The organism is Ruegeria sp. B1 (genome assembly GCF_056535885.1).
The window spans coordinates 873,701-931,371 of the sequence record NZ_JBQFJA010000001.1; the positions used below are offsets into that span (position 1 = coordinate 873,701).

At 55.0% G+C, this 57,671-nt stretch carries 39 protein-coding genes and 7 pseudogenes (1 of these 46 cut by a window edge); 20 read left to right on the forward strand and 26 right to left on the reverse strand.

Features of this window, described 5'->3' with window-relative positions; translation table 11 throughout:
• Positions 1–467: 467 nt before the first annotated feature.
• The 6 genes and pseudogenes from ACR3ES_RS04190 to ACR3ES_RS04215 all read right to left on the reverse strand — a co-directional run bounded on the left by ACR3ES_RS04190 (position 468) and on the right by ACR3ES_RS04215 (position 5,707).
• Entirely contained in the window at positions 468–1,616 is a 1,149-nt protein-coding gene (locus ACR3ES_RS04190) for an MFS transporter (RefSeq protein ID WP_170437648.1), read from the reverse strand.
• A 68-nt stretch (positions 1,617–1,684) separates the two neighbouring features.
• Positions 1,685–2,848, reverse strand: coding sequence for an ATP-grasp domain-containing protein (locus ACR3ES_RS04195; RefSeq protein ID WP_480493464.1), 1,164 nt, complete (start codon positions 2,846–2,848; stop codon positions 1,685–1,687).
• A gap of 45 nt (positions 2,849–2,893) precedes the next feature.
• Positions 2,894–4,010: pseudogene (locus ACR3ES_RS04200) on the reverse strand (IS3 family transposase).
• Positions 3,955–4,728, reverse strand: coding sequence for an NAD(P)H-binding protein (locus ACR3ES_RS04205; RefSeq protein ID WP_480424877.1), 774 nt, complete (start codon positions 4,726–4,728; stop codon positions 3,955–3,957). Before ACR3ES_RS04205 ends, ACR3ES_RS04200 begins: the two are co-directional and overlap by 56 nt.
• On the reverse strand, positions 4,721–5,176 hold the full coding sequence (locus ACR3ES_RS04210) for a nuclear transport factor 2 family protein (protein ID WP_170437525.1): 456 nt from the start codon (positions 5,174–5,176) through the stop codon (positions 4,721–4,723). The genes ACR3ES_RS04205 and ACR3ES_RS04210 overlap by 8 nt, the downstream gene beginning before the upstream one ends.
• A gap of 69 nt (positions 5,177–5,245) precedes the next feature.
• The gene (locus tag ACR3ES_RS04215; protein ID WP_170437527.1) at positions 5,246–5,707 is read right to left on the reverse strand and encodes a DMT family transporter; all 462 of its coding nucleotides are present in this window, start codon (positions 5,705–5,707) and stop codon (positions 5,246–5,248) included.
• 175 nt (positions 5,708–5,882) lie between these two features.
• Here ACR3ES_RS04215 and ACR3ES_RS04220 point away from each other — a divergent pair, with 175 nt between their 5' ends.
• Positions 5,883–6,425 carry a TetR/AcrR family transcriptional regulator gene (locus ACR3ES_RS04220; RefSeq protein WP_170437529.1) on the forward strand — a complete coding sequence of 181 codons (543 nt, stop codon included), beginning with the start codon at positions 5,883–5,885 and terminating at the stop codon, positions 6,423–6,425.
• A 76-nt stretch (positions 6,426–6,501) separates the two neighbouring features.
• Here ACR3ES_RS04220 and ACR3ES_RS04225 read toward each other — a convergent pair whose 3' ends face one another.
• Positions 6,502–7,872 (reverse strand): aminotransferase-like domain-containing protein, encoded by a 1,371-nt coding sequence (locus ACR3ES_RS04225; RefSeq protein ID WP_170437531.1) that lies wholly within the window; start codon positions 7,870–7,872, stop codon positions 6,502–6,504.
• Positions 7,873–8,031: 159 nt separating this feature from the next.
• Between ACR3ES_RS04225 and ACR3ES_RS04230 the strand changes: the two genes are divergently transcribed.
• Positions 8,032–8,421 (forward strand): DUF983 domain-containing protein, encoded by a 390-nt coding sequence (locus ACR3ES_RS04230; protein ID WP_170437533.1) that lies wholly within the window; start codon positions 8,032–8,034, stop codon positions 8,419–8,421.
• Between the two features lie 620 nt (positions 8,422–9,041).
• On the opposite strand, the gene ACR3ES_RS04235 is transcribed toward ACR3ES_RS04230, so the two are convergent.
• The 3 genes and pseudogenes from ACR3ES_RS04235 to ACR3ES_RS04245 all read right to left on the reverse strand — a co-directional run.
• The gene (locus ACR3ES_RS04235) at positions 9,042–9,764 is read right to left on the reverse strand and encodes an RES family NAD+ phosphorylase (RefSeq protein ID WP_170437535.1); all 723 of its coding nucleotides are present in this window, start codon (positions 9,762–9,764) and stop codon (positions 9,042–9,044) included.
• Positions 9,764–10,174: an MbcA/ParS/Xre antitoxin family protein gene (locus ACR3ES_RS04240; RefSeq protein ID WP_170437536.1), complete on the reverse strand. Its 411-nt coding sequence runs from the start codon at positions 10,172–10,174 to the stop codon at positions 9,764–9,766. Before ACR3ES_RS04240 ends, ACR3ES_RS04235 begins: the two co-directional genes overlap by 1 nt.
• Before the next feature lie 154 nt (positions 10,175–10,328).
• Positions 10,329–10,986: pseudogene (locus tag ACR3ES_RS04245) on the reverse strand (TraM recognition domain-containing protein); the annotation flags it as partial.
• Positions 10,987–11,133: 147 nt separating this feature from the next.
• Between ACR3ES_RS04245 and ACR3ES_RS04250 the strand changes: the two are divergent.
• Both ACR3ES_RS04250 and ACR3ES_RS04255 read left to right on the forward strand, forming a co-directional pair.
• Positions 11,134–12,251 (forward strand): annotated as a pseudogene (locus ACR3ES_RS04250) (IS3 family transposase).
• Positions 12,252–12,898: 647 nt separating this feature from the next.
• Positions 12,899–13,882 (forward strand): annotated as a pseudogene (locus ACR3ES_RS04255) (transposase); the annotation flags it as partial.
• A gap of 77 nt (positions 13,883–13,959) precedes the next feature.
• Here the strand turns inward: ACR3ES_RS04255 and ACR3ES_RS04260 are convergent.
• Positions 13,960–15,311 (reverse strand): IS3 family transposase gene (locus tag ACR3ES_RS04260; RefSeq protein WP_480424882.1). Its coding sequence is split into 2 segments (ribosomal slippage): positions 13,960–14,975 and positions 14,975–15,311, totalling 1,353 coding nucleotides; the frame shifts between segments, so codons are not numbered across the junction.
• A 74-nt stretch (positions 15,312–15,385) separates the two neighbouring features.
• On the opposite strand from ACR3ES_RS04260, the gene ACR3ES_RS04265 reads away from it, so the two are divergent.
• Entirely contained in the window at positions 15,386–16,384 is a 999-nt protein-coding gene (locus ACR3ES_RS04265) for an IS110 family RNA-guided transposase (RefSeq protein ID WP_170438367.1), read from the forward strand.
• Positions 16,385–16,770: 386 nt separating this feature from the next.
• Here the strand turns inward: ACR3ES_RS04265 and ACR3ES_RS04270 are convergent, their stop codons facing one another.
• The 7 genes from ACR3ES_RS04270 to ACR3ES_RS04300 form a co-directional block, all read right to left on the reverse strand.
• On the reverse strand, positions 16,771–17,424 hold the full coding sequence (locus ACR3ES_RS04270) for a DUF2848 domain-containing protein (protein ID WP_480424883.1): 654 nt from the start codon (positions 17,422–17,424) through the stop codon (positions 16,771–16,773).
• Positions 17,421–20,999: a hydantoinase B/oxoprolinase family protein gene (locus tag ACR3ES_RS04275; RefSeq protein WP_480424884.1), complete on the reverse strand. Its 3,579-nt coding sequence runs from the start codon at positions 20,997–20,999 to the stop codon at positions 17,421–17,423. Before ACR3ES_RS04275 ends, ACR3ES_RS04270 begins: the two co-directional genes overlap by 4 nt.
• A gap of 68 nt (positions 21,000–21,067) precedes the next feature.
• On the reverse strand, positions 21,068–22,351 hold the full coding sequence (locus tag ACR3ES_RS04280) for a TRAP transporter large permease (RefSeq protein ID WP_480424885.1): 1,284 nt from the start codon (positions 22,349–22,351) through the stop codon (positions 21,068–21,070).
• A complete protein-coding gene (locus tag ACR3ES_RS04285) occupies positions 22,348–22,896 on the reverse strand; it encodes a TRAP transporter small permease subunit (RefSeq protein ID WP_480424886.1) in 549 nt (182 codons plus the stop codon). Before ACR3ES_RS04285 ends, ACR3ES_RS04280 begins: the two co-directional genes overlap by 4 nt.
• 29 nt (positions 22,897–22,925) lie before the next feature.
• A complete protein-coding gene (locus ACR3ES_RS04290; protein WP_480424888.1) occupies positions 22,926–23,951 on the reverse strand; it encodes a TRAP transporter substrate-binding protein in 1,026 nt (341 codons plus the stop codon).
• Positions 23,948–24,793, reverse strand: a complete 846-nt coding sequence (locus ACR3ES_RS04295) for a putative hydro-lyase (protein WP_480424890.1) — start codon at positions 24,791–24,793, stop codon at positions 23,948–23,950. The genes ACR3ES_RS04290 and ACR3ES_RS04295 overlap by 4 nt, the downstream gene beginning before the upstream one ends.
• A gap of 92 nt (positions 24,794–24,885) precedes the next feature.
• Positions 24,886–25,764, reverse strand: coding sequence for a LysR family transcriptional regulator (locus ACR3ES_RS04300; protein WP_480424892.1), 879 nt, complete (start codon positions 25,762–25,764; stop codon positions 24,886–24,888).
• 240 nt (positions 25,765–26,004) lie between these two features.
• Here ACR3ES_RS04300 and ACR3ES_RS04305 point away from each other — a divergent pair, with 240 nt between their 5' ends.
• Positions 26,005–26,637 carry a tyrosine-type recombinase/integrase gene (locus ACR3ES_RS04305; protein ID WP_480424894.1) on the forward strand — a complete coding sequence of 211 codons (633 nt, stop codon included), beginning with the start codon at positions 26,005–26,007 and terminating at the stop codon, positions 26,635–26,637.
• 248 nt (positions 26,638–26,885) lie between these two features.
• Here the strand turns inward: ACR3ES_RS04305 and ACR3ES_RS04310 are convergent, their stop codons facing one another.
• The 3 genes from ACR3ES_RS04310 to ACR3ES_RS04320 form a co-directional block, all read right to left on the reverse strand.
• Positions 26,886–28,424 carry an ATP-binding protein gene (locus ACR3ES_RS04310; protein WP_480634692.1) on the reverse strand — a complete coding sequence of 513 codons (1,539 nt, stop codon included), beginning with the start codon at positions 28,422–28,424 and terminating at the stop codon, positions 26,886–26,888.
• 213 nt (positions 28,425–28,637) lie between these two features.
• Entirely contained in the window at positions 28,638–29,660 is a 1,023-nt protein-coding gene (locus ACR3ES_RS04315) for an SIR2 family protein (protein ID WP_480424897.1), read from the reverse strand.
• A 309-nt stretch (positions 29,661–29,969) separates the two neighbouring features.
• On the reverse strand, positions 29,970–31,355 hold the full coding sequence (locus ACR3ES_RS04320; protein ID WP_480434638.1) for an IS1182 family transposase: 1,386 nt from the start codon (positions 31,353–31,355) through the stop codon (positions 29,970–29,972).
• A 160-nt stretch (positions 31,356–31,515) separates the two neighbouring features.
• Here ACR3ES_RS04320 and ACR3ES_RS04325 point away from each other — a divergent pair, with 160 nt between their 5' ends.
• Both ACR3ES_RS04325 and ACR3ES_RS04330 read left to right on the forward strand, forming a co-directional pair.
• Positions 31,516–32,112: a DUF6088 family protein gene (locus ACR3ES_RS04325; protein WP_480424898.1), complete on the forward strand. Its 597-nt coding sequence runs from the start codon at positions 31,516–31,518 to the stop codon at positions 32,110–32,112.
• Between the two features lie 2 nt (positions 32,113–32,114).
• Positions 32,115–33,071 (forward strand): nucleotidyl transferase AbiEii/AbiGii toxin family protein, encoded by a 957-nt coding sequence (locus ACR3ES_RS04330; protein ID WP_480424899.1) that lies wholly within the window; start codon positions 32,115–32,117, stop codon positions 33,069–33,071.
• On the opposite strand, the pseudogene ACR3ES_RS04335 reads toward ACR3ES_RS04330, so the two are convergent.
• Positions 33,014–34,130: pseudogene (locus ACR3ES_RS04335) on the reverse strand (IS3 family transposase). The gene ACR3ES_RS04330 and the pseudogene ACR3ES_RS04335 sit on opposite strands and share 58 nt — an antisense overlap.
• A 17-nt stretch (positions 34,131–34,147) precedes the next feature.
• Positions 34,148–34,870: a DnaA N-terminal domain-containing protein gene (locus ACR3ES_RS04340; RefSeq protein ID WP_480424900.1), complete on the reverse strand. Its 723-nt coding sequence runs from the start codon at positions 34,868–34,870 to the stop codon at positions 34,148–34,150.
• 373 nt (positions 34,871–35,243) lie between these two features.
• Between ACR3ES_RS04340 and ACR3ES_RS04345 the strand changes: the two genes are divergently transcribed.
• Together ACR3ES_RS04345 and ACR3ES_RS04350 are read left to right on the forward strand one after the other, a co-directional pair.
• A complete protein-coding gene (locus tag ACR3ES_RS04345; RefSeq protein ID WP_170474763.1) occupies positions 35,244–36,554 on the forward strand; it encodes an AAA family ATPase in 1,311 nt (436 codons plus the stop codon).
• Positions 36,551–37,603 (forward strand): ParB N-terminal domain-containing protein, encoded by a 1,053-nt coding sequence (locus ACR3ES_RS04350; RefSeq protein ID WP_480424902.1) that lies wholly within the window; start codon positions 36,551–36,553, stop codon positions 37,601–37,603. The genes ACR3ES_RS04345 and ACR3ES_RS04350 overlap by 4 nt, the downstream gene beginning before the upstream one ends.
• 84 nt (positions 37,604–37,687) lie before the next feature.
• On the opposite strand, the gene ACR3ES_RS04355 is transcribed toward ACR3ES_RS04350, so the two are convergent.
• On the reverse strand, positions 37,688–38,743 hold the full coding sequence (locus ACR3ES_RS04355; RefSeq protein ID WP_480424903.1) for a tyrosine-type recombinase/integrase: 1,056 nt from the start codon (positions 38,741–38,743) through the stop codon (positions 37,688–37,690).
• Positions 38,744–38,949: 206 nt separating this feature from the next.
• Between ACR3ES_RS04355 and ACR3ES_RS04360 the strand changes: the two are divergent.
• From ACR3ES_RS04360 to ACR3ES_RS04390, 7 genes and pseudogenes are all read left to right on the forward strand, one after another.
• Positions 38,950–39,273, forward strand: a pseudogene (locus ACR3ES_RS04360) (integrase core domain-containing protein); the annotation flags it as partial.
• Positions 39,274–39,410: 137 nt separating this feature from the next.
• Positions 39,411–39,662, forward strand: coding sequence for a hypothetical protein (locus ACR3ES_RS04365; RefSeq protein WP_480424905.1), 252 nt, complete (start codon positions 39,411–39,413; stop codon positions 39,660–39,662).
• 184 nt (positions 39,663–39,846) lie between these two features.
• Positions 39,847–40,113, forward strand: a complete 267-nt coding sequence (locus tag ACR3ES_RS04370; protein WP_480424906.1) for a hypothetical protein — start codon at positions 39,847–39,849, stop codon at positions 40,111–40,113.
• Positions 40,114–40,457: 344 nt separating this feature from the next.
• Complete coding sequence (locus ACR3ES_RS04375; RefSeq protein ID WP_480634693.1) at positions 40,458–42,026, forward strand: hypothetical protein; 1,569 nt, start codon at positions 40,458–40,460, stop codon at positions 42,024–42,026.
• A complete protein-coding gene (locus tag ACR3ES_RS04380; RefSeq protein WP_480634767.1) occupies positions 42,023–43,867 on the forward strand; it encodes an autotransporter family protein in 1,845 nt (614 codons plus the stop codon). The genes ACR3ES_RS04375 and ACR3ES_RS04380 overlap by 4 nt, the downstream gene beginning before the upstream one ends.
• 473 nt (positions 43,868–44,340) lie before the next feature.
• Positions 44,341–46,485: a S8 family peptidase gene (locus tag ACR3ES_RS04385; RefSeq protein ID WP_480479730.1), complete on the forward strand. Its 2,145-nt coding sequence runs from the start codon at positions 44,341–44,343 to the stop codon at positions 46,483–46,485.
• Between the two features lie 59 nt (positions 46,486–46,544).
• A complete protein-coding gene (locus ACR3ES_RS04390; protein WP_480474240.1) occupies positions 46,545–46,829 on the forward strand; it encodes a hypothetical protein in 285 nt (94 codons plus the stop codon).
• Positions 46,830–47,014: 185 nt separating this feature from the next.
• On the opposite strand, the pseudogene ACR3ES_RS04395 reads toward ACR3ES_RS04390, so the two are convergent.
• Positions 47,015–47,113: pseudogene (locus ACR3ES_RS04395) on the reverse strand (transposase domain-containing protein); the annotation flags it as partial.
• Positions 47,114–47,525: 412 nt separating this feature from the next.
• On the opposite strand from ACR3ES_RS04395, the gene ACR3ES_RS04400 reads away from it, so the two are divergent.
• From ACR3ES_RS04400 to ACR3ES_RS04410, 3 genes are read left to right on the forward strand one after another with little or no spacing between them, the layout of a single operon-like run.
• Positions 47,526–53,372, forward strand: coding sequence for a tandem-95 repeat protein (locus tag ACR3ES_RS04400; protein ID WP_480426452.1), 5,847 nt, complete (start codon positions 47,526–47,528; stop codon positions 53,370–53,372).
• A 12-nt stretch (positions 53,373–53,384) separates the two neighbouring features.
• Positions 53,385–55,094, forward strand: coding sequence for a type I secretion system permease/ATPase (locus ACR3ES_RS04405; protein WP_480424911.1), 1,710 nt, complete (start codon positions 53,385–53,387; stop codon positions 55,092–55,094).
• A 7-nt stretch (positions 55,095–55,101) separates the two neighbouring features.
• Positions 55,102–56,409 (forward strand): HlyD family type I secretion periplasmic adaptor subunit, encoded by a 1,308-nt coding sequence (locus tag ACR3ES_RS04410; protein WP_480424912.1) that lies wholly within the window; start codon positions 55,102–55,104, stop codon positions 56,407–56,409.
• Between the two features lie 108 nt (positions 56,410–56,517).
• Here ACR3ES_RS04410 and ACR3ES_RS04415 read toward each other — a convergent pair whose 3' ends face one another.
• Positions 56,518–57,671, reverse strand: the 3' portion of a protein-coding gene (locus ACR3ES_RS04415; RefSeq protein ID WP_480424913.1) for a S8 family peptidase. Its footprint extends 1,477 nt past the window's final position; only the last 1,154 of its 2,631 coding nucleotides appear in the window; its start codon lies off the right edge, out of view — the gene reads right to left on this strand; its stop codon occupies positions 56,518–56,520.

Sequence of the window (57,671 nt, forward strand, 5' to 3'; positions counted from 1 at the left end):
TTGGGACAAACATCCGATCTTAGAGAGAGGTCACCCGTATCGAATTTGGTCAGGCGGTATCCAGCCCGCGGATGAGAGTATGATAACCACCGGTTCGGCCCACCGTCTCCAGCGCCTACACAGGCTACATATTTTGACCATCCCACGCCAGTGGGGTAGTCTCATCGTGTCGAGAATTCCAAAAACGCTCATGAGAAAGGGGGATTTCGCCCCCTACCCAAATCGACCCTAATAACCTCGACGACCTGCGCGTCTTGATCCCCGAGCCTGCGCCGACAACGGCCCATAAAATCCGCGATCACCTGACACCGCGTATGATGGAATTCATCCACAACAGCCCGTTCTGTCTGATCTCGACCGTCGACCGCGACGGCTTTCCTTCGGTATCGCTACGCGGTGACCAGCCGGCCGTCGCCAAGGTTTGGGGGGCGAAAATCTTAGACTTGCCATGGAAATTTTCAACCAATTTAGTTTTCGTTACGGCCTGCCACAAAAAAATAACCCACTGTCGCCAGCGTCGACAGAAGAAGCAGGCAAAACAATGACATCAAGATTCCAGAAAGTCCGGAAATGGCAAACATAAGTGCGAGAACGTACGGCCCTGTCAGCTTGAACACATTAATGATCGTCGAAGCAACACTCATTAGGTACGCTTTTTGCTGAGGCCTCGAACTCTCAGATACTAGGTACAGAACGAGAGGGAGGGTTAACTGTGAGGCGCCCGAGAGCGCAACGAACACCACGAAAAAGCCAAGTTTTGTTGGAGCAACTAGCACCCACAAGCACAATAAAGTTAAAGCCACCAATTGTGTAGTAACGGTCGTGCGTTGCAGTCCGCGTGATGCAATAAAACCCACCAAAAAAACTTCAATCGGAATTATTAGAAGATTGGCAGTTGCAACAATCAAGTTGAGCTCATCATTCTGAACTCCAAAGTCAGTGACAAACACAGGCCCCATAGTCGAGTTTATGCCTGCGTGCCCAAAAAAGATCGCCCCAGCAGTGAAGACAAAGACCGGCATGTTAAGTAAATTTGCACGAACCGAAACACGCATTTTTGATGCTCTAGCAACCGGTTCCCGACTACTGGCCACGCTTTGAGTGGGGACACTCAATGCCACCCATAGACCGATTGTGGCTAGTATTCCTAGCAGTCCTGAAACAACCAGAACCCGTGAGATTTCCACAGGGTCAGCTACTGAAAAATACCACATGGCAATTGGCGCCAATATCCATCCTGTTGTCGTCGCCGCTCCAAGATAACCCATATATTTGGCGCTCTCTTTTCCAAACAGGTCACTAACAGTCGCCATGATTACACCAGTACCAGCCGCATGGATGCCAACGAGGAACCTAGCCAGAAGTAGAACGGTTAACGAACCAGTGGCACCGTGTAAGAATACTGCCATCGAGCTCGCAAGAAATACTCCCGCGACTGTGCCTCTGCGGCCTAGGCGATCACCTATCAAGCCGATTATAGGCGCGGCCAAAACAGCCGCAACTACATTGGATCCGAGGATGAACACAATTAACTCAGGGTTGCCACCTAGATTCAAAGCGATAAAGGGTAAAGCCGAGAGCGAAACAGCGAAGCCGGACTGAACTATAAATTGCACAACCAATAGACAGCTGAACTGTGCTATTGGACTGTACCCTCCTCGGTCTGGTCGCATCGATCCTGAGATCACTCAGTAACCTTGAAGCATTGTGAAGAAAGCAACGCACCCATTCTTAAATACTCCTCAAACTTGGCTGGGCTTGCCTCTTCCATGTCGAAAAACTCGACAGCTCCATCCTTTTGGAACCCATCTATCAGCTCCGTTGAAACATCGCCGGAAGAGCGAAACAGTTTAAGATCTATAACTGAATTGGAAAGCACGTCTGGTGGAGTAAGTTCTTCAATCCTACCTGGAGGCGCATCCAAGAAGACTATGCCCGCACAACCATTAGACTTCAGTGGGTCGGGCAGTACACATGAATTCGACAGGTATCCGGCCACTTGCACTTTGAACAGGTTCTGCCTGAAGACACTCTGGAAAATATTCATAATGCCATTGCCAGCAGGCCGTGCATTCAACTCAATGATGTAAGGAGTTCCGTCTTCAGCTATTCGGATGTCGATATTTGAAAGTCCCCGATCAATACTAACTGCTGCAGCTGCGAGTTCGGCGACCCTGTGGACTGCATCAGTATTCGATGCCGTGCACGGCGCAATGTGACCCAACTCTGCAAAGTAAGGGGGCTGCGTCAGGGCGGTATCGACGCTTCCCAAAGCGCGGTGTTGACCATTCGCACTAGCGACCAACGTAACGACTTCCTTGTTGGAAGGGATGAACTCTTCGACGTGGAACAAATCACTTTGAAGGCCTGTTCGTTGGCCATGCTTAGCCGCTAAAGCAGCACAAGTCTCGAACACTGTTTCGAGAGACTTTGCATCGGGAGCGAACTTGACGCCCACGCTTGAATACAGATTCGACGGTTTTACAATAAGTGGAAACTTGAGTCGCTTCACGGCTTCTTGCAGGTCTTGTTTGCTAGACACTTTCATAAAACGCGGGACCGAGAGCCCTGCATTTTCAAAAGCAGCAAGCATCTTAACCTTGTTTCTGACTGTCTCAACTGAACTGCGGGCCAAGTATGGCAAGTTGTAGTGCTCTGCGATCAATAAACCGGGTGCAATGGTTGGTTCTCCCAACGGTACGACTGCACCAGGCCGTAAGCCGGTCTTATCTTCAAAAACCCGTACAGCTTCCAACGCCGTATCTCTGGCCCCATCTCCGGGTATTGCGATGTCAACATACTCGTTCGAGTTGAGTGGAGCCAAAGGCTGCAAAACAGCTAGTGGCATATCCGTCAAGCTAGCTGCAGCTGTAAGAGCTGTCCAGCCCCAATTCTATGGGCCAGTTTTGAGCAAGGTTTCTGGAACGGGCGGTCGCATGTTTAGAGCCTGATGGGGTCTGACACGATTGTACTGTCTAAGCCAGGTATTGATGACGATCTGAGCCTGTTTGGTGGTGTGGAACCATTCTGCGTTGAGGACTTCCCGGCGCAGAGTGCCATTGAAGCGCTCGTTGTATCCATTCTCCCAAGGTGATCCCGGGTAGATTTGGATCGGCTTAATGCCCACCTTTCTTAACCAGGTCTGCAGGGCCGTTGCGATGAACTCCGCGCCGTTGTCGGAACGGATGTGTTCGGGCTTCCCGTGCCGCAATAAGAGTGGGTAGAGCGCATCCAGCACGTCTGCGCTGTTCATCTTCGGCTTGACCGCTACGCAGAGCGCCTCACGGGTATACTCATCCAGCACCGTCAGCATCTTGTAGCTCTGTCCGTTGCTCAGCTTGTCGTGGACAAAGTCAATGCTCCAGATGTGATTGGGATGTTGCGGTCGGAGCCGGATGATCGAGCTGTCCTTGTGGTACAGCCGTTTGCGTTTCTTGTGCCGTTGTGGGAGCTGCAAGCCTTCTTCGCGCCATAGTCGTTCGATCTTTTATGATTGACTGCCCAGCCTTCGACACGCAGCAGCTCGGCGACCTTGCGGTAGCCGTAGCGCCCATACCGTTTGGCCAATCGGATCATCGCCAGACGTAACGCCTCATCATCCTTTGGCGCTGCGCGGTATTGCAGCGTGCTCCGCGCCAATCCAATCACGCGACAGGTGCGCCGTTCAGAGGTTGCCAGCTTTTGTCGGGTGTGGACCACGGCCTGACGAAGCTGGTCTGCCGTCAGGCCTTTGGCTTTAGATAATCAAGGCTCTCCTTGAGAATGAGTTTGTCCAGTTCAAGCTCAGCCACGATTTTCTTGAGCCGATCATTCTCTTTCTGCAGCGCCTTCAGATTGGCCATCTCAGATCGTCCCATCCCACCAAACCGCTTGCGCCATGTGTAATAGGTCGCATCACTGACACCAGCCGTTCTGCACGCCGTCGCGACATCCGAACCAGATGCCAGGCCCAGCTCAATCTCGCGCAAAAGCCGCAGAATATCTTCGTCCGAATACCGTTTCCGCGCCATCAATCCCGTCTCCAAAACTAAGCCAACTGTGGCACAGTTTTAGGGGGCCAAGACAACGCTCTGCCAGTTCATCGACGGTTAGGCGATGATGGGTGATCTTCCGCCCCAATTGATTGCTTAGTGTTTCGGCAACCACATCATAAGAAATCGCTTCCGGGCCAGTGAGAATATAGTCCGTGTTTTCGACTGAGGGAGCGACCAGCAGCGCCGTTGCACAAGCTGCTATATCGCCCGCATCGATAAAGCCAACGCGGCCGTCATCTGTCGCGGTGTAGATGGCGGACTCATCGCGAATGGGGTCTCGGTGATGAAGTTCTGAAAAGTTCTGCATGAACCAGGTTGGACGCAGAACGGCCCATTCTGGAGCGTTGGAGCGCAGCCAAGCGTGGACTGAGCCCATCATGGGCCCGCCTTCTTCCAAAGAAGAGGCGCTGAGTAGCACGAAGCGTTGGACGCCCGCAGCAAGTGCCGCTTCAAGACCGGGCTGCATTGCTCCCAGTGAATCCACGGTGTCTGTGGGTGCTACGAGGTAAACAGCCCTGACGCCTTCGAAAGCATCCGTGAACGTAGACGGATCGCTCCAGTCGAAGCGCACGTCGTTTTTGTTCTGAGGGCTGCGTGTTCCCACGCTGGGGGCCAGCCCTTTTGCCCGTAGCTGTTTGACGACGCGGCTTCCCGTTTTTCCGGTGCCGCCAGTGACAAGAATGGAACTAGTCATCAATAAAGTCTCCCAGCTTGGACTTAAGAACTTCGACGCCGCCGACTGCGTTCAGCAGAACCAGAGGGTTCCAGTAGTCACGATAGCGGGTGATACGTCCGTTTTGGACCTCGATAACCGAGATGTAATTCTGGTCGTAGCGCCCGGCCTCGCCTTTACCTTTGCATGAGAACTCCAAAACAAAGGTTTCACCGTCTTTGGCAAAATGGGTGACCGCCGGGCTCATGGATTCAAAGCTGATGAGGCCTCCGGCTTTTGGCAGATAGGCGGCCATCGTATCTCGGCCGCGGAGTTCTCGCACCGAACCTTCTGGCGCAAAGGGGAACTCGAACACGATGCCTTCGTCACACATGTCCAGGAAGTTCTCGCCTGCATCTGCGATGATTGCATCTCCAAGGGCACCGCGCAGCATCGCGCCAAAACTTGGTATCGTGTTCGTATCAGACATGATCTCTCCTAGCTTCGTGTTGATGGGTTTTGAGGGGGTCGAAAGGTGTGGTGTGAGTGATGGCTTGCGTCATGGTGCTTTTCCGAATTGCATGATGAGAACGCCGGAGATCGACAGCACAGCACCAGTGATGCGATAGAAGTCCGCTGATCGAGCAGCGTTTCCAAGTAGCCCGTTCTGGTCCAGGATGAGTGCCATCGTCATTTGTCCGGCGACGACTGCGGCAATAAAAGCGGCGGCCCCAAAGCGTGGGATCAGAACCATGGTCGCCATCACGTAAATGACACCGATCACACCTCCTACCCACGCCCAGGAAGGAGCTGCGTATAGTGATGATAAGCTTGGCAATGTCGGTCGAAGCCATGCGATGCCGGCCACCAGGCAAACGAATGAAATTCCAAACGACAACAGAGTTGCCCAGAGTGGGTGGCCGGCAGCACGGCTGAGCTCTGCGTTCATTCCGGCATGGATGGGTATCAAGGCCCCGCAAAGCAGAGGCGCAAACCACAGAAGTGCAATTTTCGGATCCATCTTCGCGTCCTTTCCAAAAGTGCCAAAAATGGGTTGCAGTATTTTGGAGTGTGCCCCAGAATACGTCGGAACGATACCGTTTCGTCCTACATAAGGGAGAATCGCGATGGAACGCAATAGTTCCGACGTAAAAAATTCTGATCGGCCGCGCCGGAAGCCGGCTGGGGCTGCCGTTTTGCAAGACACGGTGACGGAAGCAATCCAACGCGCGTTGTTCGAGGAATGGGCGGAAACGGGTTACTCGGCTCTACGAATGGAGCGGATTGCGGCTCGCGCAGGTGTCGGCAAGGCAGCGCTCTATCGACGGAGCAAATCCAAGTTTGAACTAGTGACCGAAGCGGTGAAATCAGCGGCCACGAGTATCACTCCAATTCCGGACACAGGATCTTTTGAGAAGGACGTTGCCAGGCTTATGCGCAGAATGGCTGCAACTCTGCGTCATCCGCTTGTGAGGCGGATCCTGCCGGACCTACATGCTGAGCACGCGCGTTCTGATGAATTGGCAGAATTGCTGGAGAGTGTTACGAGGGATCGCCGAGCCCAGGCAATGGTCATGTTGGACAGAGCTATTGAGCGTGGTGAACTGACAAAAGACACAGATCGGCAAATGATCCTGGATATGTTTATCGCACCGCTCTACTGGCACGTCATTGTTCAGCATCGACCTGTCAGATCAGCGGACATTCAACGATTTACCAATCTGGTACTAAGTGTATAAAAATAAGCAGTAACTATAAAGCACATTGAAAAACTTAGACAAAGGTCGTCTCGGTTTTTCGGCACAGCCTAACAGCCTAGGGAACCCAATCTTGGTGGGTGATCGCATAATTCAACGCTTCGAGATCTTCAGTCAGCTGGATGTATGAGATTGGCCCTCCCAGACATACCCTGACCGCTTCGTCGGGTGCGCCTGTTACCGTAAAGGCATTGCTCGGCATAACTCCGACTTGACGATTGGCCATGTGGCTCATCACGTCAGCTCGGCTCGACCCTTCGGGCAGTTTGAGCCAAATATTGAAGGCTTCGGTGCTGCCGACGAAGTCTTGGTCCTGCATAATCTTGGCCGCAAGGTTCTGTCTGCGGTTAGCCTCCTTGCGGACGAACTTTTGCACCGCCGCGGCTGTACCATCCTCGATCCATCGCGCCATCAAAGCTGTTGTGATTGGTGACGCCATGACATTCGACGCCTGCAAGGCCCGCGTGAAGTGGGTTTTCGACAGCCCAGACGGAACCACCGTTAGCGCAAGCCTCAAACCAGCGCCCAGACATTTCGAAAGACCCGCGATGTACCACCCCAATTCGGGGATCTGCTGTGATATAGGCGGTGGCGCATCCGACGACACAAAACGACAAGCGTCATCTTCAATCAAAGGCAAACCGTACTTATCCAAAACGGATGCGATCTGCTGACGTCTCTCCATCGGAATTGTAAGCGTCAGGGGATTTTGCAGCGTCGGGTTCAGATAAAGAGCAGAAGGTGCCTGCTCTTGAATAGCGGCATCCAGATCACCAGGAAGAATACCGCTGTCGTCTGATCTCACGCCGACAAGCTGAATACCGAGTTGGGCCGCGATGGCGCGAATACCGGGATAGGTCACGCGCTCACAGATCACGGTGTCTCCGGGCTTGGTGAGCAGCGTAAGGATCGACAGCAAACTGGCATGTGCGCCAGGCGTGATTGCCAATTGGTCTGCTGTAACGTCGATACCATTGATATTCATCCAGCGTGCTGCGGTCTCCCGGTCCTGCAGGCTCCCGATAATGGATTGGTAGCGAAGCAGAGGAACGAGGTTCGCAGCAACATGTGTGAGGCCTTGTTCCATCCGGGCCACCAGAGCCGGATCATCGGGCTCCGGGGGCATGTTCATGTTCGGGTCTTCTTCCAGCGCGCGACGTGGGTCTGCTTTTTCTGATGTTTCTTCATGCTTTCGGATAAACGACCCTCGCCCAACAAATGTATCGATGTACCCTCGCTTTGCGGCTTCAGAGTATCCGCGAGACACGGTTGTGAAATCCAAGCCAACAAGCTTGGCGACGCTGCGTTGAGGCGGAAGCCTGTCACCTGCATCAAGCACACCTGTTTCTACATCATGTCTGATCGCTTCCGCGATCTGGACATAGAGTGGTTTCCCGTCGTCGCGCAGATTCGGCGTCCATGACTTCAAGGTATAATTCCATTCAATATAGAAGATTGCGCCTGTCACCTTTATCCTTATTACAGGAGAATTTCAACGTATTGTCGCACCTATCGCCATATTGATTGGCTAATGATTGCATTTTGTCTGAAGATGAACTATCTGAAGCACGACCGAAGGAGATCAAAGATGTCCGACCTTGCAATTGACACCCACGCCGACAGTGAAGAGCGCCCCATCAAACCCGCAATCATGAACGGGATGCGCCTCAAGTGCCCCAGATGCGGGGAAGGCAAACTGCTGCATAGCTACATCAAAGTGAACGATGAGTGTTCGAATTGCGGTTTAGATCTGAGCCATCAGCGGGCTGATGATGGTCCGGCTTATCTTACGATCCTGATCGTTGGCCACCTAATGGGGTTCGCGTTGCACATCGCCTGGGTGACATGGAGGCCAGAACCCTGGGTCTTGGCTTTGAGCATGTCGGTCATCGCAGTAATCGGTGCCTTGGCACTGCTGCCGGTCATGAAGGGCCTGATTGTTGGATACCAATGGGCCAAAAGAATGCACGGGTTCTAGGGATCTAAATGCCGGCAAGCTCTTCAATCCAACATGTAAAGAAATGGCCGTTTTGTTGGGGTCGTCTGTTTACCAGATTTTGATTCAAGCTAACTATATGCTGGCAAATTCCCTTTCCGATACCCTTGCAACCTTTGACACTTTGGGCTGCGAACAGTCCTTGGTTGCTCGATCTTCGATGACAGCTTTGTCCGCGGCGGCGCCTTTTACAAAGTAGGGCTGAACGTCCGCTTGGCGCAGTTCGCGGCTTGCTGCACAAGCAAAACCTCAAGTGGTCGTGAAAGGCTGGTAAGGGCTCAAACTGCTATCTTTGGCGCGACGGCTTCATTGTGTTTTTTCCGACGCACAGTCGATTGGGGTTCAGTGCGAATTTGGGCTGATCTAGCGCTCTACCACCCGTTCCACTTCACTATCAATTTTTACAATCGGACCAGCAAGTACGCTGTCACTCAGCTTGTCGAAAAGGCCAATCGCAAGACAGCCTGGGAGTTCCTTGAACATCTGCTCGAAGCCGTCCCCTATCACATCCACACGATCCTACGGTCGATCGCTAGCCTTGTGTTCGACTTCGATCGGTCGATAAACCGACCCTATTTGTCGCTATGTCCTTGGTAACAGGATCAATCGAACCTCTCCTCAATGACGTTAAACACGTCACCGGTACTCAGGTTTTTGACCTGGCTCACAGTCTTGCCGTCCCAGAAGTAGGAAAAGTGTTGTCCCTGGTTGGGTATCCCGGCAATGTCGGGCCAGAAGAGTGCGATGGCGAGGCCATCCGGGTATCGGACACTCCTGAACACTAGACCGTTGGAACCCTTGTCGCGAAGCTTCGCCCCGAGGGCCTGCGAGGCGGTATAGTCGGTCCTGTCGTAGATCGGATCCGTCAGTGCGGTCTCTCTGAGATCATGCAAATCCGCGTCCAATGAACCGACCAGTTCTCGAAAATCAGAAACCCAGCCAGGATCCTCTGCGGTCGCAGCCATGAAGGATCCATGATGATGAATGGTTTCAAACAGCGCGACTTCAATAGAATTGCCCGCATAGTAGATGCCATAGGAACCATCGGTGAAACGGCTTGGGCGGTCTGTCGATGTGTGGACAAAAGGAGCCATGGCCCACGAAGCCCCCTCCCCTGCCACGCGTCGATTTTCCGGCACAAGGTCAAGCATGCCGACGCTTTCTGCGACACGCGGATTTGTTTTTGCTTCTGCAGACAGAATAGCATCCCAATCAGCAGGATCGGCAATGTCCTCAAACAGATCAATGGGAGGGAAACGGGACCGAATAATTCGATGGGTCGTTCGCCAACTTACTCGAACAACTTCTGGATCAACCAAGCTCATCAACCTCGAACGCTATCGAGATAGCGGCGAACACGCATGATGTCGGTGAGCTCGCCACCGAGCATGACATCGAGTGCCGGCATATCGCCAAACGCCTCATTCGGGCGTTTGACCCATCCATAGGCGCGATCTGCATCCGTGAAGATGATCCGGAGCGCTTTGTGAATGCCCATGAGGTTGGACAACCGAGCTTTAAGGTCGCGTGGAACTCGACCGATCATTCCCACTTTCCAGCGTGCCCAGGTGCGAGCTGAAAGTCCGCCAAGTAGAACGGAGGCTTGAGCATCCGTGATGTCCCACTTGCCAAAGAGAGTGACGACGGCTCGGGCCATAGCTTCGCCTTCTGCGTCTGAGATGTAGGGCGCAGAGGGCTGATGGGCTGTCTTCTCAACGAGTTGCAGCTGTGGCATGGCAAACTCCTATGGTTGTCTTATGGCATAATATAAGGTATTTATTGCCATATTGCAAACTTTTACAAATACAGTTGCACTTCGGGTACCAGAGTAATGGCTGACAACGACGAAGCCGGCGGGCAGGGCCGGTACACACCGTCACGGGCTTCTCTTACCGTACGTTCCTGCCCCTACCGAAGCTGGCCCCTTCTTCTCTGGAGGTATTCGAGGATGTCAGGGCCCGCGGCTCTATTCGCGTATTGTCATCGATAACCTGATCAAACACCTCCTTTTCACTCATGACGCGATCCCGCATGTCATTGCGAGTGAAGAATACGGCCTTGCTCCCAAGAATGGGTGGTAGACCTCGCGTCAGGATCAGAGATCCAATTTTCGGAAGCTTGGATAGATCTGACTGAGAAAGCAGCGGCAACTCCTTTACCTGTTCGCTGGCGCCCGCCCCGACTTGACCCGAGAACATATGGTATTTGGCTGATGATTCCGATTTGGACTCTGTTTTGACGGCAATCGTATCTTTTCCCAGCACGTTCACGATCTCATTCGACCGAGCGCTACTCTGAACAGCGCCAAAAATGCGCGTTTCTGCAGAGTCCTCCCAGGCGTGAGCCCCCTCCCCAGATATCGGTGAATTGACCCCAACTTTGGTAGAACAGCATCAAGTGTAATCCGATATCGCGGCCTTCGTCGCGGACTGTCTTCAGCTGTTCGAGATTGCCAAGCCCCTTGGCTTCGTCGAGAATAAACAAGCGCCGACAAGATGGGTTGCCCTGTTGTTCAGTGAGTTGTGCAGCCATGAGGAGTGATCCCGTCAGTAACTGTAGCGGCTTGAGATCATAATCCGTTGGGCGCGAGATCATCGCTGTTTCTGGCTCAGATTATTTGAGACTATAATTCGATTTGGTGTCTTGGCCCCCTAAAACTGTGCCACAGTTGGCTTAGTTTTGGAGACGGGATTGATGGCGCGGAAACGGTATTCGGACGAAGATATTCTGCGGCTTTTGCGCGAGATTGAGCTGGGCCTGGCATCTGGTTCGGATGTCGCGACGGCGTGCAGAACGGCTGGTGTCAGTGATGCGACCTATTACACATGGCGCAAGCGGTTTGGTGGGATGGGACGATCTGAGATGGCCAATCTGAAGGCGCTGCAGAAAGAGAATGATCGGCTCAAGAAAATCGTGGCTGAGCTTGAACTGGACAAACTCATTCTCAAGGAGAGCCTTGATTATCTAAAGCCAAAGGCCTGACGGCAGACCAGCTTCGTCAGGCCGTGGTCCACACCCGACAAAAGCTGGCAACCTCTGAACGGCGCACCTGTCGCGTGATTGGATTGGCGCGGAGCACGCTGCAATACCGCGCAGCGCCAAAGGATGATGAGGCGTTACGTCTGGCGATGATCCGATTGGCCAAACGGTATGGGCGCTACGGCTACCGCAAGGTCGCCGAGCTGCTGCGTGTCGAAGGCTGGGCAGTCAATCATAAAAAGATCGAACGACTATGGCGCGAAGAAGGCTTGCAGCTCCCACAACGGCACAAGAAACGCAAACGGCTGTACCACAAGGACAGCTCGATCATCCGGCTCCGACCGCAACATCCCAATCACATCTGGAGCATTGACTTTGTCCACGACAAGCTGAGCAACGGACAGAGCTACAAGATGCTGACGGTGCTGGATGAGTATACCCGTGAGGCGCTCTGCGTAGCGGTCAAGCCGAAGATGAACAGCGCAGACGTGCTGGATGCGCTCTACCCACTCTTATTGCGGCACGGGAAGCCCGAACACATCCGTTCCGACAACGGCGCGGAGTTCATCGCAACGGCCCTGCAGACCTGGTTAAGAAAGGTGGGCATTAAGCCGATCCAAATCTACCCGGGATCACCTTGGGAGAATGGATACAACGAGCGCTTCAATGGCACTCTGCGCCGGGAAGTCCTCAACGCAGAATGGTTCCACACCACCAAACAGGCTCAGATCGTCATCAATACCTGGCTTAGACAGTACAATCGTGTCAGACCCCATCAGGCTCTAAACATGCGACCGCCCGTTCCAGAAACCTTGCTCAAAACTGGCCCATAGAATTGGGGCTGGACAGGGCATCTCAACAACTGTCATCGAAATTGGCTTTGGACTTTATCGACGGTTCGCCGGTTCGCCGGTTCGCAATAAACTCGAACCTCTTGCATTTTTGAGTTTTTCAACACTATCCGGACTTAGCCGCCGTTCGAGGCGCTGAACTTACTGCGACGAGCAACATAGGTCTGTTCGTATAACCACTCGGTTACCCCAGTACGTTATTTTGGGGGTCGGACAGATATGCAACTCGAACCAGCAAGTCTCCTCCAAACCTATCTCGGGCGTATCCCACGCGAAACCATGGAATTTAAACTCGTGACGTTTCTGTTCTTTCACTTCGACAGGCCAAGATTCTGTTTTTTCGCCATAAGTCACATCAACAAAGTTCTGCCTCGATTGCTTCAATGTTAGTGTGTAGTTACCATTTGGGAACTCAAACTTCCAAGTATGATTTCCAACCTCAACGATGTCGTCATCGTCAAAACGGTGCCAGCTCTTCATGCCGTGATATTGTTGAAGCTCTGTGCAACTAGCAAGCCCAATCAAGTACAAAATATTGAGCACATTGGGCTTATTTCGTTGAAAAACTCCTGCTTGATCGAGACGTCGGTCGCTGATTCAATTCTCCCCGAGGATGGGAGGACTGAGCGATGATGGGGCCGAAGCAGGAAGCGCAGGCGGCGTTGTTCTACGAATTCTCTCTTGAGGATCATGTTCCCCAAGACCACCTGCTGCGCTCGATTGATCGCTTTGTCGATCTGGATGGCATCCGCGCCTATCTGGCAGACTTCTACAGCCACACCGGTCGACCATCCATCGATCCGGAACTGCTGATCCGTATGCTGCTTGTGGGGTATTGCTTCGGCATCCGATCCGAACGGCGGCTTTGTGAAGAGGTGCATTTGAACCTGGCCTATCGCTGGTTCTGTCGTCTCGATCTGACTGACCGCGTGCCTGACCATTCGACGTTCTCCAAAAACCGGCATGGCCGGTTCCGTGAGAGTGAGCTGCTGCGTCATCTGTTCGAGGCCACTGTTGCGCGTTGCATCGCAGAAGGTTTGGTCAGCGGCCAGCGCCTGGCAATTGATGCCAGTCTGATCGAGGCGGATGCCAACAAGCGGAATTCGACACCCAAAGAAGAATGGTGCGCCTCCGACATCGACCCGACCGATGCCCCTCGCGCCGTTCGCGAGTATCTCAATACATTAGATGAAGCTGCGTTCGGTGCCGCCAGCGAGGTGCAACCAAAGTTCACCTCTCATTCTGATCCTGCCAGCCAATGGACGGCGGCCCGTAAGGGTCCAGCATTCTTTAGCTATTCCGACAACTATCTGATCGACACGGACCATGGCGTCATCGTCGATGTGGAAGCCACACGGTCCATCCGACAAGCTGAGGTCAGATCAACCAAAACCATGCTGGACCGGGTAGAGGACAAGTTCGATCTGCATCCAGAACGGCTGATCGCCGACACCGCTTACGGCACCGGGCCACTTCTTGGATGGCTGGTCGACCGCAAGATCGCGCCACACATTCCTGTCTTTGATAAATCCGGGCGCAACGATGGAACCTGGACCCGTGCAGACTTCGAATGGGACGCCGGGAACGATCAGTACATCTGTCCCGAAGGTCATGCGTGTCCGTTGTCAGGGGTTTTGGGACAGATGGCCGCCTGAGCTAAGAGAGGATCTGGCTCATCTGGTTGTTGTGATTATGCGGCGGATTTGCGGTGAAGCAAGCGCCGGGTTTCGATGGTCTTTCGTTTGATCCTTTCTCGTTGTTTTAGAATGGTCTGCCCGCGTCCGAAGTAGACATCGGCGGGCGTGAGGTTTTGTAAGCTTTCGTGGTAGCGCCGGTGATTGTAGTGATCGACGAAAGCATCGATCTGCTGCTGAAGGTCACCGGGCAGATAGTAGTTTTCCAATAAGATGCGGTTCTTGAGAGTCTGGTGCCAGCGCTCGATCTTTCCCTGAGTTTGCGGATGGTATGGCGCCCCTCGAACATGATCCATTTTCTGATCTGTCAGCCATTCGGCAAGCTCACCAGAGATGTAGCTGGACCCGTTGTCGCTGAGCAGGCGTGGTTTGTGCAGCACCGTTGCCTGATCACAGCCTGAGGCGTGCAAAGCGAGGTCCAGTGTGTCGGTCACATCCTTGGTCTTCATCGTCGTGCAAAGCTTCCAGGCGATGATGTATCGGCTGTAATCGTCCAGGATCGTGCTGAGATAGAACCAGCCCCAGCCGATCACCTTCAGATAGGTAAAGTCGGTCTGCCAGAGCTGGTTCGGTCGTGTGGTCTTGTCCTGGAACTCGTCTGCGGCCGACAAAACCATATAAGCCGGGCTGGTGATCAGATCGTAAGACTTGAGGATGCGATAGACCGAAGCCTCTGACACAAAGTACTTTTCTGTGTCGGTGAAGCGAACAGCTAACTCACGCGGGGAAAGCTCACTTTCCTTCAGTGCCAGGTCCTTGATCTTCTCACGCATTGGCTGCGGAATGCGGTTCCAGACCCGTGAGGGCTTGGGACTACGATCCTCAAGCGCCTCAGGACCACCCGACAGATACCGGTCGTACCAGCGATAGAAGGTGGTCTTCGGAATGCCCAGCTTCTCCAAAGTGCGCTTGGTCGGCAGATGCGATTGCTCAACCAAGCGGATGACTTCCAGTTTTTCGGATGCGGGATATCTCATTCGTCGTCGTCCCCATCCGCGATCATGCTTTTTTTGAGCAACCGCAGTTCAAGAGCCTGTTCGGCAACCACCTCCTTCAGGTCACGGGCTTCCCGTCTCAGATCCTTCACTTCGGTGGAAGTTGCCGCGCGGGCCGTGTCGCCTGCCAGACGTTTCTTGCCGGCTTCCAGGAATTCCTTGGACCAGCTGTAATAAAGGCTCTGCGCGATGCTCTCACGACGGCACAGCTCTGCGATGCTGTCCTCGCCTTTTAGGCCGTCCAGCACGATCCTGATCTTCTCTTCTGCGGAGTACTGTTTGCGGGTCGCACGGCGAATGTTCTTTACGACCTTCTCACCGTGGCTCTGCTTGGTTCCGGGTTTCTGTCTCATCTTATGGAATGGACGCCCCTTGCACCGATGCCGATAGTTTTCGGCAGACGTATCAAGCAGAAGGAGTTCACAGAATGCAGTTACTTGCGATTGATTTAGGCAAACAGTCGTTTCACATCCACGGAATCACCAATGAGGGCGAGGTAATCTCGAAGAAGGTGACCAGATCAAAACTCGCCGCTGCCGTTCAGGAGTATTCCCCGGAAACAGTCGCCATGGAGGCTTGTGCCAGCGCTCATCACTGGGGCAGACAGTTTGAGGCGCAAGGCTATGCCGTGCGCCTCGTTCATCCGCGGTTCGTAATGCCGTTTGTCAAAGGCTCCAAGAACGACGCTGTTGATGCCGAGGCGATCTATGAGGCCGCACTGCGCCCGACTATGCGATTTGTCCCAGTGAAGACGACGGAGCAACAGGATTTGCAGATGCTGCATCGAACACGTGATCGTCTCATCACACAACGGACCGGATTGATTAATCACATTCGGGGCCTTCTGGGGGAGTATGGCGTTGTCATTCCAGTCGGTGCCTTTCGGTTCCGAAAGGATATCAGAAACGCCGTCGCTGAGGCCAAGTTGTCAGCGCTGGCAACGGAAAACTTCAACGCACTTATCGCCGAATTCGAAGCGTTGGACAAACACGTCGCTGAGCTCGACCGTAAGCTAATCGCGATCTGCCGGACCGATGAGCGGTGCAAACGTCTTGCAACCCTCCCCGGCGTCGGGCCTGTGATCGCCACCGCCTTGATCGCTGCCGTTGATGACGGTCGACACTTTTCGTCTGGCCGGGCACTCGCGGCATGGATAGGCTTGGTTCCCAGACAATATACGACGGGCGGCAAGCCCCGGCTTGGTGGCATAGGCAAACGAGGCAACCAATACCTGCGGCGCCAGCTCATCCACGGCGCCCGGTCCGTCCTGATCAGGATCGCCAATCGTGATGATCAACGCGCGAGATGGGCGCAGGGCTTGCTGGCACGCGCAGGTCACAACAAAACGCTCGTGGCTATCGCCAACAAGACAGCACGCATTGCCTGGGCGATTTTGCGGAGCGGAGAAGGCTACAAAGCGGCGTAGCGGGCAGCCCGGAAAGTACTGGCGCTCTAAGAATGCGAGGTGACGAGACGATGGTGTAACGGCAGGGGCCGCAATTCACAGCCTGTAAGGAGTGGTGGCCAGGAAAGGCCGGTCATCTTGGAAGGCACTGAAACCAGCGGATCCCATCGAGGCCAGGAGCAAAGATGCTTCAATCAAAGGCCGGATAGATTCACGCATCCAATGCCGTCAACATCATCACAAAAAACACCTTGCGCAGGGGGCGTCCATAGATCCACTCCTTGGCGGTTACGATGAGCCAGAAACCCTCTCTTATCAAATCGACCTAAACTGTCCCATTCGCGCTGACGTCAGACATCAGAACCACTTACTAGGCATTGAAAATGCAGTTCCTCGTACTGCTTCTTCTAAAGGACTATGGGCAGCGAACGGATCGAATATTCCAATGTGAGCCGCCGGTTTCGCTTCGGGTCTTCCAGTTCCATTCTGTAGCATTGAGAAGCCCGGACACCGCCGATTGCGCCAAGAGTCCCACAGAGCATCGCTGAGTTGTCGCCCATGCCAGATCCGCTAATCAGTTTTTGCAGCGGTAAGATGTTCGAGAGAGTGCCTTTTTGATAGCTGACCCAGCTTCCATCCTCTTTGATTGAGCAGCGCAGCATTAAGGTGTCCAAGTCTGCTTCAACGTCGCACAATCGCCAAACGTCCTTGGAGGCGGGCTTCGCGCAAATCTGCTTTGAAGCTGCGACTGAATGTGTTTCCAACCTGCGATCAGTGTGATCAGATGCCAATCCGAGCCACAAGGCACCAGCACTTTGTATGATGAGTGGCTCAACCTCGCCCGATGTCTCGGTACCAAGCACTTCGATAATTTCCGAATGAACGAGAAGACTGCTGGAAACTCGGTAGTAGAGCGGCACCTCGCTAGGGGGTGCCACGCCAATTTCGGCAAGCTCGTTGATATGATGCTGCACCGCATCGGCATTTCGACCAGTCCAGCCGGCGATGTAAAGGTGCTCGACGGCAAGGTCTATTTCAGAGCCTGAATGATGAAACTTCATAGGTCTGGGTTCCCAAAACCACCGCCGCCGGGCGTTTTCATGATGAAGGTGTCACCCGGTGCCAATTCCGCTTGGTCGTTACCCTCAAGGATTTCAATAACACCGTTTGCCCGCTGAACAGAGTTTTCTCCCGTGGCTCCTGGGCCTCCATCTTGAGTGCCTTGCGGCGGCACTTTCCGGCGCGAACTCAGGGTCGTCACTGTCATCGCTTCGTTGAATTTCAGCCTCCGGACAATCCCGTTGCCACCCACGAACCGCCCGAGGCCACCAGAGCCCTGGCGAATGGAAAATTCATCGACCTGAACTGGGAAACGCGTTTCCAAAACTTCAGGATCGGTCATCCTCGTGTTCGTCATATGACTATGTACCGCGCTGGTACCATGAAAGCCGTCTCCGGCTCCTGTTCCTCCACAGATCGTCTCGTAGTTCTGGTAGATGTCGTTGCCATAGACGAAATTGTTCATGGTGCCTTGACTGCCCGCAATGACTCCAAGCGCGCCATAGAGTGTATCCGCGATGGATTGGCTCACTTCTGTGTTTCCGGAGATCACAGCCGCTGGGGCCGTTGGATTGATCATAGACCCTTCCGGCACGATCAACATTAGCGGTTTGAGACACCCTTCATTCATTGGGATATCGCGGCCGACAAGCGTCCGAAACACATAGAGCACAACAGCCCGGCAGATCGCCATTGGCGCGTTGTAATTGAGTGGGCTTTGAGCAGAGGTGCCGGTAAAGTCGATTGTTGCAGACCGGTTCGCCCGATCAACGCGAATCTCGACCTCGATCTTGGCGCCGCTGTCCATCGGATAGCTAAACTTGCCATCTTTCAGGACATCCAGAACACGGCGAACGCTTTCTTCAGCGTTGTCCTGAACATGACCCATATAGGCATGAACCGCCTCAATCCCAAACTGTCGCGAGATCTTCTGTAACTCAGCAACACCGGTGGCGTTCGCTGCAATCTGCGCCGCAAGATCGGCCATGTTCTGATCAACGTTCCGACACGGATATGTGCCAGAGGCCAATAGCGCGCGTGTTTCTCGACCCCGCAGTTGCCCCTGTTCCACCAGAAGAAAGTTGTCGATCACGACGCCTTCTTCTTCAATTGTACGGCTGTCGGGTGGCGCCGAACCGGGTGTTTTTCCCCCAATATCCGCGTGATGCCCACGCGACGCGACAGTGTAGAGGATGTCTCGACCATCTTCATCAAAAACGGGTGTGATCACCGTGACGTCGGGCAGATGGGTTCCACCATTGTACGGGTTGTTCATCATAAACACGTCGCCGGGTCGGATTTTGCCCGCGTTCTCGCGCAAAACGGTCCGCACGCTTTCCGACATGGACCCCAAATGCACCGGCACATGCGGCGCGTTGGCGACCAAATCGCCGTTTTGATCGAAGATGGCACAGGAGAAATCCAGACGCTCTTTGATGTTCACAGAATAAGCCGTATTGGCCAGCGTCGCCCCCATCTGCTCGGCAATGGACATAAAGAGGTTGTTGAACACTTCGAGCATTACCGGATCAACCGAGGTACCTATCGCTTCGGCACGCTCAATCGGCACAGCCCGTTCCAGGATCAGGTTGCCCCCCTTGGTACAAGTGGCGCGCCAACCCGGTTCAACCACGTTGGTGCCCGTGGGTTCGGTCAGAATGGCGGGTCCTTCAATGGATTGACCCAGTGCCAGGCTCGCGCGGTTCACCAAGGGGACATCCTGCCATTTACCATCAAAGCAGACAGAGACCGCCGTCTTGTCCAGTTTGGTGTCTTGTGGATCAGGCAGGCTCACCTGTTCGCCGGTCTGGCCGATGGCTTCGACGATCAGAACGTCAATGATCAAATCGCTGGTATCTGGCGCGAAGCCAAAGCGCTGCTGATGCGCTGCAACGAAATCCGCTTCCATGTCCGATGACGCGCCAAAGGCCACTTCTAGGCTTTGCTGCGCATCACGAGGGCGGATTTGCACGCGTTTAGAGATTGTAATGTCGACTGGGTCGATCCCCTGATCTTTCACCTCGTTTCCCGCGATTTGCGCCATGTCATCAAGAGCGTCGTTCGCGCCGGTATCTGTGAGGGGCCGCTCAAACTGCTGTTCGCGCATCGCCCGTACATCTGCCAGCCCCATGCCAAAGGCAGACAGAACGCCAGCAAAGGGATGTATAAAGATGCTTTCCATGCCCAAGGCGTCGGCCACAAGACAGGCGTGCTGACCACCCGCGCCGCCAAAGCAGTTCATTGTGTATTTGGTCACGTCATAGCCGCGCTGAACGCTGATCTGCTTGATTGCATTGGCCATGTTCTCAACAGCGATGCGCAGGAACCCTTCGGCAAGCTCTTCCGGCGATTTGCCATCGCCAATCTCTGCCGCAAGTTCTTCAAACTTCTGGCGCACCGCATCCCTGTCGAGCGGCTGATCGGCATTCGGGCCAAAGACATGGGGGAAGTGATCCGGGTTCAACTTGCCCAAAAGCACGTTGCAGTCCGTTACAGTCAGTGGACCCCCGCGGCGGTATGCGGCAGGGCCTGGATTTGCACCAGCGCTTTCCGGGCCGACCTGCATCCGACCGTCCCGGTAGGACAGGATTGAGCCCCCACCCGCCGCGACAGTATGGATGGACATCATCGGGGCCCGCATCCGCACGCCTGCAACTTCAGTTTCAAACGAACGCTCAAATTCCCCGGCATAGTGACACACGTCGGTGGATGTGCCGCCCATGTCAAAACCAATCAGCTTTTCAAAGCCCAGCTCAGCTGCAGACCGGACCATACCAACCACCCCTCCGGCGGGGCCGGACAGAATGGCGTCGCGGCCATGAAAGAGCCGCGCATCAGTCAAGCCGCCGTTGGACTGCATAAACATAAGCCGCTCACACCCGCCTGAATGCGCCCCAAGCGCGTCGGCAACCTGACCGACATAGCGGCGCAAAATCGGAGAGAGATAGGCATCGACGACAGCGGTGTCGCCTCGGCCCACGAGCTTAATGAGAGGGCTGACTTCGTGACTGAGGGAAATCTGATCAAACCCGGCCTGCTTGGCCATTTCGCCCAGACGTTGTTCATGCTCAGGAAAACGGTAGCTGTGCATCAGCGCAATGGCGACGGACCGATACCCCTTCCCATAGGCTCGCGACAAAGCTTCGCGCGCGGCAGTGCAATTGAGTGGTGACAGTATGTTGCCTTGCGCGTCCAGTCGCTCCTCGACCTCTACGACATCCTCGTAGAGCAACTCGGGCAGTTGGATGTTGAGATCAAAGAGCTTGGGACGGTTCTGATACCCGATCCGCAGAAGGTCTTTCATGCCTTTGGTGATGAGCAGAACTGTCCGCTCGCCCTTGCGCTCCAAAAGCGCGTTTGTCGCGACTGTCGTGCCCATTTTCACAGCGTCGATCAATCCGCTTGGCACAGGTGCATCTGCTTCGAGATCAAGCAATTCGCGAATACCGTGAACCGCAGCATCTTTGTAGACTTCCGGGTTCTCCGACAAAAGTTTGTGAGTCATTAAGTCGCCGGTTGGGGATTTCGCTACAATGTCTGTGAACGTGCCACCACGATCTACCCAAAATTGCCACATCGGACAGTTCTCCTTCGTTTGCCGCCGTTTGGCCGCAGCATTTAGTTTAATTCGGTTTGGTTTGTTGGTTATTCGAGGGCGGCTGGTAGCCAGAGCGCAATTTGCGGGAACGCGATCAAAGCGAACGCCATTGCCAGCATGGTCAGGCAATATGGCAGAGCCCCCAGCATGACTTCGTTCAGATTGCCTGACTTTCTGGCGCCCTGGACAACGTAGAGGTTCAGCCCAACCGGCGGGGTGATCAATGCCATCTCGATCAGGACAATCATCAAGATACCGAACCAGATCACATCGTAGCCCTGCGCCAGGACCATCGGCACGATGATTGGGATTGTCACGACCATCAGCGACAAGGTTTCGATAAAGAAGCCCAAGACGATGTAGATGAGCACGACCACCATGATAAAGCCGAGAGGTGAGAGGCCCAGGCCTTCAAGGAAAGTAGTCAGCTCGCGGCCAAGCCCGGCAGAGGATAGCGTGAAGTTCAAAAAGGACGCCCCGATTATGATCAGCATGATCATTGACGTGACCTTGATTGTGCCCAACAGGCTTTCGCGTATCATTGTCCAGTTCACACCACCGAAAGCCAGCGCGATCAGCAATGCGCCTGCGACGCCAACGGCCGCGGCCTCAGTTGGTGTGGCCCATCCGCGATAGATCGACCCCACAATAAGAGCAAAAAGGATCAGGATCGGTACAAGGTCAACGAGCGCGCGCGCCATTTGAAGGAACGGGAACACCCGGCGGTTCCCGCCCAATTCAGGGCGGATCGTGCAGAGGATGGCTGTAATCACCAGAAAGGCCAGCGCCAACCCAAGCCCCGGGATAAGACCGGCCAGGAACAGTTGCGGGATCGAGGATTGTGTCAAGAAACCGTAGACGATCAGGTTGATCGACGGCGGGATCATGATGCCAAGCGTACCACCAGCAGCGATAGCACCGGAAAAGAGTTTGGGGTCATAACCCAGTTTTTCCGCTTGAGGCATGGCTACTGTGGCGACAGTTGCTGCGGTCGCAACAGATGATCCCGATGTGGCCGAAAACATCGTGGCAGTCGCGACATTGGCGTGCACCAGACCACCCGGCAGCCAACTGACCCAGCGATCCAGCGCGGCATAGGTGCGGGTCGCAACGCCAGAACGCACCAGGATCTCACCAAGAAGGACAAAGAACGGGATTGCGATCAATGTGGCGGAACTTGATGAAGACCAGACCATGTTGCCCAACGCTCGGCTGAGCGGGAAATTTGAGAAGAACTGGTCGATACCAAAGCCCAGTAGGAAAAGCACGATGCCAACGGGTATCGAAAGGGCGAGCAGTGCCAACAGCCCTGCAGAAACATAGGTGATCATTTCAAGGTATCCTGTTCCGCAAACGCGCCAATAAAGCTTTCTGTTTCGCTTCCACGGCCACGCACGAACAGACTGATTGCTGCGAGCGTGACGAGGCACGCCATGATGGCAAACCAGACCCAACCCGCGAACCAAGGGACTTGCACCCAGGCAAGCGGAGTTGCGAGGGGTGTGTTTGCTCTGCTGCCGTTTTCGACCGCACGTTCCACAACCGGCCAGCATTTGACGGCAATTGTGACCACGACCCCTGACATGATGATCATTGAAAAAACGTCGAAGAGGGCGCGCAAAGTACCTTGCGTGCGGGATCTCAAAAGGTCGATGCGGATATGGCCCAGCTCCAACAAAGCGAAGGCCATACCCCATGAGCTGACAAGTGCCATCGCATAGCCTGCCAACTCTTCAGATCCGCCAAAGGACGCATGGACCTGGCGAAGAGCAATATCTGCAACCACAAAGGCTGCCATTCCCAATAGGCCAAGGCCAACCACAATCGCTATTGTATGATTGATCTTTCGGAGCCTGTTGATCAACGCCAGTTCCATATTGAATGTCCTCTAGTCCAACGCGGTGATTATTCGATGGTCACACCGACAACCTGGCCGACCGACTCATTCCAGCGAGACGCCCAGTCACCACCGGCACGCTCTGCCCAATCTGGAAGCACTTCACCGATCAGAATGCCGCGTGCCTTTTCAAAGTCTGCGTCGGAAATCTCTACAAGCGCCATGTCGCGTGCGTCACCAGCTGTACATTCGCCGTTGCCGGTCAGACAGGCGATGTCGTTGATAAGAGCGTCTTGTGCACTGGCCCAGGCAGGCTCTTCAAACCCAGCTGAAATCTGTTCGCGGATCAGAGCTTGATCGTCCGCGCTCAAGCCATCCCACTTGTCAGCGTTCATGGCTGTCACAACGTGATCCCAGCCGCCCAAGGGAATTGGCAGAAGATGGGTTGAGACTTCCCACCAACCCGCAGAATATCCCGAGCCGGCCCCTGTCACAGCACAGTCCACGACGCCGTTTTGAAGCGCGCCCGGAACCTCAGAGAAAGACACGTTGACGCCTTCGGCACCAAGAGCTTCGAGGAAAAGAGCGGTCATGCGGCCAGAGGCGCGAACTTTCAGACCTTCCAGATCTGAAAAGCTGTTGATCTCGGCGTTGCAGAAAACAACCTGCGGCGGATACGGTGCGATTGCCAAGACCTCCGCATTGAAACGGTCACGGTAGATCTCAGACACCATCGGGCGCGCAGCATCGACCATAGCGCGTGCTTCATCAGCGGTCAGCGCAAGAAGCGGTACATCAAGACCTTCAAGCTCAGGCGCATCGCCAACGGCATAGTCTGCAACCGTCATAGCGACATCATAGACGCCTTGGCCAAGAAGCGGGTAAATCTCTGACAGTCCAAGACCCATCTGGTTGTGTGTCGTCAGCTCAACATTGAAGTCGCCGGCACCGGGCAAAGTCTCGGACCAAAAAGGCGCTTCATACTGTTTGTGCAAAGGCAGGCTCGACCAGCTTCCGACGACCGAAAGGTCTTCAGCGAAAGCGGGTGCCGCAAGAGCCGTGGTTGCGGCCAGCAGGGTCAGCGTACGTTTCATGTGTTCACTCCTTGTTGGGTTGGTTCTTGATAGATTGTTGTCTCTGCATCTTCGGGCACGTCAGTAATCAGCATGTGTCCGGGCGCGTGAGTGATGCAGAGGGGGAGCTTTGCAGCCCGAAGGACGTTTTGCGGCGTCACACCGCAGGCCCAATACACCGGCACTTCGCCGGGTTTGACTTCAACCGGATCTCCGTAGTCGGGTTGGGCTAGGTCAGAAACGCCAATGGATGAAGGATCGCCCACGGCGATTGGGGCGCCATGGGCTTGTGGATACTTCGCGCTGATGGCTTTTGCTTCTTCGATCTGATCTTCGCGCAAAGGCCGCATCGTCACGACCATTTGACCCTCAAAGGGCCCAGCGGGCGCAAGATCGATATTGGTCCGAAACATCGGGACATTCCGTCCCATCTCAATATGACGGACTGGAATATTGGACCGCATGAGTGCGTTTTCAAATGTGAAAGAACAGCCCAGGGCAATGGTTACAAGATCATCTGCCCAGAGATGAGCGATATCGGTGACTTCCTCAGAGAATTCGCCATCTCGGAATACCCTGTATCGCGGCACGTCAGTACGAATGTCGATATCTTGCCCGAGGGTATGCAGCATCGGATCGCCCGTTTCGCTCACACCAACGACCGGGCATGGTTTTGGATTCCTTTGACAGAACCGAAGAAAATCCAGTGCATAAGCTTCAGGGAGAATGGCAAGATTGCATTGCAGCTTTCCTGGAGCGAGACCTGCGGTGTTTTCCGCATGTAAACCCGCCCGAATACGTTGTCGGATGCTTTGACTCGATAGGAGCGATGCGTCGAATTCTTCTGCCTGGTGACTAGACATATTCTCTCCATGTGCGTGTCACCAAAGGTTCACACAAAGAGAGTATTCATACAAATTATCATTATTTATCTATGGTGATAGATTTTTTGGAACTATTTGGGGTGAGACATATGCCACGTGGTTGCGACGTCACGGGCGATTTCCGCACTGTTTTCAATAAGAAAGCTTCGTGGTTCAGCAAGGTATGACGCCGTGAATTCCAATGGGGGTGGGACGAATCCAGGGTCAAACTCTTCGACTTCGTTTGCCTTTAGGTAGGGAACTGCAAGTATCCGCGGGTGTGGTCCAACTGCGATTCCCGCTGCAATCATTCTAAGACTTGCCGACAAAGACGCTGAGGTAAAAACGCGAGACTTGGGCCCTACCCGTCTTGCCAATTCCGAAGTCAATTCACGGTATGGCCTGGTCTGACTTGAATATGAGATGATCGGTATCTCGGCCAGATCAACCTCACCCAAATTCTTAGACTTATACCAATGAAGATCGAATGCTGGCAGAGCAACATTTTTGACCGAATACTCAGAGACCGGCCCCATCAAGAACGCCAGGTCGAGACGGCGCTCCAGAATTGCCGCGCGGAGATTGAGTGAAATGTCTACTGTGAGGTCAATATTCACTCTGGGAAACTGCGCACTGAATGCCTGAATGAAGGACGGTAACCATGCTTGCGCGATCGTCTCTGAAGCTCCCAGCCTGAATAGGCCTTCTGTCTCAGCTGGATTGGCAACACGGTTTTTGATTTCTTCTTCGACATAGAGAAGTTGCTCAGCATAGCCCAAAAGTTGTTGGCCCTTCTTAGTGAGTACAAGCTCGCCCGGCCCACGTTCGAAAAGCTTGGCTTCTAGTTCGTCTTCTAGATTGGAAATACGTGTCGATACCGCTGGCTGTGACAGATGCAGACGGTCTGAGGCTCTGCGGAAGCCGCCCAAGCGGGCAACCCAAAGGAAAGTACGAAGTTGTTCGAAGGTCATGGCTATTCAAAACACTTATCGGATTGCACTTCAATCGATCACTTATCCATTGATTGGAGCGAGCTTCTAAATCGGCCTTGTTGAACATTGAAACCAGAAATGCGGCCATTCATAGTTTGCACAGCATTGTCGAAATCGACTCTCTGCCGATCTCGCAGGCAGTGCATCGATCGCGTGGTATGGTGCCTCGTCAACGTCGGGTTGTCGGTGTGGAGGGCATGGCGGATCGGAGGATCAGTCATGGAAACACCAAACTTACCGGCCATTCGCGCGCTTCGTCCAGCCTGGAACAAAGGACGTATCGTTGGCCAGAAACGGCCGCTGAAGCCAAAGCATGTCTGGGCAATCCGTGTTCGACTTGAATTGGCAGAAAATCATCGCGACCTCGCATTTTTCAACATGGCGATCGACAGCAAGCTGAGAGGTTGCGACCTAGTGAAGATGAAAGTCGTCGACGTTATGGCATCTGGCCAGATCAAAGAACGGGCTTCCGTGTTGCAAAGCAAAACGCAGAAACCGGTGCGTTTTGAAATATCCGAAGGCACAAGAACCTCGGTCGAGAAGTGGATGGAGGATGAACTCATGGTCGGCTCGGAGTACCTTTGGCCGGGTCGCTTCCATGAGCGTCTTCATATCTCGACACGCCAATATGCACGGATCGTCCAAGATTGGGTCACATCGATCGGTCTAGAAGCCAGCGCATATGGGACGCATTCAATGAGGCGAACAAAGGTGACCCAGATCTACAAAAAGACCGGCAACTTGCGGGCGGTTCAGCTTCTGCTTGGACACACCAAAATGGACAGCACGGTCCGGTATCTAGGCGTCGAACTTGAGGACGCGCTAGCAATCGCCGAGGCCATTGAAATCTGATAAATTCGGGCCGTCTTCCAAGGCGGCCCAAAGCCGACATTCACCAACCAATAATCGATTTGGCGGTAGCAGCACGCATTGCCGTAATTCGTCGCGAATGCGAAACCCGATGACTTTTGGAGATCCGCAATGCAAGACGAAACTGTCATGTGCTCGAGCAGGACCTACCGTCGCTTTGCTGTCCGGCGAACCATTTGTGCTTTTCCCAAATAGCATTTCAACTCGTCTCATCCTTCTTGCCAGTATTCTCAGTTCATGCTCTGTCGCCGCCAAGAACGGATGGAGTTAGGAGTGTCTGATTTTGGCTCGGCATCATTCCACCGATCCCAGAAGGCAACAGTCTGGCTGTCTGGCTTCATCTTGGGTTCAGCTATGCGAACACGCGTTGGCAGAAGGCTCGCGTCGCCGACAACCAGCGCTTCACCGATATCCAAGACAGGCAATAGGTCACCAAAACTTCCAAGGCTGTCAGGAAGAAGACGTTTTATCACGCTCTGATCGTCACCATTGGTCAAACGCATGGCAACAACATTGTTGCATTGGCTCAAAACAGTCCGGTTCACTTCGGATGGCCGCTGGCTGATAACCACAAGGCCTATACCATATTTCCGGCCCTCTTTTGCGATCCGCTCAAAAATCTCAACGGCAACAGCGTCAGAGCTGTCGGCATTCATCCGTTCTGGTATGTACAGATGGGCCTCATCACACATGATTGCGATAGGATGCCGCTGGTCAGATTTCGTCCAGAGGCTCGTAGAGAAAATAATTTGAGCCAAGAGACTTACCATCAAGGGCAGTACATCAGATGGCACTTCTGAAAAGTCTATAATCTTGATGCCGCCTTCATCGCCATCCTGAGCCCCGCGACCGGTTGAAATAGCATGAACCATTCGTTCCAGCCACTCCATGTCCATGCATTCGTTGGGAGGCTGAAACAGGAATGCCAGACGACGGTCATGCCTTTTTGCTTCTAGGCGACCGATCAACCTGCTCAGCTTGCCATGATAGGGGCCCTGCTTTTCGCCCCTCGCGCCTAGCACCATTTCTTCATCGAGGTCTTTAAGGTTCTGCAGCACTGAATTGATGTCGAAAGGCACCGGGCTGTCGATCGTGAAATTCTCCAATATTTCTTTATGCTTGACCGGATCTAGGGTGCTCTTTTTTGCGTCGACGATAGTGCGCGTCATGATCATCGATTGGTTTGGTGCGTTCTGGTCACTGCGGTCAACGAACATGGACACCAGCGCCTCATAGCCCAACAACCAGTATGGCAGATGCAATACCCCGTCATCCAAGCCGCGCTTGTGCTCGATGTCTGAAGGCCCCGCAATCCTCAGGTGCTTGAACGCCTCGCCTTTCAGCGGTCGATACTCACCATGGATATCGAACAAGACCACATTCGCCTGTGGCAGTTCCGCGATCTGATCCATCAATCGAGCCGTAGTCCAGGACTTGCCCGATCCAGTGCTCCCGACGATCACCGCGTGGCGTTGGAACAGCTTGTTGCCATTCAAATAGGCAATAGCCTCGTCATCAAGCGTGAAGTTTCCCAAAGACAGCTTTGGGCCGTCCGTTTTCACGTTGGAAATGACCTGCATGAAATTGGTGAGGCGTTCGCCCTCCAGAGAGAAGCAATTGGCGTCGATTTCCGGCACGGTTTCTAGCGTACGGCGGAAAACGTTCTCATCTTCCCCTACTTTGTCGAGCAAAGTGCCGATAAGTGTGATCTTGACGAGGTTGTTCTCGTTCGGGATCAACTCTTCGTCGGCCAACTCAGCCTCGTCCAAATCGCGGTTGTCGGGTTTCCTGGTGATCCGCACCACCACACCGATCAAGTGTTGCCCAGGTTTGCTGCTTTGGAGAACCACCAAACGGTTCACCTGAAGACGCTTGAGCCGGTCGAGGTCATCGACGCGGATAGTCGCTGCGGCGGTATCTACTGAAATCACGCTTCCAAGGGCTTCATTGTCTGCGAAATCGAAAATGGACATGTGCATTACCTAGAGGACTAAATTGTTGAAACCTGAAAGCGACCACAAATCAGCAGTCGCTACCTCGACACCATCGGGTGCCTCAGGACGGTAGACCAAGCTTCCGGCACCGGACATCTCGATTCCCATGTAGTTCGCGCCGGCTTTGCTCTTGAGAAAGTCTTTGGCCTCATCGGTTAGCGTTCTGGCTAGCACAACGATTGGCACGTTTTTTTCCCGACATCGCTCGATGATTTTTGGGTGGATGTGTAGATCGCGGAAGCCAAATCCAATACAAAGAAACGCAGACGCTGTCTTCAGTGCGTCATCTGCACCATTAATTATCGTTCGGAACGGGTCTTGGGAGGTTGTCTCATATTTGTTGAACCCAGGGGTAACGATCAGAGGAGCGTATTCGGCTGGTGGCAATTCAAAAACCGGCAGTCCGACGGTTCGCTCATCTGCAGTGCGGAACCAGTCTAGCGAGCCATGGACCTTCCAGATCTTGACGACCCGCGAAGCTTTAGCCCCATGCCGGAATTTGACGCCGCCGGTGCTTTCCCACTTCTGGACATAGCCTGGAGCGAAGCCGGTCTGAAAAAGCACCCCTTTGGAATTGCAAGCAAACTCTGCAACACGATCATAGTTGGTGGTGACAACATGGATCTCATTCAACGTGCTGTTGAACATCCCGGACAGTAGATGCCCAAGGGCGAACTCCTGGCCATTTGACGCCGCAAGGCTCAAGAGCGCTGTATCCTTCTCGTTGACACATTGCCAAGTCAAACTGACAATCTTCGCGAGCAGGGTATCTGGCAAAGCCTTGCCCTCCAACGCAGCTTCAAGATGATCACCGTTTTCCAAGGCCGTCCGGACCAACAACCAAGCGTCCTCTTCGGCTTGGCCCACTGTTTCCAGCTTGTCACACAGGTAGTCGCTCAGTGCTCCCATACTTGGCAATCCATGTGGCATAGAGGCGCCACTTCCAAGGACAATTGTCGGGGATCCTTGGAAACAGGTTTGCGCAAACTTGGCGATGTCTTCTGTCTTCATTTCGTTTGGGACGCTCCCCTTGAGTGGGTATCAATGATCTGAATGAAAAAGCCCGTCGTCCGACGCTAAACAGACCCCATTGGAAATCAACCTTAATATGCAATTGCCAACAGGAAACAATCCTGGATTTACAGCCAGAAAGAACGACCATAAGCAACTAGTATCACCGTATTAAACGGCTGCTTCTTGTCGCGGCCTTGGTTTTCACGCTGATGCAGCGAATGGCGGCTTCCCGCCGATTCTGTTGAAAAACAACGTGTTGCAGTCGCAGAATGGGGTGACCTGAGCACGGCACGAGCGCCTTTCTGGTCAGGCGTTTCGCGTTTGCTGCGGTGCGGGAAAGATTTTCGCCAATTTGCGGAGGTTCTGGGCGGTGGCGGCGAGGAGGAATTCGTCATTTGCGCCGCACGGTCCACGTAATCGGAGCCGTCCAAGGCCTAGGATGCGCTTGAGGTGGGCGAAGAGCATCTCAACTTTCTTTCTGAGCTTCATCGCAATCTGGTACTCTTCAGTTTTGGCCAGATCTCTGGCGACCTGGCGCGCATCTTCGTGCTCTTCGCGGGTGATTTTGCGTGCATCAGCGTTGGGGCAGCATCTTTGTTTGGACGGACATACCTGGCAGACTTCTTTCAAGGCGCGATAGCGGGCTGTGCCCTTGCCCGACGGCCCCCGGTTTGGATCAGAGTAATTCCGGCGGAACTGTTTAAGCGCGTGACCCTCTGGGCAGATATATTGATCATGCTCAGCGTCCCATTCGAAGTCTGTGCGTGTCCAGGTGCCGTCGGGGCGTCCGGCCTTGTCGATGACCGGGATGTAAGGATCGATCTTGCGATCCACGAGCCAGCCGAGCATCGGGCCTGAGCCGTAGGCGGTATCGGCGATCATCCAGTCGGGGACGAGGTCGAACTTGTCCTTCACCCGGTCCAGCATCGTCTTTGTCGACCCCACTTCGGCTTGCCGGATGGATCTGGTCGCTTCCACATCCACAATCACGCTGTGATCTGTATCAACGAGGTAGTTATCAGAGTAAGCAAAGAAGGCTGGTGCCTTGTGCGCCGCTGTCCATTGGCTGGCAGGGTCCGAATATGAAATGAACTTAGGCTTGACTGGCGAGGCAGCACCAAACGCGGCCTCATCCAGGGTTTCCAGATATTCCCGAACAGCGCGCGGTGCGGTCTTGGCATCGATCTGTGCAGCATCCCATTCTTCTTGTGACGCTGAATACTGCTTGGTCGCTTCTGCCTCAATCAAGCTGGCATCAATCGCCATACGCTGGCCGCTGACCAAACCTTCTGCGATGCACCGCGCCACTGTCGTTTCGAACACGTGCCGCAAGAGTTCACTCTCGCGGAACCGACCATGGCGGTTCTTGGAAAAGGTAGAGTGATCCGGCACTCGATCAGTCAGATCGAGGCGACAGAACCAGCGATACGCAAGGTTCAGGTGCACTTCTTCGCACAACCGCCGTTCCGACCGGATGCCAAAGCAATAGCCCACCAGCAGCATGCGGATCAGCAACTCGGGATCGACGGAAGGGCGACCAGTATGACTGTAAAAATCCGCCAAATGACTGCGAATACTACTCAGGTCAACAAATCGATCAATCGACCGCAGCAGATGATTGTCCGGGACATGTTCCTCCAGGGAGAACTCATAGAACAGCTCAGCCTGAGTTTCCTGTTTTGGTCCCATCATCATCCAAACTCCCATTCAATAAGAGAATTGAATCAGCCAGATGGCCTTCGATCAAGACAGAGTTTTTCAACAGAATACGCCCTACTTACAAAAACACCCAGATATTCCCCTAACTTGAATGTCAGAAAAAAGTACTATATTTTCTGACAAGGAGAAAACTATGATCACCTCATCGATTAGACAACGCATCATTGGAAAAGGCCGGGGCGCAATCTTTGCGCCAACCGACTTTCTGGATATTGGCTCCCGCGCAAGCGTGGATCAGGCATTGTCGCGTTTGGCGGAGCAAGGGATGATCCGACGGTTAACGCGTGGGCTTTATGACTATCCGAGAAAGAGCGCCCGATTAGGGCTGTTGTCTCCGTCAGCCGATGACATAGCCAAAGCGATTGCACGCAAAGACAACCAGGTTCTACAGCCCTCCCCTGCCATGGCAGCCAACCAGTTGGGGCTGTCGACCCAAGTGCCGTCTAAGCCGATTTATATGACCGACGGCCCGACCCGCACCAAGAAAGTCGGTCGACAAGTCATCCAGTTCCGGAATGCATCATCCAAAACACTAGTTGGTGCAGGCCAGAAAACAGGCGCCGTATTTCAGGCGTTACGCTATGTTGGCAAAGACCGGGTGGATAGCCGTGTTGTCGACACGCTGGCCCGCAATCTGGATGTTAAGGACCGCGCATTGCTCGCAAAACAAAGTAGATATGTACCGGCCTGGATGCACCCGGTAGTGCAGCAAATCGTGGCGCGGAACTGATCGTGGACCAGTTTGCCAACGATACTCCAAAGAACCGTGAGGAGGCGTTTCAGGAATCGGCCGCAAAGCTTGGTTTGTCCAAAGCAATCGTCGAGAAGGATTTCTGGGTCTGTTGGTCACTGAAACATCTATTCGCCCTGCCCTCTTTTGGCGCTCACATGATCTTCAAGGGCGGGACATCGCTATCCAAGGCCTATGACATCATCCATCGGTTCTCAGAAGACGTGGATCTGTCTCTCGACCGGGCGCAGCTCGGGTTTGAGGGCGAACGTGACCCCGAGCACCCTGCCCTTTCCGGCAAAAAACAAAAGCAACTGCTGCAGGAGCTTCAGGATACGGCCACTAGGGTAGTCTCAGGTCCGCTGTTGAAAGAAACCGAGGTCAAGTTTGGCGCCGCGCTGGATCAGCATTTTTCCCTGTCAGTCGATCCAAATGATGCCCAAACCTTGCTTTTCGCCTATCCATCGGAGACCAGTGCGGCCAGCGGCTACATCCAACCGGTGGTACGGTTCGAATTTGGCGCCCGTGGGGTTCACCTTCCAGCCGAGTCCCGCAGTATATCGCCTTATGTGCATCAGGCCTTTCCAGACCTGTTGGGGGCGGGCGACGTTGATGTGAAGGTCTTGGGTGTTGAACGCACATTCTGGGAAAAAGCCACGATCCTGCATATGCTCTATCATCAAGACATCACCAAACCTCTGGCTGACCGTATGTCGCGCCACTATTACGACATGGCTCAGTTGATCACGCACGAGTCCCGTTCTTGCGCTATCGAACAGATCGACTTGCTGGATCAGGTTGCACACCATAAGTCCGTCTTCTTCAAAGCGGCTTGGGCTAACTACGAGAATGCCAGGCCTGGATCTCTAAGATTGCTACCAAACCCTGTCCAGCCCCAATTCTATGGGCCAGTTTTGAGCAAGGTTTCTGGAACGGGCGGTCGCATGTTTAGAGCCTGATGGGGTCTGACACGATTGTACTGTCTAAGCCAGGTATTGATGACGATCTGAGCCTGTTTGGTGGTGTGGAACCATTCTGCGTTGAGGACTTCCCGGCGCAGAGTGCCATTGAAGCGCTCGTTGTATCCATTCTCCCAAGGTGATCCCGGGTAGATTTGGATCGGCTTAATGCCCACCTTTCTTAACCAGGTCTGCAGGGCCGTTGCGATGAACTCCGCGCCGTTGTCGGAACGGATGTGTTCGGGCTTCCCGTGCCGCAATAAGAGTGGGTAGAGCGCATCCAGCACGTCTGCGCTGTTCATCTTCGGCTTGACCGCTACGCAGAGCGCCTCACGGGTATACTCATCCAGCACCGTCAGCATCTTGTAGCTCTGTCCGTTGCTCAGCTTGTCGTGGACAAAGTCAATGCTCCAGATGTGATTGGGATGTTGCGGTCGGAGCCGGATGATCGAGCTGTCCTTGTGGTACAGCCGTTTGCGTTTCTTGTGCCGTTGTGGGAGCTGCAAGCCTTCTTCGCGCCATAGTCGTTCGATCTTTTATGATTGACTGCCCAGCCTTCGACACGCAGCAGCTCGGCGACCTTGCGGTAGCCGTAGCGCCCATACCGTTTGGCCAATCGGATCATCGCCAGACGTAACGCCTCATCATCCTTTGGCGCTGCGCGGTATTGCAGCGTGCTCCGCGCCAATCCAATCACGCGACAGGTGCGCCGTTCAGAGGTTGCCAGCTTTTGTCGGGTGTGGACCACGGCCTGACGAAGCTGGTCTGCCGTCAGGCCTTTGGCTTTAGATAATCAAGGCTCTCCTTGAGAATGAGTTTGTCCAGTTCAAGCTCAGCCACGATTTTCTTGAGCCGATCATTCTCTTTCTGCAGCGCCTTCAGATTGGCCATCTCAGATCGTCCCATCCCACCAAACCGCTTGCGCCATGTGTAATAGGTCGCATCACTGACACCAGCCGTTCTGCACGCCGTCGCGACATCCGAACCAGATGCCAGGCCCAGCTCAATCTCGCGCAAAAGCCGCAGAATATCTTCGTCCGAATACCGTTTCCGCGCCATCAATCCCGTCTCCAAAACTAAGCCAACTGTGGCACAGTTTTAGGGGGCCAAGACAACACTTTATGAATTCGCCCAAACTCGAGCTGGATCGCTCCAAGCAAAGGTTTCAAATGGTGAGACTGAATATATTGCGCGATGAACTTGCTGGGTGCGTGCAAGGTGATCGTTTGATCTTGCGTTTCAACAAATTTGAGTTCGCGATACCAGCTTTCAAACAATAATGCTTCAGATTCTGATAGGCGCCGAAGCGCCCTGCCCCACGGGTCCTGAAGGTCTTGTCCTTCATGTTCAACAGCTGCAGGTCTTTCTTGGCCAAACTGAACATGAACAACCTTTTCGGTTGATTTTGGGCTTTGTGTCTCCATGCGCGATACAAAATCAGAACCAACATTTTGCCAAACCGGTTCGCTCAGGCGATAAATTTCTGCGTAGTTGAGTCGATACGCTGCAACGCGGCCTCTAACCCCAGGCCTAAGCTGGAGAAGAATATTAGAATCCGTCAATCGCTTTATCTCTCGCTTGACGGTTCGTTCGTCCACGGACCAGAGGCGGGCCATTTCTTTTTGCCCGACCGTTAGCTCATCAGTGCGCCAGTTGTATCGGGCCGTTATCAACGCAATGAGCCGCATCATCGAACATTGAAAGCCGGGTGTGCCATTCAATCCTGCAACAGAGATTGCAGTCAAAAGATCGTACTTCTGAGAACCGGCCTGATATCCTGTAAATCGTTTTATTTCCATTTTGATACTGCCACTGTGCCTCGAGCGGATCGGTTTCGCTGACCGATTCCATCAATTGGGTTCAGTGTGATGAAATCCCGTAGTTTGTCAACGGGATTTGAAAAACAGGATGGCCGCCTCTTTCTTCAAAATCAAAAGAAAATTCGGTTAATAGGATATGGGTGACACTCTACTGTCACCCTAATGGGGGTCGAGTGTCACCATATATCTGGTAATTGATCGCTGCCTGTCACCAAAACATAGCTTCGCTTTCGAAATACCTCCCGTTTTTACAGAGTCGGAGGCGAAAAAGCGGAAATTCCATTCTTTACGTTTTGCAGTTTTCGAAAATCGCGTTATTAGAAGGTATTCGTGATATAACAAGAGCAGCACCATGCGTGACCACACCGACCTTCAAGCTATGAACGAACGAAGCCTGGCTCAACAGGCTGCCGTCCGCCGCGCTACTTTCTCGCCCGCTGACGAGAAAGTGCTTCGACCATTCTCGATCTGGGAAATTAGCCAGTTCATGTTTGATGTCCCGGCGGACACCTTGAGAAAGAAGTTGGCAGAAGACCCGTCTCTTCCGCAAGGGGCGACTGAAGATGATGGGCGGCAAAGATGGTTTTCTCTGGCTGAGATAAATGAGTTGAGACGGCGCCTGAGATTTAGAGGTAAAAGCCTTCTGCCTCAAAGGCCGGCAGGCCGGGCTATGAGGGTAGCGGTTTCGAACTTTAAGGGTGGTGTCGGCAAAACTGTCGTTGCCCAGCACTTGGCGAATGCGGCCGCGCTTGATGGTTACCGTGTTCTGGTGGTGGATTTCGACCCCCAGGCGACACTCACGCATTCAATGGGTCTGGCTGAAGTTAGAGAGTGGAATACTGTCTGGGGCATTATGTGCCGCGATCTCTGCCGTGAGGCGAACCGGATCGCGGACGAATATGATGATCCCGCAGATTGCCCCTACCCTACTGCCGACGAATTGCCTGAAGATGTTCAGTCGATTGGCGCGCAACGTGTACAAGACTTCATTCAAAGAACTTCATGGTCGACGATCGACATCATCCCGAGCTGTGCGAACGCGGCCTTCGTTGAATTTGCGTCCGCTCAGTACAGGTCCATTCACAAGGCGTGGAGTTTTTTTGGATGCGTAGCAAGATATCTCGATGAGTTGCCTGATGACCAATATGATTTGATTGTTTTCGATTGCCCGCCGGCAATTGGATACCAGTCTTTGAATGCGGCCTTTGCTGCTGACATTCTCTATATTCCGTCTGGTCCTGGCTATTGGGAGTATGACAGTACAACGAGTTATCTTGGTCAGCTTGGCGATGCCTTGGAAGACATAACCAGCGGGTTCGAACGTATTGCAAAGGATGCCGGAATTACTCTTCCTAAACGGTTCGATGATATACGCGTTCTCATGACTCGCTTCGAGGCTAGCAACTCTTTGCATGTCGCGATGATGGACGCTTTTAAAAATGTCTTCGGAGCCGACGTCTGTCAAAATCCTATCGAAATGACGCGTGCCGTCGAGCAGTCAGGCAGATTCCAGATGTCTGTTTACGAGCAAGACTACAGACAGATGACTCGAGACACATGGAAACGGGCACGTCAGTCCTTTGATAGTGCATACAGCGAATTTAAGGATGTTGTCCTACGGGCCTGGGAGGCACGTACTAAAGTTGAGGAGCGGGTAGAATGAGCGGTAATAAGTTTGGCTTCACTCCGATTGATGAAGATGACCTCAAGAAAACACGCCGCCGCGAAGTGGGCCCGATGGGGGCTGCGGTGCGCGAGACAGCAAACAGCTTAAATGAAAGCACTGAGAACCGTGTCGAACAGCGACGGCAAAATGCCTCCGATGCCAAGGAGTATCGTAGAGCTCGTGACGAAGGGCGAGTCTTGGTTGCGGTAGGCATCAATGAAATCCATACGACAGATCTGCCAAGAGATCGCTTGGATCTCTCGGCCGTCGCAAGTTCCGATGAGATGGATGAACTCAAGGCTTCAATTCAGGAACGTGGCCAGAAGGAGCCCATAGAACTTTACAAAGATTCAGATGGTCGCTTCCAGCTCAAAAAAGGTTGGAGACGAGTAACTGCTCTTAAGCAGCTTTATGAAGAGACTGGTGATGAACGGTTTGCCAGTGTTACAGCGCGAGTTGCCGAATCCCAGAGCGATCGCATCGACCTCTACATTGACATGGTTGAGGAGAACGTTGTTCGGGAGGACCTGACTTTTGCTGAGATGGCGCAAGTCGCAATTCTTGCTGCCAAAGATTCAGAGTTGGGGGCTGGGGATGCAGAAGCTTTGGTCGGAAGGCTGTACTCATCTTTGCACAAGATGAAACGCTCTTACATTCGCAGCTTTGTTTATCTGCTCAATGAACTTGAGGGTGCGTTGCTGTTTCCAAAGAGTGTCTCCAGAAACCTTGGCGTTGAGGTTGCGCGTAAACTTCGAGCGTCATCGGGTTCAGCTGCTGGGTTAAGAGATGTGTTGGTGCGCGCATCCACAGCCGGTGAGCAAAATGAGGCGCTGGATGCCTTCTTGGCAGATACTGATGCTGAACCGGGTAGTGGCAAGCGACGTGAGAAAGCCGAGAGCGTGAAGTATGAGTTCCACGTGGGAGGCTCAAAAGTCACTGCGCGAAAAGGAGAGTGCAGGATATTGTCTGGTCAGGACTTTAGTTCGATTGACCGGTCGAAGCTCCAGAGAGCGGTTGAAGCTTTCGAAGCTGTTTTGAACGAGTAGTAACCCGCGGGTTACCCATGCTCAGATTTCTTGATTTCAAAGGCGGTAACCCATGGGTTACCGCCTTCTTCGTTTAGCGCCAGTTCACCCCAACAAGTCCGTCGCCGGGTTGTCGGCGATATCGACGTCGTCATAGTACTTCTGTGCCTGGGCCATGGAGCGGTGCAGGGACAGACGCATGGCAGCCTGGATTGGGGCACCATCCAGCGCGGCTTGGGTCAGAAAGCCCGAGCGCAGCCCGTGTGGCGAGGCAAACCCTTCGGGCAGGCCCGCCAGTTTCAATCGGTGCCGGACGATCTGCGCGATGGCATCCGGGCTGAGGCGGCGGTTCAGCACCCGGTCGGCCTTTGAGACGGGGCGGAACAGGGGGCCGTTCCTGATCTCTCCTACTTCGATCCAATGGACCAGCGCTTGTGCCGCGCGCCCCTTGAGCACCAGCCGCGGCGTTTCACCTTTGGTTGTCGTCTTGGTCTCCAGCAGAGAAATCCAAACCAGGCTTTTCTCGTCGAATTCCTTGAGCGAGACGTCGTCAAACATCAACCCGGTGATCTCCGAGCGCCGTCTACCGCCAGAAGCCCAACCCAGCATCAAGATGGCGCGGTCGCGGCAATCCCGCCGGGACCCCCGACAGGTGGCCAGCAACTGCTCGAGAATATCGCGGGTGATCGGATGTTGCGATTTCGGGGCAGGGGGCCGGGCCGCCGCCCGGCGCGCCTTGGACCGGGCCTGTTTGACCTGCGGCGCGTCAAAGGGCGCAGCGAGGTTCTTCATCCGGTGAAAGGCCAGCCAGGAGGCGATGCGCCGGTCCAGCGTCGAGGGGGCAGGGCAGGCGAGGGACTTGCGTAGCCCCTGAGCAATCAGCGCTTCTGCGGTTTCGCGCGCCACATCCGTTTCTGGTGCGTCATTCAGATCGCGGGCGTGATCGAGAAGGAAGGCGAGCGCCGTGGCCTCGCTCTCGGGCCAGCGCAGTGCCAGATCGAACCGGGCCGTCTTCCAGGCGGTGATGTAGAGCAGGTCGCGTTCATAAGCCCGCAATGTGTTGGCCGGGGTGCCGCGGATATAGAGATCGGTCAGCGCCTCCTGATCGGCGGTGGAGAGGGCAGGGGAGGGACCGGGCAAATAGGGCTGAGGCGTCGTCATGGTGGTTATTCTGGGCCGGTTTTGTGGGGAAATCAAACAGTCATGATAAGGGCTACTTATCGAGTATGATTGTCAGTTTCTGATGCTGCTGCTATAATGCTCATAAATAAAAAATAACGCGCATAACGTTCTCAAAGTTTTTATTTTGTTGGGTTGAATGGGCTTACCTTTATCGAGCCATCGATAAATTCGGCAAAACCCTCGACTTCATACTTCGCGGCGCGCCGGTTGATACGTTCAGACAACGGGCCGGAATTTGTCGCCCAGGTTGTCCGAGACTGGATTGCTGCCGTCAGCACCAAGACGGCTTACATAGAACCTGGGAGCTCGTGGGAGAACGGATACTGTAAAAGTTTCAATGGTCGGTTCAGGGATGACCTGCTCAACGGTGAAATCTTCTACAACCTGCGCGAAGCTCAAATTCTGATCGAACAATGCAGGAAACACTACAACACAAGGCGGCCCCACAGTGCTCTGGGCTATCGCCCTAAATAATCATACCGATGGATCAAAGGATGATGATGCACTAACAATCAAATTGGACCAGTCAGATGAGGCTGCTCAGTTAAACAAATCCAAAACACCGCGGACGCTCCGCGAGGGCACGACCGCAAGTCCGGAGTACATTACCACAGCCCCCCACGATTCATGGTCTCCACTGGAAGCTATGTGGATCGCGCGACAGATTGCCATCGAAACAGGCAAAGGCTGTGTCGCCGACGAAAACCAGTTAGGCCGTTTTCCGAAGCGGTTCGGTATTGGAATTTGGTCAGTCGCCGAGTTCACCGAAATTGCCGAAGATCTGACCACGGCGATTTACGAGAATCTTGATGAGGCCATCGACGAGGCAGATCGGCGCGACGATGATTTCGACAATCACCTGCTTGCGAATCTGCGCAAGGTATTTGTTGGATTTTGACTATTCCCAACCGAGCCAACGCGATCCCTGTGAGCCTCTGGAAGGTATCCCGGAAAGTACGTGATTCTAGCCGATGTTGGCAAAGTGGCAATCTAACAGGCGCAGGGCCCACCATAGCTGATGTCTATCCAAATATAGGATTTGGGAATTTCCCTAATGCGGCCAGCGGGTTCTAACATTAGCTATGGAACCAGCTGATTGCCCCTCAGATGTTTGGCTGAAAATCGCCAATATCCACAATAAATTCAGCCTGTTACTTGCAGGCCGGGTGGGTCTGGCGTATCATCGGTTCATCGGTTCATCGGTTCATCGGTTCATCGGTTCATCGGTTCATCGGTTCATCGGTTCATCGGTTCATCGGTTCATCGGTTCATCGGTTCATCGGTTCCCGAAACGCTGCGCCCTGGCGCAGACAGCAGCACCCACCGGTCACATCATCCTTACAGTCTGACACCTGGCCCCGGGCCGGCCATTGCACATGGGGTAACTGGACGTCCAATCACGGTCTCCGGATTGGATGGTCTGGCGCGATCGTTCCCGATGCCCGTGATGCGCGCTTGGCTATTGGTGGTTCGGGGTCTGATGTGGCCTCCTCATAACTTTAACCACGATAAGGACGGATGGCGCGAAAGCACCACGGCCGATCACTGACGTGGTTCGCCTCTGGTCGAGGCTGTCACGACACCTCCGGCCGAAGCCAATCTCAATGCCCGCATTTATGCCGTCTGACGGGCAGGGGCTTCTTCCGATCCTGCTCAAACACGTTGGCAATACCCCGCACAGGAGAGTTTCAAAATGATAAACGAGAATCTGGACATCCAGCCCGCCCTTCGCGCGCTTAACGTTTTGGTTCAGGCTGGCCGATTGACCAAGTTCAAAGGGCGGGTGGCGAGCATTGCGCCAGGCCTTTTGGTCGTGGCCACGGCTGCGGTGTTGTGCTCCGGAGGCGAGGCGCAGGCGGGCTGTTCAGGCACTTCCACCGTCACATGTGACGGGGCGACCCCATACACTAACGGCATCGCCTATAACGCCGGATCGGATGGGCTCACTCTGAATCTCAATAATGCTGACGTCACGAACGACGGCTTTGGGGTGTTTGCGAAAACAACTGCGGAGAACGGAGCCAATATTGCCGTGCAAATGGAGTCCGGTAGGATTGAAACGACTGGCCCAAATGCTATGGCGATTTTTGCGCAGGTCGAGAAGGTGGAGAATAGCGCTAACGTTAATGTGACCGTGAAAGATGGAGCGACTATCACTACAAGCGACAGGCAGGCTCATGGGGTTTTGGCGAGCAATAGGGGTGGCGGCAATGCGCATGTCCTGATGGTGGGTGAGCAAACGAAAATCGCCACTAGTGGGGCAAACGTTCGTGGTGCTGACGGCGCGATCCGGGACGGTAATTCTTACGGGCTATGGGCAAGTATCAGCCAGGTGAATGGCGAGGGGGGCTGGGGCAATGCGACCGCGGAGATGGAGGGTGGCACGATCACCGCGAGTAACGGGTCGCGGGCGTACGCGATTTTTGCGCAGATCAGTAATCAGGATAGCGACGCCACGGCGAAGGCGATCATGAGGGGCGGGGATATCACAACGGAAGGTCACCGTGCCTATGGAATGTTTGTGCAGACCAATGGCACTGGCCTGGCAATCGCAGAAATGAGCGGCGGCACGATCATCACGAAGGCCACCACGGACGAAGCATCTGCTGCTGTTCTAGGGTTTAAACCGGACAATACGTACGGGATTTGGGCGTATATCGAGGCGAATAGGACGATCGACGCAGATAAGGCGGTGGCGCTTGCGAAAATGAGCGGCGGGGAGATCTTAACAAAGAGTAACAATGGCTATGGGATTGTGGCGAGCTCCAACGGCAGTGGCACGGCGAAAGTGGAAGTGACGGGCAACAGCAAGGTCACCACGGAGGGGAAAGATGCCCATGCGGTATTTGCGTGGAGCTATAACAGGGGGAACAAAACGGCGACGGCGGTAGTAGGCAACACAGCTGATATCGAGACTTTCGGTGAAGGAGCCCATGGGGTTTCTGCGATCCACACGGTCTATGGTGCTGCAGAGGTGTATATGTACAGCGGCACGGTTGAAACGCGTGGGAAAGAAGCGCATGGGCTTAACGCGTTTTCAGCAGCCGCGACGGCAAGTATCGATCTGGGCGGCGGCAGTACTGTCGAGGCTTCCGGAGAGGATGCAGACGGGATCCGCGCTGAGAGTGCGACAGACTTTGACATACGCGTCGACGGGTCCGTGACTGGCGGAACTGGCAACGCCGCAGCGATCCGAACGATCTCCCGCTCTGGTCTCCCCGGCGTCAAGGGGAGATTAGGATCCACGCCTTGGCCGATGTGATTGGGGAGGCATCAGGTATTGCGATACAAGACGGGGATAGCAATACGGAGATCACCTCTTCGGGGACAATCACCGGTGATATTCTTCTTGGGGCGGGGGGCGACGAGCTGACGCTGAGAACTGCGTTCGATACGGATCAGAAGAAGTACAACAAGTTTACAGGCGATGTTTATGCCGGTGAGGGCGACGATACAGTCACTATTGAAACCCTAACCCTCGATGAGGGGCGTTATATTCTGGACGGCGGGGTGGGCGGTAGTGATGAGCTGACGTTCAATGGCCCGCCCGATGCCCCGGATGTCCCGCTTGAGGGCCGTATCTATGGCCCGATAGTCATGAAAGCCACGGAGCTCAACCTCACAAACTGGGAAAGTATCACGCTGAATAAGGATATGGAGATCGACGAGAGGTCTGCGTTCCGCGCGACGGGCGGGGCAGGGGATACCCCCACCGTTGTGAGCATTGCAGGGGATGTGATCAATGATGGCTCTGTTGTTTTGAGTGTACAGGACGGGGATGCGGATGATGTGATCACCATTGAGGGGGATTACACCGGATCGGGAACAAGTGTCTTTGCCCTGGATGCAGTTCTCGCTGGCAATGATGCGCACTCCGACAGGCTCGAGATCAAGGGCGACGCGTCGGGCGAGATGATGCTGTCGATTGCGGGCCTGGACAGCGCCGGTGGCGAAGGCACACCGCTTGAGATCGATGTGGTCACTGTTGGCGGAACGTTTAACGGGACCTTCACCCTTGTGGATGGCAACCATGTCACCCCGGACGGGTCGCAAGCGGTTGTCTCGGGCGCCCACCTCTATAGGCTGACCGAGGCGGGGGATGGCCACGGCTGGTCGCTGAGCGCGATGTCCGAGACCGGTGGGAGAAACTATCAACCCTCTGCGCCGATCTATGACAGCTACGGTCAGTCGCTGCTGGCCCTCACTGGCCCCGCGTCGCTGCGCAGCCGGGGCAGCTCACAGGACTTCCGCAGCCTGGCGTGGGACGGGGCAGCGTCGGGTCAAAACAGGGACACCCCGCTGTGGTTCCAGATGGGGACAGAACAGGTCACCTTGTCGGAAGAGCACAGCACAACAGGGGCCGCGCTCGACAGCTCGATCTGGGAGATGGAGATCGGCGCGGATGTTGTCGTGAGCGAGAGCGGGGCGGGGCTGCTTGTGGGTGGGCTGATGTTCTCCTACGCCACGGGGAGTGCGTCGGTGACCTCAGATTTTGGAGATGGTTCGATTGACACCACGGGCCTGGGTCTGGGCCTTTCGGCCACGTGGTATGACACGCGCAGGTTTTATGTCGACGGGCAGGTGACACTGGCGTCCTATACAAGTGACCTGGCCGCTGATGGTCTTGGAACCCTGACCGAAGACAACGGGGGCACGGGCCTTGCGTTGTCGATCGAGGCCGGGCAGCGCTTTGATCTGGGGTCCGGTCTGACGGTGATCCCGCAGGCGCAGCTGAGCCTGTCCTCAGTTGGGTTTGATGACTTTGAGGGTGAGCGCTACGGGGAGCAGGTGACGTTTGAGGATGCGGCCAGCCGGCAGCTGCGGCTTGGGCTTGAGTTTGGTGCGCAGGAACAAGGGGCACACCGCCTTTATGGCATCGTGAACCTGTTCCATGAGTTTGGCGCGGGCAGCGAGGTGGATGTTGCCGGGGCGACCCTGACAACCGAGAGTGAGCCCTGGGCGGTTGGGATCGGTCTTGGCGGCAACTACGCCCTGACCGATCGCGTGGATCTCTTTGGCGAAGCCTCCTATGCCACCGGGCTCAGCACCGCTGGCGACACCAGCGCACTGAGCGCAAACGCAGGCCTCAAAGTCGTGTTCTAGAGAACCAGCGGCGCAAAGCATGGCATGCGCGTGCTGGAACGTCAGCACGCAGGCTCTTTATGGGCCACAATTCTGCTTGCCAGCCTTACAATCTGCACAGGATGTGTCGCGGTCTTCTCATTCCCTCTCCCGAAGATCGCTTAGCAGGTTTGCGCACAGGAAGCTCGCACAATAGAGCACCTTTTCACCAGACCGTGTTGATGAAATGAAAATTTGGCGGGCGCAGGCCGTGTCATAGCCGATGCCTATTCAAGTATAGGATCGGAGTATTTCCCATTGCAGTAACCAAGTCCCAGTATTGGGGAGTAAACGAATGGCTCGCCCACCGAATGATCGATAATAAGCTCGCCCACATCTGCAATACATTCAGTCTGTTACTTGCGAGCCGAGTGGGTCCGACGGTTCTTCAGTATCATAGGCTCGCAGTGGCAAGCCAGTGATTACATTTCAACAGCTAAAGAATGGCAATCATCATGCGCCTGTTTAAGACGTTAGCCCTGCCCACCACGGCCATTGTCACCTTTGCCACCTCCGTCGCGGCGAATATCTACGCAGGCCAACTCGCCTCCTACTCAGATCAACAGGTCTTGAGCTACCTTGTCCGCGAACATGCGCGAGATCCATCGACCTCCGAGGATGCGAAAGAGTACATTATCCTGAACCGACCAGGGATTATGGAGGACTACATCAGTCGAACGTTAGACCGGGTGCCAGCCACCAGAAGAGAGTCCTCTTCGCAGGCAGGCGCCGGGGAAGCTTCCGGACCTGGTTTGATGGTCGGTCTCGGGATCGTCGGAATGGCGGCTGCAATCTCTCTCGCAGACGATGGCGGTAGTGAAGTCTCTGAGACAGGTCCCAGCCCCGGTCCCAACCCAGGCCCCGGCCCCAATCCAGGCCCCGGTCCCAGCCCCACTCCCAGTCCTGACAGACCTGCTGACTTCCGAACCCCGGAATTCAACCGGAACTATGGCCTGTCTCTGATTGGAGCTGATGAAAGATACGCAAAAGGCGGACAAGGAAAAGGTATAAAAATTGCAATCCTGGACAGTGGCATCGATGTGGGCAACCGAGACTTCCTCGGGAAAATTGACTTTCAAAACAGCTACTCGTATTTCGCAAACTCCAGCATCATTTCGGACACTGGCAGCCATGGTACCCACGTTGCCGGCATCGCTGCAGGCAGGAAAGACGGTCGGGGCACACACGGCGTTGCTTTTCGATCTGAGCTTGTCATCTTCAAGGGAATTCCAGGCAACAATACCGAATCCCCAGCTATTCAAGACGTATGGGCTGATGCCATAAACCGTTCAATCGCGGCCGGTGCGCACGTCATGAACAACAGCTGGGTTTATGTCGATGATAAACGAGTCACCATTCCAATCACTAATTTTTCAAGCCGCTCCCAGCTCGAAGCATCTCTTGGACCCGCAACCATCAACGCTCTGAATGCAGCCAAATCTGCTGACCTGATATCTGTAGTTGCTGCAGGAAACCACAGCCTGCCCGAGGTTGCATACACTGCAGGCATTCCAGTCTTACTGCCCGAATACGACGGCTATTTCATCGCCGTCGTCGCAGTGGATGAAGACAAAAAAATAGCGGACTTCAGCCCGGCTTGGTCCTCCAACCGCTGTGGCCTCGCAATGCACTTTTGCCTCGCAGCGCCAGGCGCAGATGTCATTAGCACCAGTAATGGCGGTGGCCTCGCTATCGGTAGCGGAACGTCCCAAGCGGCCCCACACGTCAGCGGAGGATACGCTCTGTTAAAGAGCCAGTGGCCTCACCTGACCGCCCCCGTAATCGCTGAGATTATGTTCGCTGCAGCTGAAGACCTCGGTGAGCCGGGTGTTGACCCGATCTACGGGCAGGGTCTCCTCAATCTGGAACGCGCCATGCTTCCTATGGGTGAGCTTGTTGTCTACCAGGGGAACACCACCGAGAGCGCCGCCATGCCTCTTGCCGAAACCGGCATCGTCGCCAGCGGCGCCCTGGCGCCAGCCCTCAACCAGGCCCTCGCAGGGCAGACCCTGATGGTTGCAGATAAGTATACGCGCGGATTTGAGCTTGCTGCCAGTGCCCTGGTCTCCGAACTCAAGGCGCCAGAACCCCGCCCCACCTTTGTACGGGAAACAAAGGCCAGCGACAGCCTCACACTCATGCGTTCAGATCACGGAACAGGTCTCCGTTTTGATGGGGATGTGTTCTCCTATGAGATAACTCTCGGCGACATAGATCCAGACGCAGATCCATTTGGACAGCTTCTGACAGAAGACTACTCATTCAGGCACAAGTTTGAACTCACACAAGCGCTGGCCCTTATTACTGACCACGCGGTCGGATCATCCACGGGCTCCTTCTCAAGGACCAGCATAGGGCTTGAAGCAAAAGACAAAGATGGGTCAGGCCTTTCTGCCCAGTTCGGCCTCATAGAAGAAAACGGCACAGTCCTTGGATCCCGCTTTATGGGAGCCGCGGGTCAGGGCGGACGCAGCTCTACCTCGTTCTTGGAAATATCCGGATCTGTTGCGGTCGGGCAGGGCACGCTCCTGACGGTATCGGGCACGCAAAGCAGGACAGATTTCAAACAGGCAGGCCTGGTCACTGGCGGCAAAGCCTGACGGGGCGTGCCGGCAGCGTCTCAATCAGCAAGAAACGCTTTCTCGGCAGCCCAGGCACGATGCGCTTGTCGATATCCAGTCCGCTCCAGATCTCCTCTGGTGAGATTTCAATCGATCTCCCCCGGGACAGGGTTGCAGCAGTGGCCGGTCAGGAAAGCACGGGCGTGACAAGAAGCTCTCAAACTGTGCAGATTACATCTTCAGTGCGGCCGATAGATATTGGCCTGACCTATCAGCTTGCTTCAGAAGCCCCCGGACCGGAAATTCTGTTTAACGCGGGATATCGCGCACAAGGCGGTGACCCCAATCCCTACATTGGGTTTGCCCTCAGTCACAGGTTTTGAGCCGCACGGGCAGATGTTTCGGCCACTTCATCTGCCGAGAGAGCTGCGCAGTGCATAGCGCACCAGATGCACGATGCAGGTCTGAACCAGGGCCTCAGGGACGGCGGAGAACAGCAGCCGGTACATGCATTGGGCCGCTGAGATTTCTGCGTCATTTTCAGGATAAAGTGAAGGCGGTGCACCGATTACAGGTCTGTGGCGTAATTCCAGGGCATCAGGCTGCTGATGTTGGACTGTTTATGCCCGTTTGCGATAGCGGTCAGTGTTTGGGTGAGCCAGGCACGGCCATTGGTTAGAACGTAATGCAGGGCGGAACGTCGAACTGATGTGGTTGACTGGGCAACTCGCCCTGACCAGAAGACCATTGCAGACTTCTGGTGCGATAATGGTGCTTGTGGCGACTGTTTGCTCAGGCCGTATTGACAAAGTAACAGTCTGACAGGTGCAGACCCCACCATAGCCTTTTCCTATTCAAATATAGAATCATGGTATTTTCCAATTCAGCGATCTGGATCCAGTGTTGGATGCGGGACGAATTGGCTGGACGTATTCGCGGTCAATCGCGCAGCGGAACCCAATCAGTAAAACTTTGGAACGTTAGCCAGTACAATAACAACAGGTTTTCACTCATCACTCACATGTACAGCATGCAAATGAGATCATCTCAATTGCTCACAGCTTGAATTGGATAAAGGAATGACCGTAATGAACAATGCACCCGTTCTGGCACTTGCATTGCCTCATCAGTTTTCAGCAGAAGATCAATCTGTGAGCTTTGTATTACCGGCCAATGCATTCACGGATGTTGATGGCGATGCGCTGACCTTAAGCGCGACGCTTGCGGATGGTGCGGCCCTGCCTGGCTGGTTGGAGTTTGATGCGGTTGCGGGGAGTTTCTCGGGCACACCGCCCCAGGACTTCAATGGAACAGTCAACGTGATGGTGACGGCCAGCGACGGGTCTCTTTCGGCCAGCGACACCTTTGTGCTTGATGTTACCCCGGTCAATGATGCACCTGTCGCGGCTGATGATACTGTTGATCCGAGTGAGTTCCTGGTCAATGACTTCACCGATGGCTCTCAAAGCGACCCGAGTGTTACCGCTCTCGCCAATGGCCATTTCGTCGTCACCTGGCAGTCTGATGATGGACAGCCGGGCGATACGTCTGAAACTGCCATCAAGGCCCGTATTCTCAATGAGAATGGTGTGGAGATTGTCAGTGAATTTCTGGTGAATGAGTCTACTAATGGTAGTCAATTGACCCCCAGCGTTACCGAGCTCGCCAATGGCCATTTCGTCGTCACATGGCCGTCCAATGATCAGGAGCAAGGGCATCCGTCTGGTTTTGACATCAAGGCCCGTATTTTTGATACGGATGGTAATGAGATTGTCAGTCAGTTCCCGGTCAATGAAGTTACCCATGACATGCAAGGCTGGCCGAGCGTGACAGCCCTTGCCAATGGCCATTTCGTCGTCACCTGGCATTCTCTTGACGGGCAGCAAGGGGATACGTCCAGTTCTGCCATCAAGGCCCGCATTTTCGATGCAAATGGCGATGAGATTGTCAGTGAATTCCTGGTCAATGAATACACCAATGACGCGCAACTATACTCGAGCGTTACAGCGCTCGCCAATGGCCATTTTGTCGTCACCTGGCATTCTTGGGACCAACAGCACGGGGATACGTCTTGGTCTGCCGTCAAGGCTCGTATTTTCAATGAGAATGGCGATGAGATTGTCAGTGAGTTCCGTGTCAACGAATTCATCAACTTCTGGCAAGAGGACCCGAGTGTGACAGCCCTCGCCAATGGGGGTTTTGTTGTCACCTGGGGGTCTCATGACCAGCAGCAAGGGGATGCGTCCGCTTCTGCCATCAAGGCCCGTATTTTCAATGAGAATGGCGATGAGATTGTCAGTGAGTTCCTGGTCAATGAATTCACCGATAGCTGGCAAGTATACCCGAGTATTACAGCGCTCACCAATGGCCATTTTGTTGTCACCTGGATGTCTGAGGACCAGCAGCAAGGGGATACGTCCGGTACTGCCATCAAGGCCCGCATTTTCAATGAGAATGGCGATGAGGTTGTCAGTGAATTCCTGGTCAATGAATTCACCAATGGCTGGCAACAGAACCCGAGTGTGACAGCCCTCGCCAATGGGGGTTTTGTTGTCACCTGGGAGTCTCATGACGGACAGCAGGGCGATGGGGACCTCGCCATCAAGGCCCGCGTTTTTGATGCGAACGGTGTTGCTCAAAGTCACAAGATTATCACAGAAGATGTTGTCACCCTGATTGAGACCGCCACGCTTCTGGCCAATGACAGCGATGTGGATGGCGATGCGCTGACGGTGATGGATGTGTCTCCGACGAGTGCACATGGCGCGGCCCTGACGCTGAACACAGACGACGGGACGATCAGCTATGATCCAACCGGCGCAGACGCTGTTCAGGCCCTGGCAGAGGGTCAGACCCTGACGGATACATTCACCTATACGGTCGAGGACGGTAATGGCGGGGAGAGCACCGCAAGTGTTTCCGTGGTTGTTCATGGAGCCAACGATGCGCCTGTTGTGGCGATTGTATTGCCTGATCAGTCTTCCGTGGAAGATGAGACCGTGAGCTTTGTGCTGCCGGCGAATGCGTTCACGGATGTGGATGGGGATGCGCTGACCTTGAGTGCGACACTTACGGATGGCACGGCCCTGCCGGACTGGCTGGTGTTTGATGCGGTTGCAGGGAGCTTCTCAGGCACACCGCCGCAGGATTTCAACGGCATAGTCAATGTACTGGTGACGGCCAGCGACGGGTCTCTTTCAGCAAGCGATGCCTTTGCGCTTGAGATTACCCCTGTCAACGATGCACCTGTCGCAGTTAACGATGTTGTGCAAAGTCCCACTCCGATCACCGAAGATGTTGTCACCTCAATTGATACCGCCACGCTTCTGGCCAATGACAGCGATGTCGACGGGGACGCACTCACGGTGACAGCGGTTTCTGCCACAAGTGCGCATGGTGCAGCCCTGACGCTGAACACTGATGGGACCATCAGCTACGATCCCACCGGGGCAGCTGATGTTCAGGCCCTGGCAGAGGGCCAGACACTTATCGACACATTTTCCTATGCGACCGATGACGGCAATGGCGGTGTGGGCGTCGCAACCGTTTCGATCATTGTGCACGGAACCAATGATGCCCCTGTTGTGGCACTTGCATTGTCCAATCAGGCTTCCGTGGAAGATGAGGCCGTGAGCTTTGTGCTGCCGGCGAACGCATTCACGGATGTGGATAGCGATGCGCTGACCCTGAGTGCGACACTTACGGATGGCACGGCCCTGCCGGACTGGCTGGTGTTTGATGCGGCTTCCGGCAGCTTCTCAGGCACACCGCCCCAGGACTTCAATGGCACATTGAGTGTCACGGTAACGGCCAGCGACGGGTCCCTGTCAGCCAGCGACACCTTCGCGCTTGAGATCACACCTGTCAATGATGCACCTGTGGCGGTTGATGATGCTGCGCAAAGTTCGACGCCAATCACAGAGGATGCTGTGACCCTGATTGATACCGCTACCCTCTTGGCCAATGACAGCGATGCCGAGGGAGATGCGCTCACGATGTCAGCTGTTGATGCCACGAGTGCACATGGCGCAGCCCTGACGCTGAACACCGATGGGACCATCAGCTACGATCCAACCGGTGCAGACGCTGTTCAGGCCCTGGCAGTGGGTCAGACCCTGACGGACACCTTCACCTATACCGTCGAGGACGGCAACGGCGGTGAAAGCACCGCAAGTGTTTCAATCATTGTGCACGGAACCAACGATGCTCCTGTCGCGGTTGATGATGTTGCGCAGAGCCCCACTCCTGTCAGAGAAAATGTTGTCACTTCGATTGATACCGCCACCCTCCTGGCCAATGACAGCGATGTCGATGGGGACGCGTTGATGGTGTCAGAGGTTTCGACCATGAGCACACAGGGGGCCATCCTGACGCTGAACGCCAACGGGACCATCAGCTATGATCCAAGAAACGCAGCTACTGTTCGGGCCCTGGAGAGGGACCAGACCCTGACGGATAGCTTCACCTATACGGTCAGTGACGGCAATGGCGGGGTGAGCACCGCAACAGTCTCCCTTGAGGTCATTGGAGCCAACGATGCGCCTGATTTGGGAGTTCCATTGGTCAACAAGTTTTCAACAGAAGATGAGGCTGTGAGCTTTGCGCTGCCAGAGGATGCATTTGAGGATCCAAATGGCGATGCGCTGACCTTGAGTGCGACGCTTGCGGATGGTTCGGCGCTGCCGGACTGGTTGATGTTTGATGCGGCTACGGAGAGTTTCTCAGGCACACCGCCGCAGGACTTCAACGGCACATTGAACATCATGGTGACGGCGAGCGATGGCTCACTTGCAACAAGCGAGACCTTCGCGCTTGAGATCACACCGGTCAATGATGCCCCGGAAGATCTCACCCTGACAGGTTCAGAGGTCCAGGAACAAGACGCCGGGGCCGTGATTGGCATGCTCTCGGTCAGCGATCCGGATGTCGGCGACACGATCACATATACTGTCGATGATGATCGCTTCGAAGTTCTGGGCGGCAACTTGAAACTGAAGGACGGTGAAAGCCTGGATTATGAGAGCGAAACTCAGGTTGTCCTCACGGTCACAGCCACGGATGCAGGTGATCTTGCGGTCAGTAAGACCTTCACGCTTGATGTCGGGGACGTTTACGATCCGGTCGTCAATGTGAGTGTCGTGCGTGGAGCAACATCGACCGTTGCAACGTTATCGGGCACCATGGATTACTACACGATGTCAACCGACAACGGTCTTATTGAACTGAATGCTCTCGGAGGAGGTGCAACGGTAGGCGGTGCTGACACGTTCCGCTTTGAAGATGATGGTGGCGAGTTTACCATCAGACTGCAAGCGGAACAGCGGGTCAGCGATGATCTGGGTACGGACACTATAAGCGCCTTCGTCCGTTCTACAGCTCTTGCCAATGGTGGCTATGTGGTCACCTGGACAAGTAGTCAGGCAGATGCTGCTGGCTTTGAGGTCCATGGCCGTGTGTTTTCTGCAAGTGGTACGCCTGTTGGCGATGAACTGGTGATTAATACGACGTCCTCCGGAGACCAGCAACTGTCTTCTGCAGCCGGTCTGAACGATGGCAGTTTCGTGGTGGTGTGGCAGTCGGGTGATCAGGATGGCTCAGGCCAGGGCATTTACGGCCAGCGCTTTGGTGCAAGTGGCGGACGCATCGGAGATGAGTTTCAACTCAACACCGAGACTGTCGGACATCAGAGCGTGCCTGACATTGCTGCTCTGAACGACGGGGGTTTTGTTGCCGTGTGGTATTCGGAGGGTCAGGATGGTGATCAGGGCGGCATCTTTGCGCAGCGCTTCAGCCAGGACGGCACACCATCGGGATCCGAGTTCCAGGTGAACACGCATACTGCAGGGGGACAGGACTGGCCGACTGTCACCGTGCTGACGGATGGGAGTTTTGTTGTCAGCTGGCAGTCTGAACTGCAGGATGGAGACCTGTTTGGTATCTATGGTCAGCGTTTCAACGCTGATGGAACCCCCCTTGGCGCGGAGTTCCTTATCAACACGCACACGGCAAACCATCAAGTCGAGCCTTCAATCACGGCGCTGGAAGACGGGGGCTTTGTCGTCACCTGGCAATCCGCTGATCAGGACGGCGCATTTTGGGGTGTCTATGGCCAAAAATACAATGCCGATGGCGCGGCAGAAGGTGGCGAATTCCAGATCAATACCGCCACGGAGTATAATCAATACTACGTTTCGGTATCCGGATTGCAAGGCGGTGGGTTTGTGGCAACTTGGACGTCTTATGGTCAGGATGGATCTGGTGCCAGTATTCATGGTCAGAGATACGCCGCTGACGGCTCAACAGTCGGCGGCGAGTTCCAGGTGAACACGCAGTGGGTCTATCACCACCAGATGTATTCCGATGTCGTAGGCTTGGAGAATGGCGGGTTTGCGGTCCAGTGGCATTCGTATGGCCAGATTAATACGCCTGACGGTTACGAGATCTATTCTCAGCGCTTTGATGCGGATGGCAACAAGGTTATCACGACGATCTTTGACGGCGGTGAGGGGGACGATACGCTGAATCTATCTGCAAGCAACAGCAACGAGACCCTCCTCGGCAGGACGGGGGACGATAGCCTCACGGGTGGCAGTGGTGAAGATGCGCTCTTTGGCCATGAGGGCATGGACACTCTCGCTGGCGGTGCTGGTAATGACCGTCTGACCGGGGGGCCGGGAGACGACATCTTCGTCTTTGATCCCGGTTTCGGCAAGGATGTTGTAACCGATTTTGCGGCTGGCGCTGCGACGGAGGATATCATCGAGTTCAGGGGTGTCACCAATCTGGCCTCCTATGCGGACGTCCTGAACAGTGCGGCGGATGACGGTACCGATACAACCATCACGTTGGATACGGACAACAGCATTGTCCTGAAGAATGTCGTCCTGTCGGATCTGTCCTCCGACGACTTCCGGTTTTACGCGTAACGACCACGACGCATGATGTCGCAAGCGCGTTCCCAGGAGGGGTGTGTTGCGGAGTGCCTTCAGGCCCTCCGTTCCACGCTCCTAGGCATTGGCCTGCTCAGCCTGCCGATCAATCTCCTGATGCTCACCGGGCCCCTCTTCATGCTGCAGGTGTATGACCGGGTGCTGGCGAGCGGTTCGGTGCCGACACTGATGGTGCTGGCTGGTTTGGCGGGCGGCATGTACATGTTCTATGGCCTCCTCGAGGGCATCCGCTCGCGCGTGCTGTTGCGCGTCGGTCAGCATCTCGATGCACAGCTGTCTGCAACAAGCTATGAATGCTCGATCGCGCTGCCGGTTCTGATGGGCCGCAAGGCGGAAACACTTGATCCGGTGCGCGATCTGGAAACCGTGCGGCAATTCCTCGTTGGACCCGGGCCGACAGCGATCTTCGATCTTCCCTGGATGCCGGTTTATTTGACCATCATCTATGTCTTTCACCCGACCCTCGGACTGGTTGCCATTGGGGGGGCGGTCTTCATTTGTATCCTGATCGGCCTGAACGAGATCGCATCCCGGAAACCGTCGGCAGACGCCAACCGACATGCCGTTCAACGCGCGGCCATTGTTGAACAGGGGAGGCGGAATGCCGAGGCCGTCCGGGCCATGGGCATGACCGCAACGCTGAAAGAGCAGTGGGAGGCGATCAATGGCACCTTTCTCACCAAACAGCGGCATGCCGCAGACATGGCGAACCTCTTTGGCACACTCACCAAATCCTTCCGCTTCATGCTGCAATCCGCCATGCTGGGCGTGGGTGCCTGGCTGGCCATTGGTCAGCAGATCACGCCTGGCATGATGATCGCGGCGTCCATTATAACGTCGCGGGCGCTGTCTCCTGTTGAGATGGCGGTCAGCCAGTGGCGCGGATTTGTGGCGGCCAGACAGGGGCTCAAGCGCCTGCGGGATGTCGTGGAAGGCCGCCCGGACGAGCCTGAGCGCCTGGAATTGCCATTGCCGTCCAAAACCCTGGCCCTGGACAATGTCGTTTCGGGTCCGGTCGGTCATCCGGTGCTTCAGAATGTCGGATTTGCGCTGGAGGCAGGGGACGGGCTCGGTGTGATTGGTCCCTCGGGGGCCGGTAAATCGTCGCTGGCACGGACCCTGGTTGGTGTCTATCCGGTGCTGCGCGGGTCACTCCGGCTGGATGGTGCGGATCTCTTCCAGTGGGCACCGGATCGGCAAGGTGCGTTCATTGGTTATCTGCCACAGGATATCCAGCTCTTTGCCGGAACCGTGGCCCAGAACATATCCCGCTTCCAGACCGATGCCGGTCCGGAAGATATCCTCCGGGCGGCAGAGCTTGCCGATGCGCAGGCGCTGATCACGTCGCTGCCGAATGGCTATGACACCGAGATTGGGCCGGGTGGCATCACCTTGTCCGGCGGGCAGATGCAGCGCGTCGCCCTGGCGCGCGCGCTTTATGGGACCCCGTTCCTGGTCGTCCTGGACGAGCCCAATTCCAATCTCGATTCCGAGGGCGAGACTGCGCTCACCAAAGCCATTGGCGCCTTGCGGGAGGCCGGATCGATTGTCATCGTCATTGCCCACAGGCCAAGCGCCCTGGCAGGCGTGGATACTGTCCTGTTCATGAAGGAGGGACGCGCCCAGGCCTTCGGGCCCAAGGAAGACATCCTGCAACAGGTTCTTGCTCAAAACCCCAAACCGGTGCGGGCCGTGTAGCGGCGGTATGAGCGAAACGGTCCAAACACTGCGTCGCAGCATCAGGCGGCATCTGTGGGGCGCGGGCCTGTTCTTCTGCGCGCTTCTGGCGTTCCTCATCGGCTGGTTTGCCTGGATGCAGATCTCCGGGGCGGTCATCGCGCCCGGTGCCATTGTGGTCGAATCCAATGTCAAAACCCTCAGACACAAGGAAGGGGGCATTGTCGCAGACATCTTTGTGCGAAATGGCGATGTGGTTCAGGCCGGCGACCTTCTTCTGCGGCTTGACGATGCGGTCACCCGTGCAAATCTTGCAGTTGTCCGTCAGCAGCTGGATGAACTGGTTGCGACGGAAGCACGCCTGATTGCGGAACGCGACAACGCGGCAGACATTGTCTTTCCGGAGAGTATCATCCGTCGTGCCTCTGACACGGAGATCTCCCGTATTCTGACAGGGCAGCGCCAGCTGAGGGAGGCACGACTGGCAGGATTGGTGGGGCGGACCGATCAACTCAACGAGCAAATCAATCAACTCGACAGCCAGATCGACAATCTCGAGGTTCAGGCGGAGGCCAAGGCAGAAGAGATCGGCTTGATCGATCTGGAGCTTGTCGGGCTCGAACAATTGCTGGAAAACAATTACGTCGCCACAAACCGGGTTCTGGCGGTGCGCAGGGACAAGACCCGCCTGCGCAGCGAGCACGGGGCGCTGCTGGCCGAAGCGGCCCGCACCGAACTGGAGATCAGCGAAAGGCGGATCCAGATCCTGCAATTGCAGGAAGACTACCGGGCCGAGACGCTCCAGCGCCTTCAGGAAACGCGCAGTGAGATTGCGCGCCTGGCAGAGCAGAAAGCGGCGTCTGTTGACCAGCTCTCGCGCATGGATATCCGGGCCCCAAGCTCAGGCTTTATCCATCAACTCAACGTGCACACGAGAGGCAGCTTCATCAGCCCGGCAGAGCCCATCCTGTTGATCGTTCCGAACGAAGATGCACTTATCATTGAAACGCAGGTCGCCCCGACAGATGTCGATCAGATCTTTGCGGGTCAGCAGGCGACCATTCGCCTGCCTGGTTTAAACCAGCGCACGACACCGGAATTGAAAGGTGAGGTTGTCACGGTTTCCGCGGAAACGAGCCTCGATGAGGCAACCGGACTGCGGTTCTTCACGGTGCGGCTCCGGTTTCTGGAGGGAGAACGGGAGAAGATAGGCGGCAACATCCTGATGCCAGGCATGCCGGTCGACGCGCTGATCCAGACCGGTGAGCGCACCATCCTGTCCTATCTGATCAAACCGATCCAGGATCAGATCGCCCATGCCATGCGCGAAGAGTAGACCCCAGGCAGGTGGTTCTTCGTAAGCGGAGCGATGATCGTCCGAAGACTTGCCTGGCTTTGGCGGCTGCGGCATGGCACCCAGTGATCGGGCTGCGCGTCCTTCGGCTCAAAACCTGTGACTGAGCGCAAACCCGATGTAGGGATTGGGGTCACCGCCCTGTGCGCGGTATCCGGCGCTCAACAGAAGATCCGGTCCGGCCGCCTCCGACGCGATCTGATAAGTCAGGCCAATATCGATCGGCCGCTCGGAAGATGTAATCTCCACGGTTTGAGAGGTTCTGGTCACGCCCGTGCTCTCTTGACCGGCCACGGCGGCCACCCTGTCTTGCGGGAGGTCGATTGAGATCTCGCCAGAGGAAATCTGGAGCGGACTGGAGACGGACAGGCGCATCGTGCCTGGAGTTCCCAGAAACTGCGCCTGGCTGATTGAGACTTCACCGGCACGCCCCATCAGGTTTTCGCCGCCAGTGACCAAGCCCGATTGTTGGAAATCGGTCCGGCTTTGCGTGCCCGATACTGTCAGGAGCGTGTCTTGCCCAACAGCAACAGACCCCGATATCGTCAGGAATGAGGTCGAACTGCGTCCGTCCTGACCCGCGGCGCCCATGAAACGGGATCCAAGGACGGTGCCGTGTTCTTCTATACGGCCGACCTGGGCAGAAAAGCCTGACCCATCCCTGTCTTTTGCGTCAAGCCCTATGCTGGTCCGTGAGAAGGCCTCCGTGGATGATCCGAAAGCATGGTCCGTCGTCAGCGCCAGCGCGTCTGTCAGCTGGACGTCATGCCCGAATGCGTAATCTTCTGTCAGAAGCCGTCCAAACGGATCTGCGTCTGGATCTATAGCACCGAAGTTTATCTCATAGGAGGACACATCCCCATCCACACGCATGCCTGTGCCGTGATCTGACCGCAGGAGTGTCAGGGTGTCGCTGGCCTGTACTTCGCTCACGAACGTGGGACGGGGGTCGGGCGCTGCAGCTTCGGAGACCAGGGCACTGGCGGCGAGTTCAAATCCGCGCGTATACGTATCTGCCACCATCAGGACCTGTCCTGCGAGGGCCTGGTTGAGGGCTGGCGCCAGAGCGCCGCTGGCGACGATGCCCGTTTCGGCAAGCGGCATCGCCTCGCCCTCGATGCTGTCGCCCTGGTAGACAACAAGCTCACCGGCAGGGAGCATGGCGTTGGCCAGATTAAGCAGGCCCTGCCCGTAGATCGGGTCAACACCCGGCTCACCGCGATCATCGGCTGAGTCGAACAAAA

Bases quoted from the DNA above. Each gene is read 5' to 3' on its own strand.
- ACR3ES_RS04280 (WP_480424885.1), bottom strand. From the start codon at position 22,351: ATGATCACCTATGTTTCTGCAGGGCTGTTGGCACTGCTCGCCCTTTCG.
- ACR3ES_RS04315 (WP_480424897.1), bottom strand. From the start codon at position 29,660: ATGAAGACAGAAGACATCGCCAAGTTTGCGCAAACCTGTTTCCAAGGA.
- ACR3ES_RS04405 (WP_480424911.1), top strand. From the start codon at position 53,385: ATGATGTCGCAAGCGCGTTCCCAGGAGGGGTGTGTTGCGGAGTGCCTT.
- ACR3ES_RS04290 (WP_480424888.1), bottom strand. From the start codon at position 23,951: ATGAAACGTACGCTGACCCTGCTGGCCGCAACCACGGCTCTTGCGGCA.
- ACR3ES_RS04345 (WP_170474763.1), top strand. From the start codon at position 35,244: ATGCGTGACCACACCGACCTTCAAGCTATGAACGAACGAAGCCTGGCT.
- ACR3ES_RS04370 (WP_480424906.1), top strand. From the start codon at position 39,847: ATGGAACCAGCTGATTGCCCCTCAGATGTTTGGCTGAAAATCGCCAAT.
- ACR3ES_RS04325 (WP_480424898.1), top strand. From the start codon at position 31,516: ATGATCACCTCATCGATTAGACAACGCATCATTGGAAAAGGCCGGGGC.
- ACR3ES_RS04340 (WP_480424900.1), bottom strand. From the start codon at position 34,870: ATGGAAATAAAACGATTTACAGGATATCAGGCCGGTTCTCAGAAGTAC.
- ACR3ES_RS04355 (WP_480424903.1), bottom strand. From the start codon at position 38,743: ATGACGACGCCTCAGCCCTATTTGCCCGGTCCCTCCCCTGCCCTCTCC.
- ACR3ES_RS04305 (WP_480424894.1), top strand. From the start codon at position 26,005: ATGGAAACACCAAACTTACCGGCCATTCGCGCGCTTCGTCCAGCCTGG.
- ACR3ES_RS04210 (WP_170437525.1), bottom strand. From the start codon at position 5,176: ATGTCTGATACGAACACGATACCAAGTTTTGGCGCGATGCTGCGCGGT.
- ACR3ES_RS04350 (WP_480424902.1), top strand. From the start codon at position 36,551: ATGAGCGGTAATAAGTTTGGCTTCACTCCGATTGATGAAGATGACCTC.
- ACR3ES_RS04410 (WP_480424912.1), top strand. From the start codon at position 55,102: ATGAGCGAAACGGTCCAAACACTGCGTCGCAGCATCAGGCGGCATCTG.
- ACR3ES_RS04285 (WP_480424886.1), bottom strand. From the start codon at position 22,896: ATGGAACTGGCGTTGATCAACAGGCTCCGAAAGATCAATCATACAATA.
- ACR3ES_RS04320 (WP_480434638.1), bottom strand. From the start codon at position 31,355: ATGATGGGACCAAAACAGGAAACTCAGGCTGAGCTGTTCTATGAGTTC.
- ACR3ES_RS04385 (WP_480479730.1), top strand. From the start codon at position 44,341: ATGCGCCTGTTTAAGACGTTAGCCCTGCCCACCACGGCCATTGTCACC.
- ACR3ES_RS04300 (WP_480424892.1), bottom strand. From the start codon at position 25,764: ATGACCTTCGAACAACTTCGTACTTTCCTTTGGGTTGCCCGCTTGGGC.
- ACR3ES_RS04270 (WP_480424883.1), bottom strand. From the start codon at position 17,424: ATGAAGTTTCATCATTCAGGCTCTGAAATAGACCTTGCCGTCGAGCAC.
- ACR3ES_RS04390 (WP_480474240.1), top strand. From the start codon at position 46,545: ATGCGCTTGTCGATATCCAGTCCGCTCCAGATCTCCTCTGGTGAGATT.
- ACR3ES_RS04400 (WP_480426452.1), top strand. From the start codon at position 47,526: ATGACCGTAATGAACAATGCACCCGTTCTGGCACTTGCATTGCCTCAT.
- ACR3ES_RS04265 (WP_170438367.1), top strand. From the start codon at position 15,386: ATGCAGTTACTTGCGATTGATTTAGGCAAACAGTCGTTTCACATCCAC.
- ACR3ES_RS04275 (WP_480424884.1), bottom strand. From the start codon at position 20,999: ATGTGGCAATTTTGGGTAGATCGTGGTGGCACGTTCACAGACATTGTA.
- ACR3ES_RS04235 (WP_170437535.1), bottom strand. From the start codon at position 9,764: ATGAGCTTGGTTGATCCAGAAGTTGTTCGAGTAAGTTGGCGAACGACC.
- ACR3ES_RS04375 (WP_480634693.1), top strand. From the start codon at position 40,458: ATGATAAACGAGAATCTGGACATCCAGCCCGCCCTTCGCGCGCTTAAC.
- ACR3ES_RS04215 (WP_170437527.1), bottom strand. From the start codon at position 5,707: ATGGATCCGAAAATTGCACTTCTGTGGTTTGCGCCTCTGCTTTGCGGG.
- ACR3ES_RS04195 (WP_480493464.1), bottom strand. From the start codon at position 2,848: ATGCCACTAGCTGTTTTGCAGCCTTTGGCTCCACTCAACTCGAACGAG.
- ACR3ES_RS04365 (WP_480424905.1), top strand. From the start codon at position 39,411: ATGTGGATCGCGCGACAGATTGCCATCGAAACAGGCAAAGGCTGTGTC.
- ACR3ES_RS04230 (WP_170437533.1), top strand. From the start codon at position 8,032: ATGTCCGACCTTGCAATTGACACCCACGCCGACAGTGAAGAGCGCCCC.
- ACR3ES_RS04295 (WP_480424890.1), bottom strand. From the start codon at position 24,793: ATGTCTAGTCACCAGGCAGAAGAATTCGACGCATCGCTCCTATCGAGT.
- ACR3ES_RS04240 (WP_170437536.1), bottom strand. From the start codon at position 10,174: ATGCCACAGCTGCAACTCGTTGAGAAGACAGCCCATCAGCCCTCTGCG.
- ACR3ES_RS04205 (WP_480424877.1), bottom strand. From the start codon at position 4,728: ATGACTAGTTCCATTCTTGTCACTGGCGGCACCGGAAAAACGGGAAGC.